This is a genomic window from Streptomyces sp. NPDC030245 (assembly GCF_055572995.1).
Window position 1 is genome coordinate 1 of sequence record NZ_JBVICF010000007.1, and the last position, 56,778, is coordinate 56,778.

Annotated in this window: 46 protein-coding genes and 1 pseudogene (1 of these 47 only partly in view); 19 read left to right on the plus strand and 28 right to left on the minus strand. The window is 71.9% G+C overall.

The features are described 5' to 3' along the window. The first annotated feature begins 550 nt into the window (after positions 1 to 550). On the plus strand, positions 551 to 1,561 hold the full coding sequence (gene trpS, locus ACZ4Z4_RS19570) for a tryptophan--tRNA ligase (RefSeq protein ID WP_468328497.1): 1,011 nt from the start codon (positions 551 to 553) through the stop codon (positions 1,559 to 1,561). Positions 1,562 to 1,657: 96 nt separating this feature from the next. Here trpS and proC read toward each other — a convergent pair whose 3' ends face one another. The 5 genes from proC to ACZ4Z4_RS19595 form a co-directional block, all read right to left on the minus strand. Beyond that, complete coding sequence (gene proC, locus ACZ4Z4_RS19575; protein WP_468328498.1) at positions 1,658 to 2,482, minus strand: pyrroline-5-carboxylate reductase; 825 nt, start codon at positions 2,480 to 2,482, stop codon at positions 1,658 to 1,660. Between the two features lie 93 nt (positions 2,483 to 2,575). Next, entirely contained in the window at positions 2,576 to 3,313 is a 738-nt protein-coding gene (locus tag ACZ4Z4_RS19580; protein ID WP_468328500.1) for an ABC transporter permease, read from the minus strand. Further along, positions 3,310 to 4,140, minus strand: coding sequence for an ABC transporter ATP-binding protein (locus ACZ4Z4_RS19585; RefSeq protein WP_468328502.1), 831 nt, complete (start codon positions 4,138 to 4,140; stop codon positions 3,310 to 3,312). The genes ACZ4Z4_RS19580 and ACZ4Z4_RS19585 overlap by 4 nt, the downstream gene beginning before the upstream one ends. A gap of 74 nt (positions 4,141 to 4,214) precedes the next feature. Further along, positions 4,215 to 5,006: a class I SAM-dependent methyltransferase gene (locus tag ACZ4Z4_RS19590; RefSeq protein ID WP_468328504.1), complete on the minus strand. Its 792-nt coding sequence runs from the start codon at positions 5,004 to 5,006 to the stop codon at positions 4,215 to 4,217. A 102-nt stretch (positions 5,007 to 5,108) separates the two neighbouring features. After that, positions 5,109 to 5,633, minus strand: coding sequence for an EamA/RhaT family transporter (locus ACZ4Z4_RS19595; protein WP_468328506.1), 525 nt, complete (start codon positions 5,631 to 5,633; stop codon positions 5,109 to 5,111). Between the two features lie 194 nt (positions 5,634 to 5,827). Here ACZ4Z4_RS19595 and ACZ4Z4_RS19600 point away from each other — a divergent pair, with 194 nt between their 5' ends. Continuing rightward, a complete protein-coding gene (locus ACZ4Z4_RS19600) occupies positions 5,828 to 8,116 on the plus strand; it encodes a serine/threonine-protein kinase (protein ID WP_468328508.1) in 2,289 nt (762 codons plus the stop codon). Positions 8,117 to 8,191: 75 nt separating this feature from the next. On the opposite strand, the gene ACZ4Z4_RS19605 is transcribed toward ACZ4Z4_RS19600, so the two are convergent. From ACZ4Z4_RS19605 to ACZ4Z4_RS19625, 5 genes are all read right to left on the minus strand, one after another. Then, complete coding sequence (locus ACZ4Z4_RS19605; RefSeq protein ID WP_468328510.1) at positions 8,192 to 8,542, minus strand: SH3 domain-containing protein; 351 nt, start codon at positions 8,540 to 8,542, stop codon at positions 8,192 to 8,194. Positions 8,543 to 8,686: 144 nt separating this feature from the next. Continuing rightward, entirely contained in the window at positions 8,687 to 10,540 is a 1,854-nt protein-coding gene (gene ilvD / locus ACZ4Z4_RS19610) for a dihydroxy-acid dehydratase (RefSeq protein WP_468328512.1), read from the minus strand. 194 nt (positions 10,541 to 10,734) lie between these two features. Beyond that, positions 10,735 to 11,367, minus strand: coding sequence for a TetR/AcrR family transcriptional regulator (locus tag ACZ4Z4_RS19615; RefSeq protein ID WP_468328514.1), 633 nt, complete (start codon positions 11,365 to 11,367; stop codon positions 10,735 to 10,737). Beyond that, positions 11,364 to 12,188 (minus strand): sugar phosphate isomerase/epimerase family protein, encoded by an 825-nt coding sequence (locus ACZ4Z4_RS19620; RefSeq protein WP_468328516.1) that lies wholly within the window; start codon positions 12,186 to 12,188, stop codon positions 11,364 to 11,366. Before ACZ4Z4_RS19620 ends, ACZ4Z4_RS19615 begins: the two co-directional genes overlap by 4 nt. Positions 12,189 to 12,311: 123 nt before the next feature. Then, positions 12,312 to 13,244: a Ppx/GppA family phosphatase gene (locus tag ACZ4Z4_RS19625; protein WP_468328518.1), complete on the minus strand. Its 933-nt coding sequence runs from the start codon at positions 13,242 to 13,244 to the stop codon at positions 12,312 to 12,314. 71 nt (positions 13,245 to 13,315) lie between these two features. Here ACZ4Z4_RS19625 and ACZ4Z4_RS19630 point away from each other — a divergent pair, with 71 nt between their 5' ends. Next, on the plus strand, positions 13,316 to 14,203 hold the full coding sequence (locus ACZ4Z4_RS19630) for a DUF3109 family protein (protein ID WP_468328520.1): 888 nt from the start codon (positions 13,316 to 13,318) through the stop codon (positions 14,201 to 14,203). Between the two features lie 8 nt (positions 14,204 to 14,211). On the opposite strand, the gene ACZ4Z4_RS19635 is transcribed toward ACZ4Z4_RS19630, so the two are convergent. Then, positions 14,212 to 15,969 (minus strand): BACON domain-containing protein, encoded by a 1,758-nt coding sequence (locus tag ACZ4Z4_RS19635; protein ID WP_468328522.1) that lies wholly within the window; start codon positions 15,967 to 15,969, stop codon positions 14,212 to 14,214. A 198-nt stretch (positions 15,970 to 16,167) separates the two neighbouring features. Here ACZ4Z4_RS19635 and radA point away from each other — a divergent pair, with 198 nt between their 5' ends. Both radA and disA read left to right on the plus strand, forming a co-directional pair. Continuing rightward, positions 16,168 to 17,577 carry a DNA repair protein RadA gene (gene radA, locus ACZ4Z4_RS19640; protein ID WP_468328524.1) on the plus strand — a complete coding sequence of 470 codons (1,410 nt, stop codon included), beginning with the start codon at positions 16,168 to 16,170 and terminating at the stop codon, positions 17,575 to 17,577. A gap of 123 nt (positions 17,578 to 17,700) precedes the next feature. After that, positions 17,701 to 18,825 (plus strand): DNA integrity scanning diadenylate cyclase DisA, encoded by a 1,125-nt coding sequence (gene disA / locus ACZ4Z4_RS19645; RefSeq protein WP_468328526.1) that lies wholly within the window; start codon positions 17,701 to 17,703, stop codon positions 18,823 to 18,825. A 52-nt stretch (positions 18,826 to 18,877) separates the two neighbouring features. Here disA and ACZ4Z4_RS19650 read toward each other — a convergent pair whose 3' ends face one another. Beyond that, positions 18,878 to 19,696, minus strand: coding sequence for a hypothetical protein (locus tag ACZ4Z4_RS19650; protein WP_468328528.1), 819 nt, complete (start codon positions 19,694 to 19,696; stop codon positions 18,878 to 18,880). A 172-nt stretch (positions 19,697 to 19,868) separates the two neighbouring features. On the opposite strand from ACZ4Z4_RS19650, the pseudogene ACZ4Z4_RS19655 reads away from it, so the two are divergent. After that, positions 19,869 to 20,477, plus strand: a pseudogene (locus ACZ4Z4_RS19655) (phosphatase PAP2 family protein); the annotation flags it as partial. A gap of 318 nt (positions 20,478 to 20,795) precedes the next feature. Here ACZ4Z4_RS19655 and ACZ4Z4_RS19660 read toward each other — a convergent pair. Together ACZ4Z4_RS19660 and ACZ4Z4_RS19665 are read right to left on the minus strand one after the other, a co-directional pair. Further along, a complete protein-coding gene (locus ACZ4Z4_RS19660) occupies positions 20,796 to 21,503 on the minus strand; it encodes a response regulator transcription factor (protein WP_468328530.1) in 708 nt (235 codons plus the stop codon). Further along, positions 21,500 to 23,353: a sensor histidine kinase gene (locus tag ACZ4Z4_RS19665; protein ID WP_468328532.1), complete on the minus strand. Its 1,854-nt coding sequence runs from the start codon at positions 23,351 to 23,353 to the stop codon at positions 21,500 to 21,502. Before ACZ4Z4_RS19665 ends, ACZ4Z4_RS19660 begins: the two co-directional genes overlap by 4 nt. A gap of 962 nt (positions 23,354 to 24,315) precedes the next feature. Between ACZ4Z4_RS19665 and ACZ4Z4_RS19670 the strand changes: the two genes are divergently transcribed. The 5 genes from ACZ4Z4_RS19670 to cseC all read left to right on the plus strand — a co-directional run bounded on the left by ACZ4Z4_RS19670 (position 24,316) and on the right by cseC (position 28,931). Further along, positions 24,316 to 25,272, plus strand: a complete 957-nt coding sequence (locus ACZ4Z4_RS19670) for an HhH-GPD family protein (RefSeq protein WP_468328534.1) — start codon at positions 24,316 to 24,318, stop codon at positions 25,270 to 25,272. A 232-nt stretch (positions 25,273 to 25,504) separates the two neighbouring features. Beyond that, positions 25,505 to 26,053 carry a SigE family RNA polymerase sigma factor gene (locus ACZ4Z4_RS19675; protein WP_362997146.1) on the plus strand — a complete coding sequence of 183 codons (549 nt, stop codon included), beginning with the start codon at positions 25,505 to 25,507 and terminating at the stop codon, positions 26,051 to 26,053. After that, positions 26,041 to 26,682 (plus strand): hypothetical protein, encoded by a 642-nt coding sequence (locus ACZ4Z4_RS19680; RefSeq protein ID WP_468328536.1) that lies wholly within the window; start codon positions 26,041 to 26,043, stop codon positions 26,680 to 26,682. Before ACZ4Z4_RS19675 ends, ACZ4Z4_RS19680 begins: the two co-directional genes overlap by 13 nt. A 67-nt stretch (positions 26,683 to 26,749) precedes the next feature. Continuing rightward, positions 26,750 to 27,463 carry a two-component system response regulator CseB gene (gene cseB, locus ACZ4Z4_RS19685; protein WP_468328538.1) on the plus strand — a complete coding sequence of 238 codons (714 nt, stop codon included), beginning with the start codon at positions 26,750 to 26,752 and terminating at the stop codon, positions 27,461 to 27,463. Between the two features lie 94 nt (positions 27,464 to 27,557). Continuing rightward, positions 27,558 to 28,931 (plus strand): two-component system sensor histidine kinase CseC, encoded by a 1,374-nt coding sequence (cseC, locus tag ACZ4Z4_RS19690; RefSeq protein WP_468328540.1) that lies wholly within the window; start codon positions 27,558 to 27,560, stop codon positions 28,929 to 28,931. Between the two features lie 41 nt (positions 28,932 to 28,972). Here the strand turns inward: cseC and ACZ4Z4_RS19695 are convergent, their stop codons facing one another. Beyond that, positions 28,973 to 30,604, minus strand: coding sequence for an MDR family MFS transporter (locus ACZ4Z4_RS19695; RefSeq protein WP_468328542.1), 1,632 nt, complete (start codon positions 30,602 to 30,604; stop codon positions 28,973 to 28,975). Positions 30,605 to 30,731: 127 nt separating this feature from the next. On the opposite strand from ACZ4Z4_RS19695, the gene ACZ4Z4_RS19700 reads away from it, so the two are divergent. Then, positions 30,732 to 31,325 (plus strand): TetR/AcrR family transcriptional regulator, encoded by a 594-nt coding sequence (locus tag ACZ4Z4_RS19700; RefSeq protein ID WP_468328544.1) that lies wholly within the window; start codon positions 30,732 to 30,734, stop codon positions 31,323 to 31,325. A 26-nt stretch (positions 31,326 to 31,351) separates the two neighbouring features. Here the strand turns inward: ACZ4Z4_RS19700 and ACZ4Z4_RS19705 are convergent, their stop codons facing one another. Continuing rightward, complete coding sequence (locus ACZ4Z4_RS19705) at positions 31,352 to 32,050, minus strand: M23 family metallopeptidase (RefSeq protein ID WP_468328546.1); 699 nt, start codon at positions 32,048 to 32,050, stop codon at positions 31,352 to 31,354. 499 nt (positions 32,051 to 32,549) lie between these two features. On the opposite strand from ACZ4Z4_RS19705, the gene ACZ4Z4_RS19710 reads away from it, so the two are divergent. After that, positions 32,550 to 35,657, plus strand: a complete 3,108-nt coding sequence (locus ACZ4Z4_RS19710) for an NACHT domain-containing protein (protein ID WP_468328548.1) — start codon at positions 32,550 to 32,552, stop codon at positions 35,655 to 35,657. Here the strand turns inward: ACZ4Z4_RS19710 and ACZ4Z4_RS19715 are convergent. Beyond that, positions 35,647 to 36,048 carry an ATP-binding protein gene (locus ACZ4Z4_RS19715; RefSeq protein WP_468328550.1) on the minus strand — a complete coding sequence of 134 codons (402 nt, stop codon included), beginning with the start codon at positions 36,046 to 36,048 and terminating at the stop codon, positions 35,647 to 35,649. The genes ACZ4Z4_RS19710 and ACZ4Z4_RS19715 overlap by 11 nt on opposite strands. A gap of 313 nt (positions 36,049 to 36,361) precedes the next feature. Between ACZ4Z4_RS19715 and ACZ4Z4_RS19720 the strand changes: the two genes are divergently transcribed. The 4 genes from ACZ4Z4_RS19720 to ACZ4Z4_RS19735 all read left to right on the plus strand — a co-directional run bounded on the left by ACZ4Z4_RS19720 (position 36,362) and on the right by ACZ4Z4_RS19735 (position 42,933). Further along, the gene (locus tag ACZ4Z4_RS19720; RefSeq protein WP_468328552.1) at positions 36,362 to 37,264 is read left to right on the plus strand and encodes a helix-turn-helix domain-containing protein; all 903 of its coding nucleotides are present in this window, start codon (positions 36,362 to 36,364) and stop codon (positions 37,262 to 37,264) included. Continuing rightward, the gene (locus ACZ4Z4_RS19725; RefSeq protein ID WP_468328554.1) at positions 37,261 to 37,455 is read left to right on the plus strand and encodes a DUF397 domain-containing protein; all 195 of its coding nucleotides are present in this window, start codon (positions 37,261 to 37,263) and stop codon (positions 37,453 to 37,455) included. Before ACZ4Z4_RS19720 ends, ACZ4Z4_RS19725 begins: the two co-directional genes overlap by 4 nt. Before the next feature lie 238 nt (positions 37,456 to 37,693). Continuing rightward, positions 37,694 to 40,261, plus strand: a complete 2,568-nt coding sequence (locus ACZ4Z4_RS19730) for an NACHT domain-containing protein (RefSeq protein WP_468328556.1) — start codon at positions 37,694 to 37,696, stop codon at positions 40,259 to 40,261. A gap of 110 nt (positions 40,262 to 40,371) precedes the next feature. Next, complete coding sequence (locus tag ACZ4Z4_RS19735; RefSeq protein ID WP_468328558.1) at positions 40,372 to 42,933, plus strand: NACHT domain-containing protein; 2,562 nt, start codon at positions 40,372 to 40,374, stop codon at positions 42,931 to 42,933. A gap of 96 nt (positions 42,934 to 43,029) precedes the next feature. Here the strand turns inward: ACZ4Z4_RS19735 and ACZ4Z4_RS19740 are convergent, their stop codons facing one another. Further along, a complete protein-coding gene (locus ACZ4Z4_RS19740) occupies positions 43,030 to 45,558 on the minus strand; it encodes an ATP-dependent Clp protease ATP-binding subunit (protein WP_362997179.1) in 2,529 nt (842 codons plus the stop codon). Positions 45,559 to 45,999: 441 nt separating this feature from the next. Here ACZ4Z4_RS19740 and ACZ4Z4_RS19745 point away from each other — a divergent pair, with 441 nt between their 5' ends. Further along, entirely contained in the window at positions 46,000 to 46,590 is a 591-nt protein-coding gene (locus ACZ4Z4_RS19745; protein ID WP_468328560.1) for an SCO3374 family protein, read from the plus strand. Here the strand turns inward: ACZ4Z4_RS19745 and ACZ4Z4_RS19750 are convergent. From ACZ4Z4_RS19750 to ACZ4Z4_RS19795, 10 genes are all read right to left on the minus strand, one after another. Beyond that, positions 46,569 to 46,904 carry an Lsr2 family protein gene (locus ACZ4Z4_RS19750; RefSeq protein ID WP_398302523.1) on the minus strand — a complete coding sequence of 112 codons (336 nt, stop codon included), beginning with the start codon at positions 46,902 to 46,904 and terminating at the stop codon, positions 46,569 to 46,571. The two genes, ACZ4Z4_RS19745 and ACZ4Z4_RS19750, sit on opposite strands and share 22 nt — an antisense overlap. 262 nt (positions 46,905 to 47,166) lie before the next feature. Beyond that, positions 47,167 to 47,781 carry an amino-acid N-acetyltransferase gene (locus tag ACZ4Z4_RS19755; protein ID WP_468328562.1) on the minus strand — a complete coding sequence of 205 codons (615 nt, stop codon included), beginning with the start codon at positions 47,779 to 47,781 and terminating at the stop codon, positions 47,167 to 47,169. A 9-nt stretch (positions 47,782 to 47,790) separates the two neighbouring features. Beyond that, entirely contained in the window at positions 47,791 to 48,270 is a 480-nt protein-coding gene (locus tag ACZ4Z4_RS19760; RefSeq protein ID WP_468328564.1) for a BlaI/MecI/CopY family transcriptional regulator, read from the minus strand. Between the two features lie 180 nt (positions 48,271 to 48,450). Next, a complete protein-coding gene (locus ACZ4Z4_RS19765) occupies positions 48,451 to 48,651 on the minus strand; it encodes a hypothetical protein (RefSeq protein WP_468328566.1) in 201 nt (66 codons plus the stop codon). Positions 48,652 to 48,665: 14 nt separating this feature from the next. Then, positions 48,666 to 49,385 (minus strand): hypothetical protein, encoded by a 720-nt coding sequence (locus ACZ4Z4_RS19770; protein ID WP_468328568.1) that lies wholly within the window; start codon positions 49,383 to 49,385, stop codon positions 48,666 to 48,668. 886 nt (positions 49,386 to 50,271) lie between these two features. Further along, positions 50,272 to 51,078 (minus strand): type III pantothenate kinase, encoded by an 807-nt coding sequence (locus ACZ4Z4_RS19775; RefSeq protein WP_362997195.1) that lies wholly within the window; start codon positions 51,076 to 51,078, stop codon positions 50,272 to 50,274. Continuing rightward, complete coding sequence (gene nadC / locus ACZ4Z4_RS19780) at positions 51,078 to 52,073, minus strand: carboxylating nicotinate-nucleotide diphosphorylase (protein WP_468328570.1); 996 nt, start codon at positions 52,071 to 52,073, stop codon at positions 51,078 to 51,080. The genes ACZ4Z4_RS19775 and nadC overlap by 1 nt, the downstream gene beginning before the upstream one ends. A 2-nt stretch (positions 52,074 to 52,075) precedes the next feature. After that, positions 52,076 to 53,791 (minus strand): L-aspartate oxidase, encoded by a 1,716-nt coding sequence (locus ACZ4Z4_RS19785; RefSeq protein ID WP_468328572.1) that lies wholly within the window; start codon positions 53,789 to 53,791, stop codon positions 52,076 to 52,078. Continuing rightward, positions 53,788 to 54,813 carry a pantoate--beta-alanine ligase gene (gene panC, locus ACZ4Z4_RS19790; RefSeq protein ID WP_468328574.1) on the minus strand — a complete coding sequence of 342 codons (1,026 nt, stop codon included), beginning with the start codon at positions 54,811 to 54,813 and terminating at the stop codon, positions 53,788 to 53,790. The genes ACZ4Z4_RS19785 and panC overlap by 4 nt, the downstream gene beginning before the upstream one ends. Continuing rightward, positions 54,810 to 55,748 carry a Rossmann-like and DUF2520 domain-containing protein gene (locus ACZ4Z4_RS19795; protein WP_468328576.1) on the minus strand — a complete coding sequence of 313 codons (939 nt, stop codon included), beginning with the start codon at positions 55,746 to 55,748 and terminating at the stop codon, positions 54,810 to 54,812. The genes panC and ACZ4Z4_RS19795 overlap by 4 nt, the downstream gene beginning before the upstream one ends. Before the next feature lie 146 nt (positions 55,749 to 55,894). Between ACZ4Z4_RS19795 and ACZ4Z4_RS19800 the strand changes: the two genes are divergently transcribed. Next, positions 55,895 to 56,778, plus strand: the 5' portion of a protein-coding gene (locus tag ACZ4Z4_RS19800; protein WP_468328578.1) for a threonine aldolase family protein. It continues 292 nt past the right edge of the window; only the first 884 of its 1,176 coding nucleotides appear in the window; its start codon is at positions 55,895 to 55,897; its stop codon lies off the right edge, out of view.

Sequence of the window (56,778 nt, forward strand, 5' to 3'; positions counted from 1 at the left end):
CCGGCCTTTCGGCTTTCGCGTTTCCCTTTCCGGCGGTTCCGACTCTATCAGATCCTTTCGGGCCTGACTCCCAGTCAGCGGGAGGTGTCTTCGCGACTGTTGGGCCGTTCCGACGAGTGAGACTTTAGCGGAATCTCGGCTCCCGACCTAATCGGGGGCACCCTTTCGAACGCCGATTCCTCATTTCGCAAATACGCATGAAAACGAGCCGAAGGCGAGTCCCCGAAGGGCGCACGACGTCGATCGCTTGAATGGTTCTTGCGGAATGGCTGCCCGGGGACCGACCATGTGGTCGACGCTCACGTCGGGCAACTCGGAGAACACTACGTAGCGGCTCCGGGGGTGTCAACTCCTGACGGCGGGCCTCTGGAGGGCTACCCTGGCGGACGTGACTACACGTGCGTACGCCCAACTGTGGTGGGCCGCCTGACGGCGGCCGTACATACGCATGTACTCGACGGCCGCCGCTTCGGCGGCCGTTCTCGTTTCTCCCCCTGGAGGACCCGGAGCCCGGCCGCCGGGCCGGCGGTCCTGACCAGGAGGCGGAGAGATGACGAGGATCTTCAGCGGGGTCAAGCCGACGGGACACCTGACCCTGGGCAACTATCTGGGAGCCATCCGACAGTGGGCCGAGGTCGATCAGTACCGGGCGGAGGCGCTCTTCAGCATCGTCGACCTGCACGCGCTGACCGTGGAGCACGATCCCGGGCGGGTGCGCAGACTGAGCCGGCAGGCGGCGACTCTGCTGCTCGCGTCCGGGATCGACCCCGGGCGGGCCACCGTCTTCGTCCAGAGCCACGTGGACGAGCACGCCCGTCTCTCCTACCTGCTGGAGTGCGTCGCGTCCGACGGCGAGATGCGGCGGATGATCCAGTACAAGGAGAAGTCGGTCCTTGAGCAGGCCCGGGGCGGGAGCGTGCGGTTGTCGCTGCTCACCTATCCGGTGCTGATGGCGGCGGACATCCTGGCGTACGACGCCGACGAGGTGCCGGTCGGTGATGACCAGACCCAGCATGTGGAGCTGACGCGGGACTTGGCGGTGCGGTTCAACCAGCGCTACGGCCAGACGTTCGTGGTGCCGCGGGCCACGCCGCCGAAGGTCGCGGCGCGGGTCATGGACTTGCAGGACCCCACGTCGAAGATGGGCAAGTCCCACGACACGGGGGCCGGGATCGTCTACCTGCTCGACGAGCCGGACGTGGTGCGCAAGAAGGTCATGCGGGCCGTCACGGACAGCGGCAGCGAGGTCGCGTTCGACCGGGAGTCCAAGCCGGGGGTCTCGAATCTGCTGGAGATCCTCGCGGCTTGCCGGGGTGGGGACCCGGAGGCCTTGAGCGGTGCGTACGACTCGTACGGCGCACTGAAGAAGGACACCGCCGAGGCCGTGGTGGAGCTGCTCAGGCCCGTGCAGGAGCGGCACAAGGAGCTGGTCGCGGATCCCCCGTATGTGGAGGAGGTGCTGCGGCGGGGAGCCGAGCGGGCACGGGGCATGGCCAGGCCGACGGTGGACGGCGCCTATCGGGCGATCGGGCTGCTGCCTCCCGCGCGTGAGGACCGGTAGCCGGGCGCGGGGGTGACGTGAGCCGGTGGTGGAGGCGGGGTCCCCGGTGGGCCCCGCCTGCGCCGGGCGCTTCGTGGGTGTCGGCCCGTGGGGGCGTCAGCTGTTGTTGCCGGTGGCGAGTTCGCGGCTGCGGTCGCGGGCCGCTTCGAGGGCTGCGATGAGGGCCGCGCGTACGCCGTGGTTCTCCAGCTCGCGGATGGCGTTGATCGTCGTGCCGGCGGGGGAGGTGACGTTCTCGCGGAGCTTGACCGGGTGTTCGCCGCTGTCGCGGAGCATGACGGATGCGCCGACCGCGGCCTGGACGATCAGGTCGTGGGCCTTGTCGCGGGGGAGGCCGAGGAGGATGCCCGCGTCGGTCATGGCCTCGACGAGGAAGTAGAAGTACGCGGGTCCGGAGCCGGACAGGGCCGTGCAGGCGTCCTGCTGCGTCTCGGGCACCCGGAGCGTCTTGCCGACGGCTCCGAAGATCGCCTCCGCGTGGGCGAGTGCGGCGGCGGAGGCGTGGCTGCCGGCGGAGATGACGGACATGCCCTCGTCGACGAGGACAGGCGTGTTGGGCATGACGCGGACGACCGGGGTGGCCTCGGCGAGGCGCTCCTCGATGAAGGCGGTGGTGATACCGGCGGCGGCGCTGATGACCAGGCGGTCGGGGGTGACGTGCGGGGCGAGTTCGTCGAGCAGCTTGGCCATGTCCTGGGGCTTGCAGGCGAGGATCAGGGTGTCGGCCTGCTTGGCGGCGTCGGCGTTGCTGACGGGGGTGACGCCGTAGCGGGTGCGGAGCTCGTCGGCGCGTTCCTGACGGCGGGTGGTGACCAGCAGGTCCGCCGGTGCCCAGCCGCCGCGGATCATGCCGCTGAGCAGGGCTTCACCGATCTTTCCGGTGCCGAGGACTGCGACTTTCTGGCTCGTGCTGCTGCTCATGAACGGTGGCCTCCGGGGTTGCGTCGTCCGGGGGCCATCCTCGCACTGGGGTGCCGGGAGGAGCGGGGGTGTCCGGTGGGCGGAACGCCGGGGTCAGGCGGTGCGGCGGCGCAGGGTGGCCGCGCCGAGGGCCAGGACGAGGAGTGCGCAGCCGGCGACGATGACGACGTCGCGGACGAAGTCGCCGGTGATGTCGGGGTTGCGGAGGACTTCGTTCATGCCGTCGACGGCGTACGACATGGGGAGGACGTTGGAGATCCATTCGAGGACCGGCTGCATGTCGGCGCGTGGTGCGAACAGGCCGCAGAGGAGGAGCTGGGGGAAGATCACCGCCGGCATGAACTGGACGGCCTGGAACTCGGAGGCGGCGAAGGCCGAGACGAAGAGCCCCAGGGCCGTGCCGAGGAGGGCGTCGAGCAGGGCGATCAGGAGCAGCAGCCAGGCGGAGCCGGTGACGTCCAGGCCGAGGACCCACAGGGCGAGTGCGGTGGCGAGGGTCGACTGGACGACCGCCAGGGCGCCGAAGGCGAGGGCGTAGCCTGCGATGAGGTCGCCTTTGCCGAGGGGCATGGCGAGGAGACGTTCGAGGGTGCCCGATGTGCGTTCGCGGAGGGTGGCGATCGAGGTGACCAGGAACATCGTGATGAGGGGGAAGATCCCGAGGAGGGAGGCGCCGATGGAGTCGAAGGTCTGCGGGCTGCCGTCGAAGACGTAGCGCAGGAGGAGCAGCATCACGCAGGGGACCAGGATCATCAGCGCGATGGAGCGCGGGTCGTGGCGGAGCTGGCGCAGGACTCGGGCGGCGGAGGCGAGGGTGCGGTAGGTGCTCATCGGGGGCTCCTGGGCGGGACGGGGCGGCCGGTGTCGGCGGCGTCGACCAGGTGGAGGAAGGCTGCTTCGACCGTGTCGGAGTGGGTGCGGTCGCGCAGGGCGTCGGGGGTGTCCTCGGCGAGGATCCGGCCTTCGCGCATGAGAAGGAGGCGGTCGCAGCGCTCCGCCTCGTCCATGACGTGGGAGGAGACGAGGAGTGTGGCGCCGCGGTCGGCGGCGATGGTGTGGAAGAGGTTCCAGAGGTCGCGGCGGAGCACGGGGTCGAGGCCGACGGTCGGCTCGTCGAGGACGAGGAGTTCGGGGGTGCCGAGGAGGGCGACCGCGAGGGAGACGCGGCTGCGCTGGCCGCCGGAGAGGTTGCCGGCGAGGGAGTCGGCGTGTGAGGCGAGGGCGACGTCGTCGAGGACACGGGTGACGTGGTCGCGGCGGCGTTCGGCGGCGGTGCCGCGGCCGGGGTCGAGGACGGCCGCGAAGTAGTCGAGGTTCTGGCGGACGGTGAGGTCGTCGTAGACGGAGGGGTGCTGGGTGACGTAGCCGACGCGGGAGCGGAGGGCGGGGGCGCCCGCGGGGTGGCCGAGGACGTTCAGGGCGCCGGTGACCTTGGCCTGGGTGCCGACGATGGCGCGCATGAGGGTGGACTTGCCGCAGCCGGAGGGGCCGAGGAGTCCGGTGATCCGGCCTCGGGGGACGGTGAAGTCGAGGGCGCGCAGGACGGTGCGGGGGCCTCGGACGACGGTCAGCTCCCGGGCAAGGACGGCTGGACTCTCGGGGGCGGGGATGCCCGCTGAAGTGCCGGGGCCGGGGGTCGGGCTTCTTTTATTCATCATGCGATGAATAGTGCGCCCGGCGCCCGGGTCCGTCAAGGCGACGCCGGTGTTTCAGGACCCGGGGAGGCGGATGTTCAGGGCGTGGGGCGGGTGGCGACCAGGAGGTCCACGACGTAGCTCTCCTCGACGACCGCGTCCGGGAAGACCTTGAGCAGTTCGGCGCGCTCCGCCGCGAGGAAGGCGGCGGTGCGTTCCTCGGCGAGGACCAGGAACGCGGAGTGCGTGCCGAGGTTGGCGAGGTGGGTGTCGAGCGGCACGCGGCGGCTCCAGCGGAGCCGGTCGCGGCGGAAGGCGAGCGCGGTCGTCAGGTCGCCGCGATCGCCGGCGCGGGCGGCCGTGCGGTCGGCCGTGCGGCGGGCCCCGTCGTCCGTGCCCAGGAAGCGGGCGATGCGGGTGGTCTGTGCGTCGAGCCACGGGGTCCGGTGGTCGTGGATGTTCCACCACAGGGCGAGGGCACCGCCGGGGCGCAGTACGCGCAGGGCCTCGGGTACGGAGCGTTCCTGGTCCGTCCAGTGCCAGGCCTGGGCGTAGGTGATGAAGTCGGCCGAGGCGTCGGCCAGGGGCAGGGCGTTTCCGTCACCGCGTACGAGGGGGACGTGCGGGAGTGTGCGGCGGAACTGCCGTGCCATGCCGGTGCCCGGTTCGACGGCGACGACGTCGGCGCCCCGGCCGGCCAGCAGAGCGGTGGCGATGCCGGTGCCCGCGCCGACGTCCACCACGCGTGCGCCCGCGAGGGGTCGGTCCGCGAGGTGCTCGACGGCGTCGAAGAGGGCGGGCGGGTAGGAGGGGCGGTAGGCCGCGTACTGGGCGGCGGCCGCGTTGAAGGAGTGGGCGCGGGCGCGTGAGGAGGGGGCTGTGGAGGCCATGGGTCATCGTGGCGCGCGGAGTGACGACCGCTCCAGACCCCCGCTCGCTCCAGACCCACGCTCAGGGTGCGTTGCCCGAGCCGCCCGGCGTCAGGCGTGTCGTCAGCGCTTGCGGTTCTTGCGGGAGGGGTTGCCCGTGCGGCGGGAGACGCGCTTCTCGTAGTGGGTGCGGGCCGCCTCGTACTCCTCGCGGTGGAGTTTCTCGCCGGGGGCCTCCGAGAGGGAGCGGAGGAAGTAGGCGAGGAGGGTGCCGACGAAGCCGATGGCCATCAGGCCGCGGGCCGAGGCCTGGGAGGCCGGGTCGTGGCGCCGGGTGAACCCTTCCCAGGTCCGGCGGAAGGCGACGGCGCTACAGATCGCGAACATCAGGACGACGAGGAGGTTCACGAACCGGCCGACCGAGGAGATGGTCAGGCCCTCGTAGGCGAAGCGCAGCACGAAGCAGCCGGCGACGGCCGCGGCCAGCGAGCCGACGGCGACGCCGGCCCTGCGGGCGCCGTAGCCGCCGTCGTGGGCCACCCACGTCGTCCCGAAGAAGCGGATCGGCTCGGGCTGCGGGCCGGGTGCGGTGGTGCCGGTCGGGCCTTGGGCGCCGGTGCGGCCTTGGGTGCCGGTTTCTTCGCTCACCGTACGATTATGGCCTGCGGTTCCGCGGTGGCCACGGTCCCGGTAACTTCGGTTTCCGCGGTCCCGGGACGCTCCATGCGTACGGGCACGCCCTATTCGTCCCCCGCCTTGCCAGGCCGCACCGCGCGGCGGTTACTTTGGGCTGCGTAAAGGGCGTGGGTTCGCAGTGGGGAACGCGGGGAAGGTCGGTGGGCATGTCGCTCCGTGGCGGAGATCCGGAGGAGATCGGCGGGTACCCGCTCGAGGCGCGCCTCGGTTCGGGCGGTATGGGCACGGTCTTCCTGGCGCGTACGGCTTCGGGGCGGCCCGTCGCGATCAAGCTGATCCACCAGCAGTTCGCGGGCGACGAGGAGTTCCGCATCCGCTTCCGGCAGGAGGTCGCGGCGGCCCGCCGGGTCAGCGGCGCCTTCACCGCGGCGGTGATCGACGCGGATCCCGAGGCCGAGCACCCGTGGATGGCCACCACCTTCATCGAGGGCCACACGCTCGCGCAGCACATCGCCAAGAAGGGCCCCATCGCCGGTGCCGAGCTGCGCCGCCTCGCCATCGGGCTCACGGAGGCGCTGCGCGACATCCACCGTGCGGGCGTCGTGCACCGGGACCTCAAGCCGTCCAACGTGGTCCTCTCCCCCGAGGGCCCCCGCGTCATCGACTTCGGCATCTCGCGCGCCGCGGACCAGCAGACGCTGACCATGACGGGGCGGGTGATCGGCACGCCGCCGTTCATGTCGCCGGAGCAGTTGCAGACGCCGCGCGGGGTCGGGCCGCGGTCGGACGTCTTCTCGTTGGCCACTCTGCTGGTCTACGCGGCCACCGGGCAGGGACCCTTCGACGCCGACAGCCCGTACATGACGGCCTACCAGGTGGTCCATGAGGCGCCGGCGCTCGGCGCGGTGCCCGACGCGCTGCGGCGGGTGGTCGAGCCGTGCCTGGCGAAGAGCCCCGACGACCGGCCATCGGCGGACGAACTCCTCGTACGGCTGCGGGATCTGCCGTCCGACCTGGGTCCGGCCGCCGGTGCCGCGGACGGCCCGCGCAGCATGCGGGAGACGGACACGCAGCACCATCTGTCGACGGAGGACGACACTCCGGTGCCGGGTCCTGCTTCCCCACCGCTCGCGGCGGGAGAGGAACCCAACGGGGCTGAGGGGGCCGACGGCGAAAAGGGGACCGCCGGCGGGCGTCGCGTGCGGCGGCGTTGGCGGCCGGTGCTCGCCGCCGTCGTGGCCGTGGCGGCGATCGGCGGCGGGGCCGCGGTGATGCGGGCGGGCGGCTCGGACGGTCCCGGCGGCACGGGCGGCGCGGGCGGCAAGGAGAGCGACATCGCGGCGGCCGGGGCGCGGCTGCCGGGTGGTTTCGCGCCGTGGCGCAAGGCCGTGCCGGGCGGCCGCGCGGACATTCCGGACGAGCTGCGCTGCGAGGCGCGCGGTGACGCGCTGTTCTGCGGGGGCGGTGGCGTCGTCGCGGCCCGGCTCAGGCTCTCCGACGGCTCCCGTGTCTGGACCGAGAAAAGCCCCGGGGTCCCGATGCAGGGCATGCATCTGGTGGGCGTCACCGACGACACGGTGCTCGGTTACCGCTTCGCGGCCGAGGGCGACGCGGCCAGTCCGCAGACCGAGGTGGTCGCCGTCGACGCGGACAAGGGCAGGGAGCTCTGGTCGGTGCCGTCCGGCGCCCAGTCGACGGCCGTGACGGGACATACGCAGGACGCCGTGGTGATCGGCTCGACCGTCGTCACCGTCGACGCGTCGAACACCCGCTTCGAGGCCCGGCGGGCGCACAGCGGCAAGGTCGCCTGGCAGGAACCATTCCCCTCGGGCACGCAGTGCGCCCCGGTGCCCGCGGGCACGCGGCTGTACGCGATGTGCGCGCCGAGCGCGGAGCTGGCGGCCGGCGAGGTGCGCCACCCCGTCCTGCGCGTCGTCGACCTCGCCTCGGGGAGCCTCGGCAAGGCCGTCGCCGTCAAGGGTCCCGCCATGCCGGTGGGCACCGCGGACGGCAGCCTCGTCCTCCTCCACCCGCGTCAGGAAGGACCTCAGACGGTGGGCTACGACGGGGTGTCCCGGGTCGACCGGGTCTCGCACAAGGTGACGTACTCCCGGTTCCCGAAGGCGTACGACGGGACGCCCGGCATGGCGGACGGCACCGTCTTCATCAGTGGGCGGACCGGGCTCGTCACGGCGCTCGACCCCGCGACCGGCAGGAAGAAGTGGTCCCGGCAGACGAGCGTGGAGGGCCTGTCCGGGCCGGTGGCCGGGGACGGCGACGGGGCGCTGTACTTCAGCTCGGCCAGCGGCCGGGTCGCCGCGCTGTCGTCACGCGGGGGCGAGCCGCTGTGGACGACGGACCCGCGGGCCGACGGCCTGGCGGGCGAGGTGAACGCCGGCCCGCGCGTGACCGTCGACGGGAGCGTGGTGGTCGTGGCGGCCGCGAAGAACACGGTGTTCGCGTTCGACGCGACGAAGCCGCCGAAGTCCGGCTGAGGTCCCGGTACTCCGGGAACCTCGCGGACTCCGGGAACCTCGCGGACTCCGGCGGCCGCACGGTCCGTGCGGGACTCAGCAGCGCGGCGCCACGTACCCGTCGCTGCCCGTGCGGACGTACGTGTCCGAGATGTACCGGCCGCTGCCGATCCTGTCCCACAGGTTCGACGTGCCGGTCGGGCCCTTGACCGTCTCGCCGGGCTTCTGGCAGGCGATGCTGACGCGGGCGCCCGCGCGGAGTCGGCCGACCTTGCCGTACGAAGTGCCGGGGCCCGAGCGGACGTTGACGTCCGCGACGATCGCGTAGGTCCTCGCGGCGGTGGCCTCGACGGCCTCGCCGAGCTCGACGGTCTCAATGGCCTCAGCAGCCCCACCGGCCTCAACCGGCTCGACGGTCACTTCCGGCACCATCACGTTCTCGCTCACTGTGCTCTCCCCCCGTAATCCCGTAAACCCGTAAACCCGTGCACCCGTAAACGGCGGCGCGGGCCGCCCCTGGCGTGTTCTCCACACCAAGGACGCGCCCGCGCCCCAAAAGGTTTCCGTGAACCGGCGAACCGGCCGTACGCGTCAGCCGAGCTTCGACACGTCCCGGACCGCGCCCTTGTCGGCGCTGGTCGCCATCGCCGCGTACGCGCGCAGGGCGGCGGACACCTTGCGCTCGCGGCCCTTCGGCTCGTACACGCCACCGAGGGCCTCGCGGCGGGCGGCCAGCTCCTCGTCGGAGACGAGGAGTTCGATCGAGCGGCCGGGGATGTCGATACGGATGCGGTCGCCGTCCTCGACGAGCGCGATCGTGCCGCCTGCCGCCGCCTCCGGCGACGCGTGGCCGATCGACAGACCCGACGTACCACCGGAGAAGCGGCCGTCGGTGACCAGGGCGCAGACCTTGCCGAGGCCGCGGCCCTTCAGGAAGGAGGTGGGGTAGAGCATCTCCTGCATGCCGGGGCCGCCCTTGGGGCCCTCGTAGCGGATGACGACCACGTCTCCCGGCTGCACGGCCTTGTTGAGGATCTTCTCGACGGCCTCTTCCTGCGAGTCGCAGACGACCGCGGGGCCCTCGAAGGTCCAGATCGACTCGTCGACACCGGCGGTCTTCACGACACAGCCGTCCACCGCGATGTTGCCCTTGAGGACGCCGAGGCCGCCGTCCTTCGAGTACGCGTGGGCGACGTCGCGGATACAGCCGCCCGCGGCGTCCGTGTCGAGGGTGTCCCAGCGCTCGGACTGCGAGAACGCCTCGGCGGAGCGGCGGCAGCCGGGCGCCGCGTGCCACAGCTCGACGGCCTCGGCGGACGCGGAGCCGGAGCGGATGTCCCAGGCGTCCAGCCACTCCTTGATGGAGGGCGAGTGGACGGTGTGCACGTCCTCGTTGAGGAGACCGCCGCGGTACAGCTCGCCGAGGAGCGCGGGGATGCCGCCGGCGCGGTGCACGTCCTCCATGTAGTACGTCGTGTTGCCCGCGACGTTCGGAGCGACCTTGGCCAGGCACGGGACGCGGCGCGAGACGGCGTCGATGTCGGACAGGTCGTAGTCGACGCCGGCCTCCTGGGCGGCGGCCAGCAGGTGCAGGATCGTGTTGGTCGAGCCGCCCATGGCGATGTCGAGGGCCATGGCGTTCTCGAACGCGGCGTGCGTGGCGATGGAGCGCGGCAGGACGGAGGCGTCGTCGCCGTCGTAGTACCGCTTGGTGATGTCGACGACCGTCTGGCCGGCCCGCTCGTACAGCTCCTTGCGGGCGGTGTGCGTGGCGAGGACCGAGCCGTTGCCCGGCAGGGAGAGGCCGATGGCCTCGGTCAAACAGTTCATCGAGTTGGCGGTGAACATGCCGGAACAGGAGCCGCAGGTCGGGCAGGCGTTCTCCTCGATGCGGAGGATGTCCTCGTCCGAGATGCTCTCGTCCACGGCGTCGCTGATCGCGTTGACCAGGTCGAGCTTGCGGACCGTGCCGTCGACGAGGGTGGCCTTGCCGGCCTCCATCGGGCCGCCGGAGACGAAGACCGTCGGGATGTTGAGGCGCAGGGCGGCCATCAGCATGCCGGGGGTGATCTTGTCGCAGTTGGAGATGCAGATCAGGGCGTCGGCGCAGTGGGCCTCCACCATGTACTCCACGGAGTCCGCGATGAGGTCGCGGGACGGCAGGGAGTACAGCATTCCGCCGTGGCCCATCGCGATGCCGTCGTCGACCGCGATCGTGTTGAACTCGCGGGGGATGCCGCCGGCCTCGCGGATCGCGTCGGAGACGATGCGGCCGACCGGCTGGAGGTGGGTGTGGCCGGGCACGAACTCCGTGAAGGAGTTGGCCACCGCGATGATCGGCTTCCGCCCGATGTCGGCCCCGGGTACACCGGAGGCGCGCATAAGGGCGCGGGCGCCCGCCATGTTGCGGCCGTGGGTGACTGTGCGGGACCTGAGCTCGGGCATGGTCGCTCGCTCCTTCAGGGAATGGCAGTGATGCGGCGATGTGGGTGTGGGTCTAGGTGTAGATGTACGACGGACAAGACTGCTGTCGAGCGTACGCCGAGGCTCCAGGATCCGGACAGAGTGTCCGGATGGCGGGACGACCGTCTCACGCCGCGCGACCCTGCGGCCCCGCCCCCCGGCTCACGCCCGCGCCCTCACACCCCCGTCAGATGCCCCTGCACCACCGGGGCGAGCCGTGCCACCAGCTGCTCGACATCCGCCGAGGCCAGCGGCTCGACCTGGATCACGTACCGCAGCATGGCGACGCCCACCAGCTGCGCGGCGGCGAGCTCGGCGCGCAGCTCCGCGTCGGGCAGCTCCAGACGGCGCGCGACGCGTTCGAGGAGCTGGGTGGCGATGAGGCGGCGGAAGATCGAGGCGGCGGTTTCGTTGTTCACCGCGGACCGCACGATGGCGAGCAGCGGGGCGCGCGTCGCGGGGTTCTCCCAGATGCCGAGGACGAAGCGGGTGAGGCGCTCGCCGACCCCGTCGAGCGGGCCCTCCTCGATCGCGGCGGGTGCTTCGAGCGCGGGCGCGAAGGCGACGGTGACGGCGGCCTCGAAGACCTGTTCCTTCGTGCCGAAGTAGTGGTGCACGAGCGCCGGGTCGACCCCGGCGGCCTTGGCGATGCCGCGCACGGACGCCTTCTCGTACCCCCGTGCGGAGAATTCCTCGCGCGCCGCCCGCAGGATCTGGTCGCGCGTCGCGGGGCCGGTCTCCGACTGCGTACGGGACGGGCGTCCCCTGCGGCGCGGAGCGGTCGCCTCCGACGGCGCGCCGCGGGTCATGAGCGGGGCACCCGCACCGCGGAGGCCAGGTGCAGCCGGGTGAAGGCGAGGGCCTCGGCGAGGTCCGCCTCGCGTTCGGCGCTGGACATGGCGCGCCGGGTGTTGACCTCGATGACGACGTGCCCGTCGAAGCCGCTGACCGCCAGGCGCTCCAGGAGCTCCGCGCAGGGCTGCGTGCCGCGGCCCGGGACGAGGTGCTCGTCCTTGGCCGAGCCCCTGCCGTCGGCGAGGTGGACGTGGCCGAGCCGGTCGCCCATGCGGTCGACCATGTCCATGGCGTCGGTGCGGGCGGTCGCGGTGTGCGAGAGGTCGACGGTGAAGTGGCGGTAGTCGTCCTTGGTGACGTCCCAGTCGGGTGCGTACGCGAGCATCTCGCGGTCGCGGTAGCGCCAGGGGTACATGTTCTCGACGGCGAACCGCACGTCCGTCTCGTCGGCCATCCGCCAGATTCCGTCGACGAAGTCGCGGGCGTACTGCCGCTGCCAGCGGAAGGGCGGGTGCACGACGACGGTCGAGGCGTCGAGCTTCTCGGCGGCGGCCTTCGCGCGCTGAAGCTTGGTCCACGGGTCCGTGGACCAGACGCGCTGCGTGATGAGGAGACAGGGCGCGTGGACGGCGAGGATCGGGATCCGGTGGTAGTCGCTCAGTCTGCGCAGCGCCTCTATGTCCTGGCTGACCGGGTCGGTCCAGACCATGACCTCGACGCCGTCGTAGCCCAGGCGCGCGGCGATCTCGAAGGCCGTCGCCGTCGACTCCGGATAGACCGAGGCCGTCGACAGGGCGACCTTCGCATCCGGGATGCGCACCACTGGTTCTGCCACGAGGAACAGCGTACGGGCCCCGTCCGGGCGCCGGGGAGGTGGCCTCGTACCGCCCTGGTCACAGTGCATACCGTCCGCCCGCACCCTGTCCGCTCACACCCCTTCCGCTCACGCCCCGTCCGCTCACGCCGACGGCAGGTGGTCAAGCCTGCGCAGGATCACGCCCTCGCGCAGGGCCCACGGGCAGATCTCCAGCGTCTCGACCCCGAAGAGGTCCATCGCGCCCTCCGCGACGAGCGCCCCCGCGAGCAGCTGTCCGGCCCGGCCCTCGGAGACTCCGGGCAGGTCCGCGCGCTCGTGGGTGGTCATCGCGGCGAGCTGCGGCACCCACTCCTCCAGGGACTTCCGCTTCAGCTCACGCTGTACGTAGAGCCCCTCCGCCGAGCGTGCGGCCCCCGTCAGCCGGGCGAGCTGCTTGAACGTCTTCGACGTCGCCACGATGTGGTCGGGGGCGCCGAAGCGGGCGAACTCCCCCACGGTGCGGGCGATCTGCGCGCGCACGTGCCGCCGCAGCGCCTTCACGTCGGAGGGGTCCGGCGGGTCCGTCGGCAGCCAGGCGGCGGTGAGGCGGCCGGCGCCGAGCGGCAGGCTCGTCGCGGCGTCCGGCTCCTCGTCCATGCCGTACGCGATCTCCAGGGAGCCGCCGCCGATGTCGAGGACGAGCAGCTTCCCCGCGGACCAGCCGAACCAGCGGCGGGCGGCCAGGAAGGTCAGTCTGGCCTCCTCCTCGCCGGAGAGGACCTGAAGATCGACTCCGGTCTCGTCCTTGACGCGGGCGAGCACCGCGTCGGCGTTGCTCGCCTCGCGCACCGCGGAGGTGGCGAACGGCAGCACTTCCTCGACGCCCTTGTCCTCCGCGGCCTCCATCGCCTCGCGGACGACGGAGACCAGACGGTCGACGCCGTCCGCCCCGATGGCCCCGGCGGGGTCGAGGAGTTGGGCGAGGCGCAGCTCCGCCTTGTGCGAGTGTGCGGGCAGCGGGCGCGCACCGGGATGGGCGTCGACCACGAGCAGATGCACCGTGTTCGACCCCACGTCGAGGACACCGAGTCTCATATAAGGAACGCTACGCCGCGCGGGGTGATCGTCCGGCCTCGGGCGGTCCACCGCCCGCATACCCTGGAGACGTGCCAAAGACGAAAAAGACGAAGGCCGACAAATCGCAGTCGGTGAAGGCCGAGAAGGTGGGCAGGCCGGAGAAGAACGAGAAGGTGGGGAAGTCCGGGAAGCCGGCGAAGACCAAGAAGACCGGAAAGGCCGTGCCGGACGAAAAGGGTCTCGACTTCGCCCGTGCCTGGGTGGAGTTCCCTGATCCCGCGGACGACGAGCAGCTTTTCCGCTGCGATCTGACATGGCTGACCTCTCGCTGGAACTGCATCTTCGGCAGCGGCTGCCAGGGCATTCAGGCGGGCCGCGCCGACGACGGCTGCTGCACACTGGGTGCCCACTTCTCCGACGAGGACGACGAGAAGCGGGTCGCCGAGTACGTCGACCGGCTCACGCCCGACATCTGGCAGCACCACGACGTGGGCCGGGAGACCGGCTGGGTCGCGACGGACGAGGACGGCGACCGCCAGACCCGGCCGTACAACGGCTCGTGCATCTTCCAGAACCGCCCCGGCTTCGCGGGCGGCGCCGGCTGCTCGCTGCACATCCTGGCGCTGCGGGAGGGCCGCGAGCCGCTGGAGACGAAGCCGGACGTCTGCTGGCAGCTGCCGGTGCGCAGGACGTACGAGTGGATCGACCGGCCCGACGACACGCGCGTGCTCCAGGTGTCGATCGGTGAGTACGACCGGCGGGGCTGGGGCCCCGGCGGCCACGATCTGCACTGGTGGTGCACGTCGGCGACGTCGGCGCACGGCGCGGGCGACCCGGTGTACGTCACCTACCGCCCCGAGCTGATCGAGCTGATGGGCAAGGAGGGCTACAACCGGCTCGTGGAGCTGTGCGAGGAGCGGCTGGCCTCGCAACTGCCACTGCTCGCACCGCATCCGGCGGACCCCGCGCCCCGCTAGGGCCTGTGTCAGCTCGGGTTCGGCTCGCCGCTCCCGTCGCCGGGCGGCGGGGACGAGTCGCCCGGGGCGGGGTCGGACGGTGTGGGTGTCGGGTCCGTGGGGGTCGGCGTGGGAGCGGGGTCGGAGGGGCCCGGGTCGGAGGGGGCCGGATCCGACGGGCCCGGGTAGGACGGGCCCGGGTGGGACGGGCCGGGGTACGTCGGCCGCGGGCCCGGACGGGTCGGCGGGCGCCCGTCCCCGTATCCGTCGATGGCGATGGCCGCCCCGGAGGGCGCGATGGAGACCCGCGCGCTCCAGTGCCCGGACGGCTCGCGGGAGTGGTCGACGTACACCTGGACCGTGACCGACTCCCCCGGCGCGAGCGTCCCCGACGAGCGGCTCAGATAGAGCCAGGACGCGCTCTCGCTCGCCGACCAGTGGACCGGTGAACCGCCGGACGCCGTCAGCGTGATGAGGGTGGTGTCGCCGCTCGGCCGGGCCTCGACGGTGAGGCGACCGGGGCCGGTCGACGAGCGGGACCCGGCTCCGCCGCCGATGACCTCCACGGAGACGTCGGAGGAGCGGCTGTCCGCGGAGAAGCGGGGCTGGGGGCCCTTGCGCGCGTTGCCCGCGTTCTCGTAGTCGTCGCGCGCGTGGCCGGTGCCGGGGCCGCCGTCGCTCGCGCTGACCGAACGGCCGTCGTGGCCCTCCCCGGTGAGCGGCGCTCCCCGATAGGCGGCCCAGAGCGCGAGCACCGGGGCGGCCACCACGGTGGCGACGACGGTCGTCGTGACGGCACGCGCGCGGAGGCGGTCGCGGCGGGCGGCGTGGTCCTTGGGGTCCATCGGGAAACCGCGCCTGTCGTAGCGGGGGCCGCCGCCACGCGCGCGTGGGACGTGCGCCATCGCCCTGTGGAGGGCGGCGCGGGGCGCCTCGACGACGGGGAGCGCGGCCGGGGTGACGGCCGTGCCCGGCCAGGCGCTCGCGCCGGCGCGCTCGGCGGTGCGGCGGCAGCGCGGGCAGTCGTCGACGTGCCGGACGAGCTCGCGGCGCAGGGCGGTGCCGAGCAGCACCTGGTTGTCGCCGGTGAGGCGGGCCACGATGGGGCAGCTGCCGGTCTCCACGACGGTGAGGGCGGCGCGGGTGCGCTCCACCTCGCAGGCGGCGGAGGCGAGCAGGGCCCGGGTCTTGGTGAGGTCGAGGCCGAGGACGGCGGCGACCTCGCCGGGGGCGAGCCGGTGGCGCACGGCCAGCTCCAGGGCCTCGCGCTGCTCGGGGGTGGTGCCGGCTGCCTCCGGCCAGGCCAGCCGGGCCAGTTCCCCGCGCCGCCGCTCGGTCTCCTGCGACGGCTCGGTCTCCTGCGCGGGCTCGGTCTCCTGCGGTCGCGTCGGCTGCTGCGCCGCTTGTGCCGGCTTCTTGGGCTTCTTCGGGGGCTGCTCCGCGCCGTGCGCGTGCCGTCCCTCACGGCTCCGCCTGGCCTCGGCGAGGCGGCGCAGGCAGACCCAGCGCGCGAGGGCGTAGAGCCAGGCCTTGAGGTCGCTGTCCGTCTCGGGGACGCGGGCGCCGCGGCGCTCGGCGTGGTGGAGCACGTCCCCCAGCGCGGCGGTCGCCGCGTCGTGGTCGCAGAGCACGGACAGGCAGTACGTGAACAGGCCGTCCAGACACGGTTCGTAGCGCGCGGACGGGGTGGTCCGGGGCGCCGGGCGCGGCACCACGCGCTTGCGCGCGTCACGGTGCGCCCGGTGCGCGCCGGTTGCGTTCGTCAGGGTTTCCGGCCTGCTGCTCATCACCCGTGCGAAGTTAGGCGGATGATGCAGGCCCCATCTGCCCTCTCCGGCACATTTAACCCTTACGGGTGAACAGATCGCTCAAAAGGGGACACGAACCCCGCATTCCGAGGGTGAGGCGCCTCGATCCACGGCCCGGGGCCGCCCGAGCCCACGGCCGGGGCGGCGATGTCAGTGGGCTCGGTTACGGTTCCGACCATGGCTGCCCGTACGAAATCCACCAAGGACCGACCGTCCTACCGCTGCACCGAGTGCGGCTGGCAGACGGCCAAGTGGCTCGGCCGCTGCCCCGAATGCCAGGCATGGGGCACCGTCGAGGAGTACGGCGCGCCCGCGGTCCGTACGACCGCCCCCGGCCGCGTCACCTCCTCCGCCGTCCCGATCGGCGAGGTCGACGGCCGCCAGGCCACCGCCCGCTCCACCGGCGTGCCCGAGCTGGACCGCGTGCTCGGCGGCGGCCTGGTCCCCGGCGCCGTGGTGCTGCTCGCGGGCGAGCCGGGCGTCGGCAAGTCCACGCTGCTCCTCGACGTGTCGGCGAAGGCGGCCGGCGCGGAGCACCGCACGCTCTATGTGACCGGCGAGGAGTCCGCGAGCCAGGTCCGGCTGCGCGCCGACCGCATCGGCGCGATCGACGACCACCTGTATCTGGCGGCGGAGACCGATCTCTCCGCCGTCCTCGGGCACTTGGACGCGGTCAAGCCCTCGCTCCTGGTCCTCGACTCGGTGCAGACGGTCGCCTCGCCCGAGATCGACGGGGCGCCCGGCGGCATGGCGCAGGTCCGCGAGGTCGCCGGCGCGCTGATCCGCGCCTCCAAGGAGCGCGGCATGTCCACGCTCCTGGTCGGCCACGTCACCAAGGACGGCGCGATCGCGGGCCCCCGTCTCCTGGAGCATCTCGTCGACGTGGTCCTCCAGTTCGAGGGCGACCGGCACGCGCGCCTGCGCCTCGTCCGAGGCGTCAAGAACCGGTACGGGACGACGGACGAGGTCGGCTGCTTCGAGCTGCACGACGAGGGCATCACCGGCCTCGCCGACCCCAGCGGCCTCTTCCTCACCCGCCGCGCCGAGCCCGTCCCCGGGACCTGTCTGACCGTCACCCTCGAAGGCCGCCGCCCCCTGGTCGCCGAGGTCCAGGCGCTCACGGTCGACTCGCAGATCCCCAGCCCCCGGCGCACCACCTCCGGCCTGGAGACCTCCCGGGTCTCGATGATGCTGGCCGTCCTGGAGCAGCGCGGCCGGATCACCGCGCTCGGCAAGCGGGACATCTACAGCGCGACGGTCGGCGGCGTGAAGCTCACCGAGCCCGCCGCGGACCTCGCCGTCGCCCTCGCCCTGGCCAGCGCGGCCAGCGACACCCCGCTGCCGAAGAACCTCGTCGCGATCGGCGAGGTCGGCCTGGCGGGCGAGGTCAGGCGGGTCACCGGCGTCCAGCGCAGGCTGGCCGAGGCCCACCGCCTGGGCTTCACCCACGCCCTCGTGCCGTCCGACCCCGGCAAGGTCCCCGCCGGTATGAAGGTCATCGAAGTCGCCGACATGGGGGACGCCCTCCGTGTCCTTCCGAGATCCCGTCGCCGAGAGGCCCCACGGGAGGAGGAAGAGCGCCGGTAGACTTTGCCCTGGTCTCGCCCATCCGTACGAAGCAAGTGGCCGCTCCGTACGGGGCAAGGCGTGCGCTCCGCACGGAGCAAGCTCGCGGCAGAGGCTTGGACAACCTGCGACCGAGGGAGTGCAGTGGCAGCCAACGACCGGGCAGCGAACCCCGGCAAGTCCGGCGGCGGCTCCGCTGCCGATGGGCTGATGCGCGCCTCCCTGAGCGCCGTCGCACCCGGCCAGGCGCTCCGCGACGGCCTGGAGCGCATCCTCCGGGGCAACACCGGCGGTCTGATCGTCCTCGGCTGGGACAAGACCGTCGAGTCGATGTGCACGGGCGGCTTCATCCTCGACGTCGAGTTCACCGCGACGCGGCTGCGGGAGCTGTGCAAGCTCGACGGCGGCATCGTCCTCGACAAGGACATCACGAAAATCCTGCGCGCGGGCGTGCAGCTGGTGCCGGACCCGACGATCCCCACGGAGGAGACGGGCACGCGGCACCGCACCGCGGACCGGGTGAGCAAGCAGGTCGGCTTCCCCGTCGTGTCGGTCTCGCAGTCGATGCGGCTGATCGCGCTCTATGTGGACGGGCAGCGCCGCGTCCTGGAGGACTCGGCGGCGATCCTCTCCCGCGCGAACCAGGCGCTCGCCACCCTGGAGCGGTACAAGCTCCGTCTCGACGAGGTCGCGGGCACGCTCTCCGCCCTGGAGATCGAGGACCTGGTGACGGTCCGGGACGTCACCGCCGTCGCCCAGCGCCTGGAAATGGTGCGCCGCATCGCCACGGAGATCGCGGAGTACGTGGTGGAGCTCGGCACGGACGGGCGGCTTCTCGCCCTCCAGCTGGACGAGTTGATCGCGGGCGTCGAGCCCGAGCGCGAGCTGGTCGTCCGGGACTACGTCCCCGAGCCCACCGCCAAGCGCTCCCGCACGGTGGACGAGGCCCTCGCGGAGCTGGACTCCCTCACGCACGCGGAGCTCCTCGAACTGCCCACCGTGGCCCGCGCCCTGGGCTACACCGGCTCCCCCGAGGCGCTGGACTCCGCGGTCTCCCCGCGCGGCTTCCGCCTCCTCGCCAAGGTCCCCCGGCTCCCCGGGGCGATCATCGACCGGCTCGTGGAGCACTTCGGCGGCCTCCAGAAGCTGCTCGCCGCGAGTGTGGACGACCTCCAGACGGTGGACGGCGTGGGCGAGGCGCGGGCGCGCAGTGTTCGGGAGGGGCTTTCGCGGCTGGCGGAGTCGTCGATCTTGGAGCGTTACGTGTAGGACCCGTCCGGTGGACGGGTCCTGGCACCGACCGGCCCCACGAAACCGACGGTCAGTCCTTCTCCAGGACGAACGAAGCGCGGGCCGTGCCCAGGCCCGGGGTCTTCGCCTCGACCAAGTACGTGCCCGCTTTCGCCGAGCCCGCCGAAGGTGTCGCGCAGCGCGGGGCGCTGGGCCGCCGGTCCCACTGGACCGTGTGCGTGATCCGTCCGTCCGCCGGCACGCGCAGCAGCAGGCTTCCGCTGCCGCCGGGGCAGTCCGCCGAGGACCAGAACTCGTCGTCGCCGTCGGCCTGAGTGATCGTCAACACCGTTCCCCTGCCGCCGAGATCGACCTTGCAGGCCTTGCCGCCGGTGTTCTCGGCGATCAGCTCGAACTTCGGCTTCTCGTCGATCGCGTACGCGTTCTGGACGCTGCGCACCTTCAAGTTCACGGCGCTGTCGGTGCAGTTGGGCAGTCGCGTACCGGCCGGGAGGCGGTCGCCGGAGCCGCCGCCGCCCTTGGCGCCGTCGTCGGAACCGCCGCCGCCGGAGCCCTCCGTCCCGCCGGAGCCGCCCGATCCACCCGAGCCGGAGCCGGAGCCCGAGCCGCCGGAACCGCCCGAGCCGGAGTCGGAGCCGTCGCCCGACTCGTCCCGCCCGCCCGGGTGTTCACTGATCGCGGGCCCGGACCCGGTGGGTCCCGGCGTGATGGACGTGGCGGGTCCGTTGCCGCCAGGCCCGTCGGCGTTGTTCTTGCCGTCGCCACCACCGGAGGTGATGATCCAGACGACGAGGAGCAGCAGAAGGCCGAGTACGGACAGCAGAACGGCCCTCCGACGCCAGTAGATGGTGGAGGGAAGCGGCCCGACCGGATTGCGCAGAGATCCCACGCCCAAACCTTACGAGAGATCCGCTGCTTCTCCCGCCCCACCCGCCGCCTTGGACGACAAAGTTTCCGGATCATCATCCCGGAGCCGTCCGCGCACCCCTGACCATCGTCAGGGGTGTGACGGGACGATCGCCCCATGTGACGATTCGGCGTCCCTCGTACCGTCCGTAATCATGGACACCATGACGGACGATCTCTACCGCGACATCACCGACTTCGCCCACGACACGCCGTCGTGGTTCCAGCACCTCGCGGAGGTGTGGACGGAGCTCGGACTGCTGCTCTTCGGAGTGCTCTTCATCGTCGCCTGGTGGCGCGCCCGGCGCGGTGATCCCCGCGCGCTGGCGGTCGCGGTGCTCGCTCCGCTTGCCACGGCGGTGGCGTACGTGTGCAGTGAGTTGCTCAAGTCCGGGATACAGGAGGAGCGTCCCTGCCGGGCGGTGTCGGGGGCGTTGACGCCGCTCGTCGAGTGCCCGCCGCACGGCGACTGGTCCTTCCCCAGCAACCACTCGGCGATCGCGGGCGCCGCCGCCATCGGCCTCGCGCTCGCCTGGCCGCGCATCGCCGCGCTGACCGTGCCGATGGCCGTGCTCATGGCGTTCTCACGGGTGTTCGTGGGGGTGCACTATCCGCACGACGTGGCGGTGGGGCTCGTCTTCGGCGCGGTGATCGTCTTCGTCCTCGTCCGGATCACCACGCGGCCGGTGGCGCGGGTCACGCTCGCGATGCGCGGGTCGTCGACGGGGATCGTGCAGTGGTTCGCGGGGCCGGGCCCCGCACGCTCCGCCCACGCCCGTGCCGCCTCGGTCCCCGCCCCGGCCCCGGCCGGTGCCCCCGCGCCGGTTCCGCACCAGAGGGCGTATGACCCGGCGGCGTACCAGGCGCACCAGCCGTACCAGGAGTACGACCACCAGAACGCCGCCCCTTACGAGGCGGCCGCTCAGGAGCCGGTCCCGCACGAGCCCGCCCCGTACGACCCGGCCGCGTACGACTCGCCGACCATGACGTTCCGGCGGGACGACATCCAGCCGCGCTGACGCTCAATCCGCCAGCGCTCAGCCCGTTTCCGCTCGGCCCGTTTCCGCTCAGTCCGTCTCCGCTCAGTCCGTCTCCGGGACGAGGCCCGCCTCGTACGCAACGATCGCCGCCTGGACGCGGTTCTTGACCCCGAGCCGGTCGAGGACCGCGCTCACATACGCCTTGACCGTGCCCTCGACGAGGTGCAGCCGGGCCGCGATCTCCGGGTTGGACAGGCCCGCGCCGACCAGTCCGAGCACCTCGCGTTCGCGCGGTGTGAGGTTCCCGGTCCGGGCGCGGGCCTCGGCGCCGCGGCCCATGCGCCGGGCGCCGAAGCCGTCGATGACGTGCCGGGCGACCTTCGGCGAGAGGAAGGCGGCGCCGCCCGCCACCGCCCGCACGCCCGCGATGAGTTCGTGCGGATCGCCGGACTTCAGCAGGAAGCCGGTGGCGCCGCCGCTCAGGGCGCGCGCGATGTACGCGTCCTCGGAGAACGTCGTCAGCATCGCGACCGCCGTGCCGGGCACCGTCCGCACGATCTCCTCCCCCGCGGCGAGCCCGTCGAGGCGGGGCATGCGGATGTCGAGCAGTGCCACGTCGGGGCGGTGGGCCTGCGCCAGGGAGACGGCCTCGCGCCCGTCGCCGGCCTCCGCGACGACCTCGATGCCCCGGCCCGCGGCGAGGATGGCGCCCACGCCCGCGCGGATCATGGCCTCGTCGTCGGCCAGCAGGACGCGGATGGGGCCCGCCGCAGTCCCGGTAGCCCCGTCCGACGGTCGCTCCTCATTCACCGCACCCGCTCCGTTTCCTCTATGTCTGTCTCTGCGTCTGTCTCTGCGTCTGTCTCTGTCTCTGCGTCTGCGTCGCTCGCCGTGGGGATGACGGCCTTGTCCACGAGGCGGCCGTTCTCGGCGAAGCAGAGTCTGAAGTGCGTCACGGCGGTGAAGAGTTCACCGCTCGCCCGGTAGTACGCGCAGTCGGCGCCGGTGGGCGGCGGGGTGGGCGCGCGCTCCAGCGGTGGGTCGGTGACGGTCCGCTCCGGCAGGACGCGGTCGGCCTCGGCGCGGGTCTCGCCGACGCGCAGGCGTGCGAAGTCGGTGGGGGTGAGGACGGAGTGCGTGCGGGAGTACGCGTACCAGGCGAAGGTGCCGCCGATGAGCAGCACGCCCGTGGTGACGGCGATGCCGAAGGCGAGGGCGGTGCGGTGCCGGGCGTGCGCGAGGCGGCCGCCCGGTGCGGGTGGCGGGGGCGGCGGGGGTGCGGGGGCGCTCGCCGTGGCCGGGAGGCGGGCGGTGACCCGGAAGCCGTGGCCGTGGGGGCCCGCGTCGAGCGTGCCGCCCAGGTCCGTGACGCGGGTGCGCAGGGTACGCAGGCCGGAGCCGCCGCCGGAGAGCCCGCCCGGGGCGCGTGAACTCTTGCCGTGCGCGGGCCCGTTGGTGACCGTGACGGTCGTCGCGGCGCTGCCGCGCGCCACCTCGACGGTGACGGGGGCGCCCGGCGCGTGCTTGGCGGCGTTGGTGAGCGCCTCTTGGACGACGCGGTGGACGGTGTGGTCGTGCGGGTGGGCGTCCTTGCGGGCGTCCGGACGGGTATTTGTGCGGGTATCCGTGCGGTCGACCGCACTGCCGACCGGGTCGCCGCCGCTCGGCTCGTACTGCCGAGCCGCATCACTCGGTGCCCCATCGCCCCCCACGCGGTGATCGGTGCGGGCGTCCGTGAGGTCGTGCGTGCGGGCTTCCTTGCGGTCGACCGCACAGCCCACCGTGCCGCCGCGACTCGCCTCGTACTGCCGAGCCGCAGCACTCGGTGCTCCGTCGCCCCCACCGTCCACGTACGTGATGTCCAGCCCCGACTCGGTGGCGCGTGCGACGAGGGCCGCGACGCTTTCGCCCGCCGGGGCCAGCGGCGCCTGTTCGTCGTCCTCGTCGCGGAGCAGGCCGATGATGGCGTGCAGCCGGTCCGTGGCCTGCGAGGCGGCCGCGCGGAGGTCGGCGGCGGCCGCGCGGTGCGGTTCAGGGAGGTCGGCGGCGACCTGGAGGGCGCCCGCCCGTACCGCGATCAGGCTCAGCTCATGGCCCAGCGAGTCGTGCATGTCCTGGGCGATGCGGGCCCGTTCGCGCAGCCGGGCGCGGTCGGCGACGATGCGCTGCTCGCGCTCCAGTTGGCCGGCGCGGGCCCAGCCGGCGGCGGCCAGCTCGCGGCCCTGGCGCCAGTAGCGGCCCGCGAGCCAGGGGAAGACGGCGCCGAACAACAGCGTCGCCATGAGCACCAGCCACTCGACGACCGGGTCGACGTCGCGGGCGGCGATTTTCGCGGTGCCGACGACGGCGATGCCCGCGAAGGCGAGCAGGGCCGGGCGGGCGCGGTCCGCGCGGCGGCCGAGGAGCAGGACGAGGACGGCGAGGGCCGGACCGAAGGAGAGGGTGAAGAGGGAGGGGGCGGTGGCGAGGCCGAGGGCGGCGGCGAGGAGGAAGGCGAGGAGGGGCCGGGTGCGGGAGACGGCGACGGCACCGGCGAGGACGGCGAGGCCGACGAGCTGCTCCGCGACGGACCGCGGTTCATTGAGCCCCAGCCAGTCGACCGTCACGACGGGGGTGGCCAACGCCCCCCACAACAGCACGCTCCGTGTACGTCTCTCCACGCCTCCGACGCTACTGTCCCCCCACGTCCCGGCACCCCTGCCGATCGTCGGGTACGCACTCCTCCCACCGGCTGAACGCCGGGGCCGGGGCGCCGGGGTTGTGCCACCGAAGCCGCACCGCCGAGGCCGTGGCGCCGGGCCGTGCCTCCTCAGTTGTGGCATCGAAGCCCTGCCGCCGGGCCGCACCGCCGGACACGCACCGCCCGGCCGTGCCGCCGGAGCCGCACCGCCGGGCCGCGCCGAAGCCGTACCGCTGAAGCTGCGCCGCCCAGACCGTGACATCGGAGTCATGCCGCCCAGCCGTGCCGCCGGGCCCATGGCGTCGAGGCCGTACCGCCGCGGCCATGGCGTCGAGGCCGTGCCGTCGCGGCCGTGGCGCCAGGGCCGTGCCACCGCGGCCGTGCCGCCGCAGTCGTGGCCCGCCGCCGGGCCGTACCGCCGAGCACGCACCGCCCGGCCGCACCGCCGAAGGCACACCGCCGGGCCGCGCCGAAACCGCACCACCCAGACCATGACACCGAGGGCATGCCATCGAAGCCGTGGCGAAGCCGTGCCGCCGAAGCGGTGCCACTGGGCCCATAGCGTCGAGGCCGTGCCGCCGGAGCCGCGCCGTCGCGGCCGTGGCACCAGGGCCGTACCGCCGGAGCCGTGCCGCCGGGCCCGTGCCACCGCGGCCGTGCCGTGCCCTGCCGCCGCAGTCGTGGCATTGAAGCCGTGCCGCCACAACCGCACCGCCGGAGCCACGCGGCCGGACCGTGGAAGCTACGCCGCCGGAGCCGCCCGGCCGGAGCGCGGAAGCCGCGCCGCCGGGCCCACGGCACCGGCCCATGGCACCGGCCCCCGGCCTCGCGCCCCGCGAGCCCATCCGGCCCACCCCCGCACCCCCACCCCCGGGAAACCGTCGAGGCGAACCGCGCGGTTGGCCCGCGCCCCGGTGTGCCCGTGGCAGGATCGGGTGTGCCATGACTGCGCCCACGAAGCCCTTGCCAAACAGTTCCGACAGCCCCCTCAGCGGGCACGCCGCCGCGGGCCCCGCCGAGCCCGCGGGTGAGGCCCTGCACAGCCCCGTCATCGCGTGGTTCGACACGCACGCCCGCGATCTGCCGTGGCGCCGTGCGGACGCCGGCCCGTGGGGCGTGATGGTCAGTGAGTTCATGCTCCAGCAGACGCCGGTCAGCCGGGTCCTGCCCGTGTACGAGCAGTGGCTGGCCCGCTGGCCCCGCCCCGCCGACCTCGCCAAGGAGCCGCCCGGCGAGGCCGTGCGCGCCTGGGGACGGCTCGGCTATCCGCGCCGCGCCCTGCGGCTGCACGGCGCGGCCCTCGCCATAACGGAGCGGCACAACGGAGACGTACCCACGCAGCACGCACAGCTGCTCGCGCTGCCCGGTATCGGGGAGTACACCGCGGCGGCCGTCGCCTCGTTCGCGTACGGGCAGCGGCACGCCGTGCTCGACACGAACGTGCGCCGTGTCTTCGCGCGGGCCGTGACCGGCGTGCAGTACCCGCCGAACGCGACGACCGCCGCCGAGCGCAAGCTCGCCCGCGCCCTGCTCCCCGAGGACGAGCGCACCGCGTCCCGGTGGGCGGCGGCCTCCATGGAGCTGGGCGCCCTGGTCTGCACGGCGAAGAACGAGAACTGCGGGGCGTGCCCGATCGCCGCGCAGTGCGCCTGGCGGCTGGCGGGCAAGCCCGCGCACGAGGGGCCGGCCCGCCGCGGTCAGACGTACGCGGGGACGGACCGGCAGGTGCGGGGCAAGCTGCTCGCCGTGCTCCGCGAGGCCGTGACGCCGGTGCCGCAGGCGGCGCTCGACCGGGTGTGGGACGAGCCCGTGCAGCGGGCCCGCGCGCTGGACGGGCTGGTCGCGGACGGTCTCGTCGAGCCGCTGCCCGGCGGCCGGTACCGACTGCCTCTGACCTGACAACACAGCGGCCACTGGCGACTGCCTCCGACCTGACGGCGCAGGCGCCGGGGCCCCTGGAAATCGTAGGCAACACCCCAGGACTGTCGTCTGTTACACAACCGACGTACAGCCGTGCGCCCGCCGCTGGCTGCTCCGCACAACCTCGTGACAACGCCTCCGTACCTTCATACCCGTACCGCACAGCAGGGACCGCGGTCGGCAATCGGGGATGGAACGGAGGCGGTTTGATATGGCGCACGGCGAGGTGCTCGAGTTCGAAGAGTACGTCCGCACTCGGCAGGATGCCCTGCTGCGCAGTGCCCGGCGCCTGGTCCCGGACCCCGTGGACGCCCAGGACCTGCTTCAGACCGCGCTCGTACGGACGTACGGCCGCTGGGACGGCATAGCCGACAAGCGGCTCGCGGACGCCTATCTGCGCCGCGTCATGATCAACACCCGTACGGAGTGGTGGCGGGCCCGCAAGCTGGAGGAGGTCCCCACCGAGCAGCTGCCCGACGCGAGCGTGGAAGACTCCACCGAGCAGCACGCGGACCGCGCGCTGCTGATGGACATCATGAAGGTGCTCGCACCCAAGCAGCGCAGCGTGGTCGTGCTGCGACACTGGGAGCAGATGTCCACAGAGGAGACGGCCGCCGCCCTCGGTATGTCGGCCGGAACGGTCAAGAGCACGTTGCACCGGGCGCTCGCCCGGCTCCGGCAGGAGCTGGAGAGCCGGGACCGCGAAGAGCTGGTAGCCAGCGCGCTCGAACGTGAGGAGCGGGAGAGTTGCGCGGCCTAGGCCCTCGGGTCACGAGAAGCGTGAAGGCGGTGGGTGCGGCGACGGCCGCGGTCGCCGCCGTCGGCCTTTTGCTCTCCGCCTGTTCGACGGGCGGATCCGGCGCGCGCGACGAGGGCCCGGCCCGCAGCGAGCCCGTGGTGTCCACGGCACCGTCCCCTTCGGCCTCGGCGTCCGTGCCGACGAAGAAGATCGACGCGGTCCGGCTCGTCAAGGAGGACCCGAAGGTCAGCCCGGCCATCAAGCGGGATCTGAAGCCGTGCGTCGGGAAGGCCTACCCGGTCGACGTCTCGTACGGGAACCTGACCGGAGGAACCGCCTCCGATGTGGTCGTGAACGTGCTGACCTGCGGTGACGCGGTGGGCATCGGCAGTTACGTGTATCGCGCCGAGGGCGGTCGGTACGAGAATGTCTTCAAGGCCGAGGAGCCGGCCTCCGTCTACGCCGAGATCGACCGGGGCGACCTGGTCGTGACGAAGCAGCTGTACGAGTCGGGCGATTCGGTGGCCTACCCCTCCGGTGAGGAAGTGATCACGTACCGCTGGTCCGCGAACCGCTTCACGGAGTCGGGGCGCACCCGCAACGACTTCGGCAACGCGGTGGACGGGGAACCCACTCCGTCCGCGGACTGAACCGACAGCGCACCGATACGCCGATACGTATACGCACCGACGCAGCGAGAAGGACTGAGAGCACCCGATGGCAGAGCAGACCCACGTCCTGTTCGTCGAGGACGACGACGTCATCCGCGAGGCCACCCAGCTCGCCCTGGAGCGCGACGGCTTCGCGGTCACCGCCATGCCGGACGGTCTCGCGGGCCTGGAGGCGTTCCGCGCCGACCAGCCGGACATCGCGCTGCTCGACGTGATGGTGCCGGGCCTGGACGGCGTATCGCTGTGCCGCCGCATCCGTGACGAGTCGACGGTCCCGGTGATCATGCTGTCGGCGCGCGCCGACTCCATCGACGTCGTGCTGGGCCTGGAGGCGGGCGCCGACGACTACGTGACCAAGCCGTTCGACGGCGCCGTCCTGGTCGCCCGCATCCGCGCCGTCCTGCGCCGCTTCGGGCACGCGGGCGGGCACGGCTCGGCGTCGTCCGGCCAGGAGGAGCGCTCCGCGGCGGACGGCGGGGTGCTGAACTTCGGCGACCTGGAGATCGACACGGTCGGCATGGAGGTGCGCAGGGGCGGTGCGCCCGTGGCGCTGACGCCGACCGAGATGCGGCTGCTCCTGGAGTTCTCGTCCGCGCCCGGCACGGTCCTCTCCCGCGACAAGCTCCTGGAGCGGGTGTGGGACTACGGCTGGGGCGGCGACACCCGCGTCGTCGACGTCCACGTGCAGCGGCTGCGCACGAAGGTGGGACAGGACCGCATCGAGACGGTCCGCGGCTTCGGTTACAAGCTCAAGGCGTGAGGGCGATCAGAACGAATAGGGCGCTTACGACGTCTACGGCTCTCACGGCACCTACTGCACTCACCGCACTCACTGCACTCAGAGGACGACGTATATGAACGGGGGGCGCAGGGCCGTCGCGCGCGTGCGCGAGAGGTTCCGCTCCGGGGTGCACCTGCGCACCGGCGTGCGCTGGAAGATCGCCGCTGCGATCGCGCTGGTCGGCGCGCTGGTCGCGATCGCCCTGAGCCTCGTCGTGCACAACGCCGCGCGCGTCTCGATGCTCGACAACGCGCGCGACGTGCAGGACGAGCGCATCCAGTTCGCCCTGCGGCTCTATTCCTCCGCGTCCCAGCGGCAGACCCTGCAATTCGGCACGAAGGTCGACGACCCTGAGCTGCCCGAGGAGCTGCGGGAGAAGGTCCTCCAGGGCCGCCGCGCCACCTTCGTCGAGGAGAAGCCCGACGGCGTGCCCGACATCTGGGCCGCCGTGCCGCTCGCCGACGGGCACGTACTCTCGCTGCACTCCCGCTTCACCGACCGCAGCGCCACCGTCATGAAGGACCTCGATCAGGCCCTGGTCATCGGTTCCATCGCGGTCGTCTTCGGCGGCTGCGCGCTCGGCGTACTGATCGGCGGGCAGCTGTCACGGCGGCTGCGCAAGGCGGCGACGGCGGCGAGCGAGGTCGCCCAGGGGCACTCGGACGTGAGTGTCCGGGAGGCGATCGGCGGTGTCGTCAAGGACGAGACCGACGACGTGGCGAGCGCCGTGGACGCCATGGCCGACGCGCTGAAGCAGCGTCTCGAGGCCGAGCGCCGGGTGACCGCCGACATCGCGCACGAGCTGCGCACGCCGGTGACCGGGCTGCTGACGGCCGCCGAGCTGCTGCCGCCCGGCCGGCCGAGCGAGCTGGTCAAGGACCGCGCGCAGGCGATGCGTACGCTCGTCGAGGACGTCCTCGAAGTGGCGCGTCTGGACTCAGCCGCCGAGCGGGCCGAGCTCCAGGACATCACCCTCGGCGAGTTCGTGACCCGGCGCATGGCGGTCCTGACCACGGACGTGACGGTGACGGTGGTGCACGAGTCGGAGGTCACCACCGACCCGCGCCGTCTGGAGCGCATCCTCGGCAACCTCGTCGCCAACGCCACCAAGCACGGCAAGCCGCCCATCGAGGTCAGCGTGGAGGGCCGCGTGGTCCGGGTCCGCGACCACGGGCCCGGCTTCCCCGAGGCGCTTCTGGACGAGGGGCCGAGCCGCTTCCGCACGGGCAGCGCCGACCGGGCGGGCCACGGACACGGTCTCGGCCTGACGATCGCGGCGGGCCAGGCGCGGGTGCTCGGCGCGCGGCTCACCTTCCGCAACGTACGGCCCGCGGGCGCGGCGCCCGACGTGCCCGCCGAGGGCGCGGTCGCGGTGCTGTGGCTGCCGGAGCACGCGCCGACGAACACGGGGAGCTATCCGGTCCTCAAGCTGCCGGACAACCTCTGAGGTCACAGAGGCTGTCCGGCTGAGAGTGGTCCTACGGATGCCTAGTCCGCGATCGCGACCGGCTTGTCCTCGGGGCCCGAGCCCCGCAGCGGGATCTCCTTCACGAAGAACGACGCGAGCAGCGCCACGACGCTGATGGCGGCGCCCAGCAGGAACGCCGAGTGCGTACCGGACGACACCGCGTGCTGGTAGGCGTCCTGGACGGCCTCCGGCAGCTTGGCGAGGCTCGCCGCGTCCAGCTGCGCCGAGGTCTCGGTGACCTTGCCGCCGAGGGCTCCGGCGCGGTCGTCCATGACGTCCTGGACGCGGTTGTTGAAGAGCGCGCCCATGATCGCGACGCCGAAGGACGAGCCGAGCGTACGGAAGAGCGTGGCGGAGGACGAGGCGACGCCCATGTCCTTCATCTCGACGCTGTTCTGCGCGACCAGCATGGTGATCTGCATCAGGAAGCCCATGCCGGCGCCGAGCACGGCCATGTAGAGGCCGGAGGTGAGGCGCGAGGTGCCGGTGTCCATCTGTGCGAGCAGGAAGAAGCCGGCGACCATCAGGACGGTGCCGACGATCGGGAAGGCGCGGTACTTGCCGGTGGCGGTGGTGACCCGGCCCGCGACCATCGAGACGGCCATCATCGAGAGCAGCATCGGAAGGAGCAGCAGACCGGAGTTGGTCGCCGACGCGCCCTGCACCGACTGCTGGAAGAGCGGCAGGAACAGCATCGCGCCGAACATCACGAATCCGGTGATGAAGCCGATGACGGCCATCAGCGAGAAGTTGCGGTTGGCGAAGATGTGCAGCGGCAGTATCGGTTCGGCGGCCTTCTTCTGTACGAAGAGGAAGCCGATCAGCGAGGCGACGCCGATGCCGATGAGCTCCATGATCACGGCCGAGTCCCAGGCGTACTCCGTACCGCCCCAGGTGGTGACGAGCACGAGCGCGCTGATGCCGACGGTGAGCAGGGCCGCGCCGAGGTAGTCGATGCGCCCCTCCGCCTTCTTCTTGGGCAGGTGCAGGACGCTGGTGACCATGGCGAGGGCGACGGCGCCGAGCGGCAGGTTGATGTAGAAGGCCCAGCGCCAGCCGAGGTGGTCGGTGAGGGAGCCGCCGACCAGCGGGCCGCCGATCATCGCGACGGCCATGACGCCGGTCATCATGCCCATGTACTTGCCGCGGTCCCGCGGCGGCACCAGGTCACCGATGATCGCCATGACGCCGACCATCAGACCGCCCGCGCCGAGCCCCTGGATGGCGCGGAAGCCGATGAGCTGGCCCATGTCCTGCGCCATGCCGCTGAGCACGGAGCCGGCGAGGAAGATGACTATGGCGGTGAGGAAGGAGCCCTTGCGCCCGTACATGTCGCCGAGCTTGCCCCAGATGGGGGTGGAGGCGGCGGTGGCCAGGGTGTAGGCGGTGACGACCCACGACAGGTGCTCCATGCCGCCGAGATCGCCGACGATGGTCGGCATCGCGGGGCCCACGATCATGTTGTCGAGCATGGCGAGGAGCATCGTGATCATCAGGGCGAAGAGCACGACACGCACGCTGCGCGGCTGCGGTTCGGCCTTGCCGGTCCCGGCGCCGGCCGTCCCGGTCCCGGTCCCGTTGGGTGGCGGAGCCGCCTGTGCTGTCTCCGGGCCGGCCGCCGGCCCGGTTTTCTCGATGGTCTTCTCCGCCATGTTCCCCACTCCCCGCACGGCCGGGTCCTTACTTGCCGCCCGGCTAGTTGACTACACTGTGGGAACGTAGACCCCGCACTAGCCGGGCGTCAAGTAAGTTATCTGGCAGGAAGCCGAGGGGTACCCGATGGGCACGGGCACAGGCACGGGCAAGCAACAGCGCCGCGGGAACACCCGTCAGCGCATCCAGGACGTGGCCCTCGAACTCTTCGCCGAGCAGGGGTACGAGAAGACGTCACTCCGCGAGATCGCGGAGCGCCTGGAGGTCACGAAGGCGGCGCTGTACTACCACTTCAAGACCAAGGAAGCCATCCTGACCAGCATCTTCGATGACGTCACGAGACCCATCGACGAGCTGATCGCCTGGGGTCACGAGCAGCCGCGGCCCATCTCCCTGGAGACCAAGAAGACGACCCTGCGCCGCTACAACGACATCCTCGTCGACGCGGCGCCACTCTTCCGCTTCATGCAGGAGAACCAGGCGACGATGCGCGACCTGAAGACGGGCGAGAGCTTCAAGGACCGCATGCTGGGGCTCTACGAGATCCTCAAGGACCCGGACGCGCCGATGGCCGACCAGGTGCGCTGCTTCAGCGCACTGTTCACCATGCACGGCGGGATGTTCGTGCTCAAGGACGTCGAAGGCGACCCCGAGGAGAAGCGCAGGGCCATCCTGGAGGTCGCCGTCGATCTGGTGACGCGGGCGCACACGGGCGCGTAAGCACGCCCAGTGACTGAAGCGGTTGGTCAGACCTTGACGCCCACGGAGCCGAGGAAGCGGACGGGGTCCACGGCCGAGCCGTAGTTCGGGGTCGTACGGATCTCGAAGTGCAGGTGCGGACCGCTGGAGTTGCCGGTGTTGCCGGAGAGGGCGATGCGCTGGCCGGTGCCGACGGTCTGGCCCACCCGGACGTCGACCTGCGAGAGGTGCGCGTACTGGGAGTACGTGCCGTTGCTGTGCTTGATCACGACGGCGTTGCCGTACGCGGGGCCGTCACCGGCGCCGTTCGGTCCCGCCTTGACGACGGTGCCGCCGTGCACGGACTCGACCGGGGTGCCGACCGGCACGGCGAAGTCCTGGCCCGAGTGCTTGTGGGACCACATGCTGCCGCCGAGGCCGAAGCTGGCGGAGAGCGTGTAGTTGTTGACCGGGTCGACCCAGGCGGCGGCCTTCGCGGCCGCGGCCTTCTTCGCGTCGGCGGCCTTCTTCGCCTTGGCCTGCTGCGCCTGCTGCGCCTTCTCGGCGGCCTTGGCCTGGGCGGCGGCCTGCGCCTGGACGGAGTTCACGGCGACGCCGGGCAGCGCGCCACCGCTCTTGGCGTCCCCAGCGGCGACCGAGACCCCGGCCCCGAGGGCCGCCGAGGCTCCGAGGCCGACGGCGATGACGGCCGCACGCGTACGGAACATCGACGGGCCGGGACGGTGGGACTTGGTGCGCTTGAGCATGAGGATGTCCTCCGGAGTGTGACGGCGAGACCGACGGGCGGTGCCGACTGAGGGGGGCATGAGTTGACCCGGCAGGCGAGAAGCGGGTGAGTCACTCGCGGATCGCGCTTCGCCGGGTCGGCCATCCCTTGGTAACCCCCACCCCGGCCGGGGCACAAAGGGCCCATCTACTACGTAAAGCCGTAGCTGAGCACCGGCATTTAGACCTCTTGACACCCTCAAATCCAGACATTTCCCCCGCGCTCACGGGGCGGCTTCTCCTCCCCCCGCATGGGTTTAACCCGACGTCGGGCGGGCAGGCGCCGCATACCCACCGCGCTCCGCGACCCATCGGCCCCCGACGCGGCAAAGGTCCCGGAGGTTGCGGGCCGAAGGTCCCGGCCCCGGATCGGGCCCGGCCCACTATTCCGCCTAGTACCGCCCAAAACGCCTGTGCGCCATGTCACCGGCCCGCCGACTCCGCCCCACCGCGAATGTGACCCCGGCTACGCTCACGCCCATGGATCCCGCGGTCATAGGCACCCGCCTGGCATCGAGCGCCGTAACGCCCCTGATCAAGAAGCTCTTCGTGCGGGAGGGACCGGGCGCGGGCCTGGTCGACAAGCCCGTACGGCTGTCGTCACTCGTGTCGTTCAAGGGCGAGAAGCGCACGCTGTCCCGGCGGGACGTGGGGCGGCTCGCGGAGCGGCTGGTGGCGGCGTCCGTGGCCTCGCCGGGCGAGCGTCCTTTCCCGGGGGACGAAACGGAGGCGGTCGTCGCTGCCCTGACCCGGAGGCTCCTCTCCCTTGGGGAGCTCGACATGGACGACGTGCAGGCGGTCCGCCTGGGCCACGAGAAGCTGGCCCGCAAGCTCGTGCGCGAGGCACCGCTCTCCGGCCTCTCCGCGGACGCTTCCCGCTACCTCGACTCGGTCACCGAGTGGGCGTGCCTGCACATCCTGCACTTCTTCACGCAGCGCTCCACGTTCGTGGCGGCGACGCTGGTGGCACAGAGCCGGGGGCAGGACGAGTTGATCGCAAAGGTCGACGCGCTGATCGCCCGCACGCCGGTCGCCGGCGGTTCGGAGGACGTCGCCTTCGAGTGGCGCTACCTCGCGTACGTCGCGAAGAAGCACGGCAAGCTGACGATCTTCGGCATCGACCTGGCGGGCTCCCCGGGGAAGTGGCCGCTGGACGCGGCCTACATGTCGCTGGAGGCGGCGGCTCCCGAGCGGGTGGCCACGGCCCACTACCAGTCGGGGGCGGAGTACCACGCGGAAGAGGTGGAGGTCGTCGACCGTACGCCCCCGCTCCCCGCGGACCAGGCGCTCGCGACCCACGACCGGGTCCTCCTGCGGGGTGAGGCGGGGTCGGGCAAGACGACGCTGGTGCAGTGGCTGGCGGTGAGTGCGGCGCGGCAGGACGTGACAGGCCCCGGGTACACCATGACGTACCTCGAAGACCGCGTTCCGTACGTCCTGCCCCTGCGCACCCTCACCCGCCACGGCGAGCGCCTGCCCGCGCCCGCGGACTTCCTCGCCGCGGTGGGGTGCCCGCTGGCCGGCACCCAGCCGAAGGGCTGGGAGGCACGTGTCCTGTCGGCCGGCCGCGCCCTCGTCCTGATCGACGGGATCGACGAGGTCCCGGAGGCGGAGCGGGCCCGGACGCGGGCCTGGCTGAGCGACCTCATCGACGCGTTCCCGGGCAACCGCTGGCTGGTGACGTCGCGCCCCTCGGCCGTACGGGAGGACTGGCTCACCGAGGAGGGCTTCACGGAGCTGACGCTGTCCGCGATGCGGAAGGCGGAGGTGGCGGCGTTCATCGAACGGTGGCACGCGGCCGCGGCCACGGGTGCGCCCGAGGAGGACGCCGCGCTCGCCGCGTACGAAAGCCAGCTCCTGGAGGCGGTGCGCGCGAAGCCGGACCTGGGCCGCCTCGCCACGAACCCCCTCATGTGCGGTTTGATCTGCGCGCTGCACAGGGACCGGCGGGGTTTCCTGCCGCTGGGCAGGAAGGACCTGTACACGGCGGCTCTGTCGATGCTCCTGGTACGCAGGGACCGTGAGCGCCACATGGCGGTCCCGGAGCTGCGGGAGGAGCCCCAGCTGCAACTGCTCCAGCGGCTGGCGTACTGGCTGATCCGCAACGGCCGTACGGTGATGGACCGTTCGCGGGCGGAGTCCATCATCGCGGACGCGCTGCCGGCGGTGCCGGAGCTGGCCCCTCTGGGTGACGCGCAGGCCGTCTACACCCACTTCCTGCACCGCAGCGGGCTGTTGCGCGAGCCCGGGCCCGGCACGGTCGACTTCGTCCACCGCACGTTCCAGGACTTCCTGGGGGCGCGGGCGGCGGTCGACGAGGGCGACTTCGGCGTACTCGCGCGGCACGCCGCGGACGACCAGTGGGAGGACGTCATCCGCATGGCCGTGGCGCAGGCGCGCCCGCGTGAACGAGCGGAGATCCTGGGCGACCTGCTCGCACACGGGGACCGCCACCCGGAGGAGGGGGCCCGCAAGCGGATCCATCTCCTCGCGGCGGCCTGCCTGGAGCACGCGGCGGAGCTGGCGCCCGCGGTGCGGGAGGAGGTGGAGGGGCGGACGGCGGCGCTGATTCCGCCGCACGACGTGGCGGACGCGAAGGCGCTGGCGAACGTCGGGGCGATGGTGCTCGACCTGCTGCCGGGCCCGGACGGTCTGACCGACGACGAGGCCACGCACGTGACGATCACCGCGACGCGGGTCGACTCGGACGCGGCGATCCCTTTCCTCGCCCGGTTCGCCCGGCACGGAAGCATCAGGGTCCGCAGCCAGCTGATGTGGGGGTGGCACCGGTACGACTGCCGCGCGTACGCCGAGCAGATCATCGCCCGGCTCGACGCCGCCGACGACATCCACTTCACCCTCCGCACCGACGCGCAGGTCGCCGAGCTCGAACGGCTGGGCCTGCGCCCGCGGAAGCTGGACATCAGGCCGGGGGTCACCCCCGAGATCGCCTCCCGCTTCATAGCGGCCTGCGAGCCCACGTTCCTGCTCCTGAACAGGTTCCCGCCGACCCTGCTGACGGCGGAGGCACTAGGGTCCCTCGGCCACCTCGACGGACTCAGCGTCGTCGGCGCACTGGAACCGTGGAGTTTGGCGCCGTTCCCCGCTGACGCTCCCTTGAAGTTCCTCGGCCTCGTGGGCTCCCGGAACTCCCTGGCCGACCTGCGTATCGCGACCCGGTGGCCGACGCTGGAGCGGGTGACCTTCGACGACGACGATGCGCTGTCCCCCGCGGACTGGGAGGTGTTCGCCGCCCTGCCGGGCTCTCTCGCCCTGCACCTGCCGGCGAACGCCCTCACGCTCGCCTCGCCGGACCTGACCGTGCCCGGCCTGGTCGAACTGCAGCTCCGCCCTGATCCGTCCTGGACGGCGGCCGTCGCACGCCTGGGTACGCTCGCGCCGGGACTGAAGCGGCTGTTCCTGCAGAACCGCCCCGAGGGCAGCCCGGACCGGAACGCCCTCATCGACGTCTCGGCCCTGGCCCACCACCCGACCTTGGCAGAGCTGACAGTCCCCGCGGTGGCGGTAGGCCTGGACAACCTCCCCGCCCACATCGACGTACACGTCTACGGCACGCTCACCGATTGAGCCGAAACCACACGCCTTTGCCCGTACTCGCGGGCGTCACACCGCACACGTCCGACAGCGCCGTCACGAGGAACAGCCCCCGCCCGCTCTCCTCCTCGGCAACGGGCCTGCGGGGCGAGGGCGAGGGCAGTCGGTCGCCGTCGTCGTACACGGCGATGCGTACGTGGGTGGCGGCGACCGCTGCTCTCAGGTGGACGTCGCTCTTCGTGTGCTGGTGCACGTTGGTCACCAGCTCGGAGGTGCAGAGGGCGGCGGTGTCCCCGAGGTGGCCGAGGCCGAGGGTTTCCAGGGTGCGTTGGACGAAGTCGCGGCAGATCTTGGCGGATTGGGCGTTGCCAGGAGTGAACAGGGTGTAGGTGTCCGACGTGAGGTCATGCGGGGGTACGCCCATGAGACGCCTCCATGGCGTTGGGATCGCTGATTCGACTGTGGGATGACCGACCCCACGTGGCCCGTCCGCAGTGGCCTACCGCTCCTCGCGAGCAACCTCCCGTCCGGCACGGGGGTTGGATCGGGCGGTGCGCTTCTGCGGGCGGACAGGGTGGGGGAATGCGTCGACAGCGAGGCTTCCGACATGGTTGCGTGAGCGTCGCCTCACTCAACGTAGGCAGTAGGTGCCACTAGTGCAACCTTCTTGCCTCGATCGGTGGAACCTTCACCCTTGGAGGCGGCAAACTGAGCGCGAACTCCCGGGAGGTCCACCCTTGGCACTACGGACGCACATCACCGAGCGCCAGCGACGCCTCGGCGTCGAGCTCCGCAAGCTGCGTGAGAACGCGGGGCTCAACCTCATCGAGGCGGCGGCGCTGATCGGTGTGGGGCGACCCCACATGACGCACATCGAGGCGGCCAGGACCGGCATCTCCGCGGAACGACTCCGCACCCTTGCAGCCAAGTACGGGTGCACTAGTGGGACCCATATCGACGAGCTGGTGCGTTTGGCAGAGAGCACTGGCAAGGGCTGGTGGTCCGAGTACCGCAAGGCATTGCCACAACAGTTGCTGGACCTTGCCGAGTTGGAGGATCGGGCGACCAGCATCGCGAGTTACGAGACGCTGCTGGTCCCCGGTCTACTCCAGACCGAGTCGTACATGCGTACGCTGTTCCAGAACGCTCGGCCCAGCGCCAGACCTGCCGAGATCGACACGCTGGTGCGCTTCCGCCTCGCGCGACAGCACATCCTCACCGGTGAACGCCCTCCACAGCTTCACGTCGTCATCCATGAGGCCGCCCTACGCATGGTCGTCGGCACCCCTCAGATCATGCGCGACCAACTGGCACACCTGATCCGCAGCTCAGCCAACCCACATGTCACAATCCAGATCCTGTCGTTCGACCAGGGGACACAGGCCTGGCGCAGCGCCCCTTTCCTGCTCCTCTCCCCGGGGGTGCCGGGGCTGGAAACGGTCTTCGTCGAGCACCCCGCCGGTGGGATGACTCTGCACGACAGTGAAGCGATCTCCCAGTACCAAGCGACTGCCGTCGCCCTGGGCGCCAGTGCGCTGGCGCCCATCGTGAACGAGAACACGCCTGATCGCCTCGAAGACCGGGACTCCCTGGGTCTCGTCCAGCACATCCACTACGTCCATAGCGGAGCCCGACGATGAAAGAACTCACCTGGCAGAAGTCCTCCTTCAGTGAGGGAGCCGGAGCAAATTGCGTCTACGTAGCCGCAAGCCCAACCGGCCATATCCACCTCCAGGAGAGCGACACTCCCGAGACAACCCTCACCACTCACCCCGCAGCGTTCGCGGCACTCATACACACACTCACAGGGGAGGCGCCACGGACGAACTGACTCGACGCAAATCGTTGCAGCGACCCGCAACGTGATTTGTCCAACAGCCTGTTGGACAAATCATCGAGTCACCCGAGGCCATCCGGCGCGGCTACCCCCACCCACACCGGCGCCACTTGTGCAACGGCGTGTTGCACAAGTGGCGAGGAGCCACAGCACCCGGCAGGAGACAAGCCGGACCTGGTCTGGTACGGCCTAACTACGCTTTATTCAACCGCCGTTGACCTACCCTCAACCCATGGTCGACCCCGCAGCCCTAGGCGCCCGCCTGGCCTCCAGCGCAGTCGCTCCCCTCGTGAAGAAGCTCTTCGTCAAGGATCAGCCGGGCGCCGCCCTCGTCACCAAGCCGGTGCGGATATCCGGCCTCGTGTCGTTCGGGGGCGAGAAGCGGAACGTCACCCCGAAGGACGTCGAGAAGATCGCGGACGAGCTCGTCCGGAGGGCGCTGAAGGCCGCCGGCCCCGGCGAGCGCCCCGTGGAGGCCGCCGAGGCCGTCGCCGTGAAGCACGCCCTCACGCACTCCCTCGCCGCCCTCGGCACCCTCACCATCGAGGACTACGAAGCCGTCGCCCTCGGGCCGGAGGAATTCGCGCGCGTGCTGCGCTCGCAGTCGGCCGTGACCGTCGCGACGTTCGCGCTCAGCCGCGACGCCGAGCTGTTCTACGAACGGCTGCTCCACACCGCCTCCCTCCACATCCTGAACTTCTTCACGCAGCGCTCCACGTACATCGCCCGTCGGCAGACGCAACAGAGCCACCAGCTCGCACAGCTGGTCAAAGCCGTCGACGTACTCCTCGAACGGCTGCCGTCGCAGTCGGCCGAGGACGCCGCGTTCGAGGAGCGGTACGCCTCGTACATCACCGCGCGGCACGGCACGCTCACCATCTACGGCCTCGATGTCTACGCCGGGGCCAGCGAGTGGCCCCTCGACACGGCGTATCTGAGTTTGGAGGCGACTCGGGAGCGGCCCGGGGAAGCAGGGACCCAGGTGGCGGCCGAGCGGGTGCTCGCGCAACACGACCACGTGCTGCTGCGCGGCGTCGCCGGGTCCGGCAAGACCACCCTCGTGCAGTGGCTCGCGGTGACGGCGGCCGACCGGACGTACGAGCACGGGCTCACGCACCTCATCGGGCGGGTGCCGTTCGTGCTGCCGATGCGGCGGATCGTCCGGCCGGGGAGCGAACTGCCGGCGCCGCACGAGTTCTTGACGGCCGTCGGGTGCCTCGTCGCGGGGGAGCAGCCACCGGGCTGGGTGGAGCGCGTCCTGGAGGGGCGGCGCGGCGTGCTGCTCGTCGACGGGATGGACGAGATCTCCGAGGACCGGCGCGAGGCGGCGAAGCGGTGGCTGCGCGATCTGATCCGCTTCTTCCCGGGCAATCTGTGGCTCGTCACGACCCGCCCCTCCGCCGTCCCCGACAAGTGGCTGGACCCCACCGGCTTCGCCGAGCTCACGCTGTCGCCGATGGCCCGCGACGACGTCGACACGTTCGTACGCAGGTGGCACCGCGCGGCGGGCGCCGACGACTCCGTCGGGACCGCCCTGCTGCACTCCGTGCGGGCCGCGTCCGAGCTGAACCGGCTCGCCGCCAACCCGCTGATGTGCGGCATGCTCTGCGCGCTCCACCGCGAGCGGCGCGGCTTCCTGCCGCAGGACAGGAAGTCCCTGTACGAGGCGGCGCTGACCATGCTGCTTGAACGGCGGGACGTGGAGCGCGAGGTCGCGCCCGGGGCGTCCGCCGGGGTGCGGCTCCCCTTCGCCATTCAAGTGCAGCTCCTTCAGAAGCTCGCCTGGTGGCTGATCCGCAACAGCCGCTCGGAGATGGACCGTTCGGACGCCGTGCACATCCTCGGGGAGGCCGCCCCCGCGATGAACCTCGACGGCGACGGCGAGGACGTCTACCGCTGGCTGCTGCTGCGGTCGGGGCTGCTGCGGGAGCCGGCCGAGGGGCGCGTGCACTTCCTGCACCGCACCTTCCAGGACTACCTCGGCGCCCGGCTCGCCGTGCAGGAGCTGGACTTCGACCTGCTCGTGAACAACGCGGGCCGCTCCGAGTGGGAGGACGTCATCCTGCTGGCCGTCGCGCACGCGCGGCCGAGGGAGGCGGAACAGATGCTGCGGCGGCTCACGGCGGACGGCACCGCGCGCGGCAAGCTGCTCGCCGCCGCCGCGCTGCCGTACGCGGCGGAGGTGGCGCCGGCCGTGCGGCAGCTGGTCGAGGAAGGCATACGGTCGCTGGTGCCGCCGCGGACGGAGCGCGAGGCCTACGCCTTGGCAGAGGTGGGTGGCGATCTCGTGCTCGGCCTGCTGCCCGGGCCCGACGAGGTCGACGGCGAGCTCGCGTACCTGATGCCCCTGGTGGCCGCCAAGGTCGGCAGCGCGGCGGCGCTGCACTACCTGACCCGCTTCCGCCGGCACACCGACCGCAGGGTCCAGCTGGTCCTGGCCGCGTCCTGGCCGGTCTTCGACCGCGAGCTCTACGTACGGGAGATCCTCACGCACCTGTCCCTGCGGCCCATGGTCCCCGTGCACGGCGCCGACGACCTCAGGGCCCTTAGCGCCATCGGCGGCTGGCCGGTCATCAAGGTCGTCGGCGCCTACCGCGTCGAGGACCTGACGGAGCTCATCGTGCCCGAGCAGCTCGTCCGGCTCTCCCTGGACGCCCCCCACCCCGTCGAGGGCCTCGCCTGGCTCTCGGCCTTCCCGCACCTCACCGACGTGGACCTGGACGTGGCGGTGAGCGCGACCACGGCCCGGCAGGTTCCGACCGGCGTACGCCTCAACACCCCTGATACACAGGCAACTTGACCTATCCTTGGGCTTACGGAAAGGCCGCCCGTGGTCGCATGACGGAAGCCGAGGGCGCCCGGCCGGCCCGAGGCCATACGGCAAGACCCGACCCCAGGGACCCGATGCCCATGGAGCCCGTAGTACGCACCCCCTCGGCCCTCGCCATGCCCCTCGTGCAACGGTTCTTCCGTGTCCCGCCCCGGCCGCCCACCACCCCCCACCTGATCGCGGCCCTCACCACCTGGCGCGGCCCCGACGCCACCGCCGACCCCGACGACGTGCACCGCACCGCCGCCGACTTCATCCAGCTCGCCGCCGAGACGCACACCACGCCCACCGCCGAGCTCCCCGCCGTCGCCGACGTCCTGACCCGCACCCTGCTGGCCATCGGCGAGCTCGACCTCACCGACGCCGACGCCGTGCGCCTGGGCCCGCAGGACTACGCCCGGCGGCTGCGCGGCGCCGTCCAGGGCGCCGACCGCCGCCTCACCCCCGATGCCGCCTGGTTCCACGACGAACTGCTCGTCGCCGTCTGCCTGCACATCCTGCACCACCTCGTGCGCCGCTCCCCGTACATCCAGCGGCACATGCCCGAGCGCGCCAGCCGCATCCGCCAGCTCGTCGACCTCAACGACGCGGAGGTGGCCGTCGCCCGCCGGCCCGAACCCTCCCGCGAGGACGCCGACTTCGAGGCCGCGTACGCCCAGGAGGTGCTGCGCCAGCACGGCTGGCTGACCATCGTCGGCGTCGACTTCGCGCACGCGCCCGACCGCTGGCCCCTGGAGGACACCTATCTGAGCCTCCAGGCGGAGGAGAACAGCGGCGGCCCGGTGGCGGGGGCGGGCGGGCAGCAGCGCACCGTCCTGCTCGCCGACCGGGCCCTGGAGGGCCACGAGCGGGTCCTGCTGCGCGGCGTCGCGGGCTCCGGCAAGACGACCCTCGTGCAGTGGCTCGCCGTCGCCGCCGCCCGCGAGGGCGCCCGCGTGCCGTTCGTCCTGCCCGTACGCCGCTTCGCCCGCGAGGGCTTCCCCGCCCCGGACGACTTCCTGCGCGCCGTCCGCCACCCGCTCGCAGGCCGGGCGCCCGAGGGCTGGGTCGTCCGCACCCTCCTCGCGGGCCGCGCCCTGCTCCTCGTCGATGGGATTGATGAAGCCCCGGAGGAGACCCGCGGCGCCCTGCGCGACCAGCTCCGCCGCCTCCTGCGCATCTTCTCCGGCACCGCCTGCCTGGTCACCTCGCGGCCCTCCGCCGTGGAGGACGGCTGGCTCGCCCAGGAACGCCTCGCCGAAGAGGGCTTCACCGAGCTGTCGCTGGCCCCGATGTCCCGCGACCAGGTCACCCGCTTCATCCGCGACTGGCACACCGCGGCGATGAGCGACGCGGGCCAGGACACCGATTCCCTCAAGGAGTACGAGCAGCGCCTGCTGCACTCCGTACGGATCTACCGCGAACTGCGCCAGCTCGCCACCAACCCCCTGATGTGCGGCTTGATATGCGCACTCAACCGGGACCGCTCGGGCTCCCTGCCCAAGGGCCGCAAAGAGCTCTACGACGCCGCCCTGGAGATGCTCCTGCAACGCCGCGACCCCGAACGCGACGTGCTCTACGCCGACGACGTACGGCTCCAGCAGGGCGCCCGCGAACTGCTCCTGCGCAAGCTCGCCCACGCCATGCTCGACGAGGGCCTCTCGGAGCTGCCGCGCCGCCGCGTCGTCGACGTCCTGAACCACGCGCTGCCCGCGATCCCCTCGGCCCGCGCCGCGGGCGATGGTGAGAAGATCTTCCGCCATCTGCTGCACCGCACCGGGCTGCTGCGCGAACAGGCGGGGGTCTCCGTCGACTTCATCCACCGCACCTTCCAGGACTACCTGGCAGCCAAGGAGATCGTCGCCCGCGGCGACCTCGACACCCTCGTCGACCACGCCCACCAGCCGGAGTGGGAGGAGGTCATCCGCATGGCCGCCGCCCACGCCCGCCCCGACGAATGCGCCCGGTTCCTGGAGCGCCTCCTTGCCGCCGCCCCCGGCCTGCGCAGGCCGCACGTCAACCACCGGCGCCTGATGGCCGCCGCCTGCCTCGAACACGTCAGCGAGCTGGACCCGGCCATCCAGGAGCTCGTCCACCGCCGCACGAAAAACCTCGTGCGCCCCACCACCGAACAGGGCGCCCGCAGCCTCGGCTGGGTCGGCCCCATCGTCCTGGAGCAGCTGCCGGACCCCGAGCAGATCCCCGGCGACCAGCAGGCGCTGCTCCTCGCCATCACCGCGACCCGCGTCCAGGACGACGCGGCCATCGACTACCTCGCCCGGCTGCGCACCCGCACCTCGCTCGCCATCCGCACCGAGCTGGCCCGCCCCTGGCGGCACTTCGACACCGAGCGGTACGCGCGCGAGATCATCGCCCACCTCTCCCCCGAGGACCTGTACTTCCCCGTCTCCGACGCCGCCGAGCTCGCCGCCCTGCGCGGCCTCGGCGGGCGGCCCCGCATCCAGGTGGCCGGCGTCATGCGCACCGACGAACTCCTCGCCGGCCTGGTCCCCGACCGGCTCACCCATCTGTGGCTCAACGCGGAGCTGCCCGACCCGGACATGTCGTGGCTGGCCCGTTTCCCCGCCCTGCGCGTCCTGCGCGTCAACCCGCGCCTGCCGCGCGTGCGCAACGTACCGGAGGGCGTCACGATCACCGCCTGACGGCGACCCGCTCCCGTACGGGCGTACGAAAAAGGGGCTGCCCCGGAACCGTACGAAACAGTTCCGGGGCAGCCCCTGTGGCGCGCCCTGTGCGGGCTACGCCTCCTTGCTCAGGTTCGGGCCCGCGCCGCCACCGGCGGCCGACTCGATCGGCGGCACGTCGGGCAGCGCCGCCTTCTCCTCGCCGCGGAAGGTGAACGTGGCGGTGTCGCCCTCACCCTCCGTGTCGACGACCACGATGTGGCCGGGACGCAGCTCGCCGAAGAGGATCTTCTCGGAGAGGGTGTCCTCGACCTCGCGCTGGATCGTGCGCCGCAGCGGACGCGCGCCGAGCACCGGGTCGTAACCCTTCTTCGCGAGCAGCTCCTTCGCGGACTGGGAGAGCTCGATGCCCATGTCCCGGTCCTTGAGGCGCTCGTCCACCTTGGTGATCATCAGGTCGACGATCTGGAGGATGTCGTCCTGGCTGAGCTGCGGGAAGACGACGACGTCGTCCACGCGGTTCAGGAACTCCGGGCGGAAGTGCTGCTTCAGCTCGTCGCTGACCTTGTTCTTCATCCGCTCGTAGTTGGACTTCGTGTCGCCCTGGGCCGCGAAGCCGAGGTTGAAGCCCTTCGAGATGTCACGGGTGCCGAGGTTGGTCGTCATGATGATGACCGTGTTCTTGAAGTCGACGACCCGGCCCTGGGAGTCGGTCAGGCGACCGTCCTCCAGGATCTGAAGGAGCGAGTTGAAGATGTCCGGGTGGGCCTTCTCGACCTCGTCGAAAAGGACGACCGAGAACGGCTTGCGGCGGACCTTCTCGGTCAGCTGGCCGCCCTCTTCGTAACCCACGTAACCGGGGGGCGAACCGAAGAGACGCGAGACCGTGTGCTTCTCGCTGAACTCCGACATGTCGAGGGAGATCAGCGCGTCCTCGTCACCGAAGAGGAATTCGGCGAGCGCCTTGGAAAGCTCGGTCTTACCGACACCGGACGGGCCCGCGAAGATGAACGAGCCACCGGGACGCTTCGGGTCCTTCAGACCCGCACGCGTACGCCGGATCGCCTTCGAGAGCGCCTTGACGGCGTCCTTCTGGCCGATGACGCGCTTGTGGAGCTCGTCCTCCATGCGCAGCAGACGGGAGGACTCCTCCTCCGTCAGCTTGAAGACCGGGATACCGGTCGCCGTGGCGAGGACCTCGGCGATCAGCTCGCCGTCGACCTCGGCGACGACGTCCATGTCGCCGGCCTTCCACTCCTTCTCGCGCTTGGCCTTCGCGGCGAGCAGCTGCTTCTCCTTGTCGCGGAGAGAGGCCGCCTTCTCGAAGTCCTGCGAGTCGATCGCCGACTCCTTGTCGCGACGGACGCCCGCGATCTTCTCGTCGAACTCGCGGAGGTCCGGCGGCGCGGTCATCCGGCGGATGCGCATCCGGGAGCCGGCCTCGTCGATCAGGTCGATCGCCTTGTCGGGCAGGAAGCGGTCCGAGATGTACCGGTCGGCCAGGGTGGCGGCCTGCACCAGCGCCTCGTCGGTGATGGAGACGCGGTGGTGCGCCTCGTACCGGTCGCGGAGGCCCTTGAGGATCTCGATGGTGTGCGGCAGCGACGGCTCCGCGACCTGGATGGGCTGGAAGCGGCGCTCAAGCGCGGCGTCCTTCTCCAGGTGCTTGCGGTACTCGTCGAGCGTGGTGGCACCGATGGTCTGGAGCTCACCGCGGGCCAGCATCGGCTTGAGGATGCTCGCCGCGTCGATCGCGCCCTCGGCGGCACCCGCACCCACGAGCGTGTGCAGCTCGTCGATGAACAGGATGATGTCGCCGCGGGTGCGGATCTCCTTGAGGACCTTCTTCAGGCGCTCCTCGAAGTCACCGCGGTAGCGCGAGCCGGCGACCAGGGCGCCGAGGTCCAGGGTGTAGAGGTGCTTGTCCTTGAGGGTCTCGGGCACCTCGCCCTTGACGATGGCCTGGGCGAGACCCTCGACGACGGCGGTCTTGCCGACGCCGGGCTCACCGATCAGGACCGGGTTGTTCTTCGTACGGCGGGACAGCACCTGCATGACCCGCTCGATCTCCTTCTCGCGCCCGATGACCGGGTCGAGCTTGGACTCACGAGCGGCCTGGGTGAGGTTCCGGCCGAACTGGTCGAGGACCAGGGACGTGGAGGGCGTGCCCTCGGCAGGACCGCCGGCGGTGGCGGTCTCCTTGCCCTGGTAGCCGGAGAGCAGCTGGATGACCTGCTGCCGCACCCGGTTGAGATCGGCGCCCAGCTTGACCAGGACCTGGGCGGCGACGCCCTCGCCCTCACGGATCAGGCCGAGCAGGATGTGCTCCGTGCCGATGTAGTTGTGGCCCAGCTGAAGGGCCTCGCGGAGCGAGAGCTCCAGGACCTTCTTGGCACGGGGGGTGAAGGGAATGTGCCCGGACGGAGCCTGCTGGCCCTGCCCGATGATCTCCTCCACCTGCTGGCGGACCGCCTCGAGCGAAATCCCGAGGCTCTCCAGGGCCTTAGCGGCGACACCCTCGCCCTCGTGGATCAAGCCCAGGAGGATGTGCTCGGTGCCGATGTAGTTGTGGTTGAGCATCCGGGCTTCTTCCTGAGCCAGGACGACAACCCGCCGCGCGCGGTCGGTGAACCTCTCGAACATCGTTAATCGCTCCTCAGAGCGGTCAGGCAGTAAAGGGGTCGGTCCCCTCCCTGTCCTTCCGCAGCTTAGTCCCGCAAGCGGGGACCGCTCATTCCATCTGCCGACACCCGGACCCCAACTCGGAGGATCTCCTGACCCCGAACGCCGACAACTGCTCCAACCCGATGGTGCGAGACGATGTTCCCGCAGGCCAGGCAGTTACCCCCACCATCACTACGCCGATGGCGAACGTGACATGCCCAGGACCGCGTGTCGCCCCCTCCCACTAGGGATGTCTTACCCGTAAGGACTGACAGTCCATGCGGCGCGCCCCGGTTCCCTCCGCTACGGGCGAACACTCTTGCACCGCCGAACACGCCTTCACGCCCCCCTACCGCATACGCACCGCATCTACGCCACCACACTGCGTAACCCGGACGCCCCTCCGGCTGTTGCCCGGACATGGCCCCCACAGTTCCTCAGCCCCGAGCGCCTTTCGAGCAGAGCGACCCGGTGCGGCAGTGGTACGAGAACGAGCTCGGCTGGGCGACCGCCCCCGGGCCCGGCCCGGTGCGGCTCCTGACCGGCCTGCGCTTCGACGTCCTGGAACTGCCGGCGGAGGCGGGCCGCGCGGCGCTGCGCCACCTCGGGCCGAAGGCCCCGGTGGCGCTGCGCGGGGAAACGATGCGCCTCCTGGTGGGCGCGGGCAGCGCCGAGGAGCTGCCGGGGCTGCTCGACTGGCTGGAGTGGGGACACATCCCCCTCGGCCTCACCGCGGTCGGGGCGGGTGGGTGGATCGAGGCGCCCACTCCCCCGGGGTGGTGCGGCTCACGGGGGGCCGCCGTCTGGCTGCGACCCCCGGAGCCCGGCTGTGAGGTGGAGCCGACGCTGCCTGCGCTGCCGTCCCTGCCCGGGGTGGGGGGAGGCGGGACTGCGCTCCACAGCGACCCCGCTGTGGGCTCCGGTCTCGTACGACTGGTGGACACGGCGGCGACACACTGCCACCGGGTCCGGCTGCGGCGTCGCAACCGTCAGCCGTTGGCCTTCTCATAGGCCTCACGAATGGACGCGGGAACGCGGCCGCGGTCATTGACCTCGAAACCGTTCTCCTTCGCCCAGGCGCGGATCGCGGCCGTGTCCTGGCCGCCGCTCGCCGCCGCCGTACGCGTCTTGCCGCGGCCGCTCGAACGGCCCCCGGTGCGCCGACCTGCCTTGACGAAGTCCTCAAGGGCGCCACGGAGCTTGTCCGCGTTGGCCGTGGTGAGGTCGATCTCGTAGGACTTGCCGTCCAGCGCAAACGTCACGGTCTCGTCCGCCTCGCCACCGTCGAGGTCATCGACAAGAAGGACCTGAACCTTCTGTGCCACCGGATTTCCTTTCATCGATAACTGTGAGGCCGGACCACGCGACGCACGCCGCGATTCACCGGCCCCTGTTATATGCAGTACTGCAGTACGTCGGAAAGCAAACCGCTTTTGCCGGAAAAACACAAACCCCTGGGAGAGACAGGGGACCCCTGGAAGCCTGGAAACATGCGCGTTTCGGACATAGCCCACCACGGCGCGGGGCGGTCCGGAATACGGTCGGGACTGCCGGGACGATCACCCGATCGCAGATGCTCGCGGACGCTCACAGATGCAGAAGCATCCGACTGTTGCCCAAGGTGTTCGGTTTCACTCGTTCGAGGCCAAGGAACTCCGCGACACCCTCGTCATAGGAACGCAGGAGCTCGCTGTAGACATCTCCGTCGACCGGAGTCTCGCCGATCTCCACGAAGCCGTGCTTCGCGAAGAAGTCGACTTCGAAGGTGAGACAGAAAACCTTGCGCACGCCGAGCCAGCGGGCGGTCTGCAACAACTTGCCCAACAGCTGATGCCCCACTCCGGCACCCTTGACCTCGGGGTTCACCGCGAGGGTGCGCACTTCCGCGAGGTCTTCCCACATCACGTGCAGAGCGCCGCAGCCGACCAACTCGGCGTTGTCGTCGCGTTCCGCGACCCAGAACTCCTGGATGTCCTCGTAAAGCGTCACCGTCGCTTTGTCCAGGAGGATGCGCTCGCGGACGTAGGAGTCGAGGAGGCGGCGCACGGCCGGCACATCGGAGGTTCGCGCCCTGCGGACGGAGACCGCTTTTGCACTGAGTTCGCGGAGTTCGTTGCGTTCGGATCGTTCGGATCGTTCGCTGTGTTCGGGCCGATCGCTGTCTTCGTGTCGTTCGGGCCGTTCGGGGACCTCTGCTGGCATGAGCGGACGCTATCGCTCTGCTTCGCGCTCGGCGGAGTCGGGGTTCAGCGCGATCCCCGGGTTCCCCGGGTTCCCCGTGATCCCGGGGTTGCCGGCGTTCGCGGCGTTCCCGGCGTTCCCGGCGTTCTCCGGGCCTTGGACGATACGCATCGCGTCGCTGAGCGCTTCCCGCTGTTCCTCCGACATCATGCCGAAGAAGGCGACCAGTGCGGCGGCGGGGTTGTCACTCTGCGACCAGGCTTCGTTCATCAGTGCGGCTGCGTAGGCAGCACGAGTGGAGACCGCCTCATATCGATAGGCGCGGCCTTCCGCTTCGCGGCGCACCCAGCCCTTCTGATGGAGATTGTCCAAAACGGTCATCACGGTGGTGTACGCGATGGACCGTTCCTGCTGAAGGTCTTCCAGGACTTCTCGAACGGTCACGGGGCGGTTCCACTTCCACACCCGCGTCATGACTGAGTCTTCGAGTTCTCCCAATGGACGAGGCACAGCAGAACAATAGTGGGAGACGTCACTATTGGCGTGATGCGTGAGGGACGTGGCGTACCACTAATTTCTGCAACAAAAAGGGCGTACGACTCGAATGGTGCGTCGAGTCGTACGCCGGGGGGCGCGGGGTGTGCGGGCCGGCCGTGTGCAGGCCGTGCGGGCCTGCGGTGGCGCTCAGGCTCAGGCGCTGCCCGTGGCCCCGGTGGCCTTCGTGTTCTGCGGAGTCTGGCTGACGGCTTCGGCGCGGGAGATCGCGGCGTCCACGGCCGCGTCCTCCTTGGCCTTGTTGGCGCCGCCCTGGGTCTTCACGATCGTCACGATGAGCCCCGTGAAGAACACGGCCATCACTACGGGGGGCACGAGCGCGGAAACGTAGTCCATGCCTCCCAGGGTAGCTAGCCCGCGACGAGCCGGTGCGCCGGGTCGGCGGGTGTCGGCGCGGGCGTTCGCGCGGGCGTCTGCGTTGGCGTCGGTGCGGGAGCCTCCGGGCGGCGCTTCGGCGGGAAGACCTCGGCGGGGGTGGGCACGGGGCGGGGCGGCTCGGGGCTGACCGGGCGCTCGGGCCCGTTCCCATTCCCATTCCCGTTCCCATTCAAGCCTCCGGGGAGGGCGTGGAGGCGGGCGCGGGAGGCGGGGGCGGGGATGGAGATGGGCACGGGACTGGCAGTGGGGGTGGACGCGGGGGTGGGGGCCGGGATGGCGGTGGGGACGGTGCGGCGTGCGAGGCGGGCGCGGACGGCTCGTTCGGCGAGGGCGCGGCAGCGGTCGAGCAGGGCGGCCGCGATGGGGTTGCCGCGCAGGGCGCGCAGCGCGGCGAGGTCGTCGGCGCCCGGCTGGTAGCCGGCGGCGAGGGCGTCGTCGAGCAGGGCGAGGTAGCCGGAGGCGGTGCCGGGCAGGGCGGCCCGGTAGCGGGCCAGATCGGCCATCAGGAAGGCGCGCAGCCGGGCGCCCTCGCGCATCGCTTCGTCGACCGATTCGGCGAGCCGGAGACAGTCCTGGACATCCGCGTCGCGGACGGGGCTGGGGTGCAGGGCGAGCGCCAGGGCGCGACGGAGCACACGCAGCTCCTCCGCACCGAAGGCCATGCCGCCCCGGGATCCGTATGGCGTGGGCATGGACTGACGATACGCGCCAATCGGACAAAATCGGCTTAACGCCACTCGCTGGGGGCGGGGGTGCGGTGGCCTGGGGCCTGCGCCTGCTGTTCGTCTGTGGAGCGGGGCCGCGGGGGTATGTGCGTACTCGCCATCCCTGCGCCACGCCTCAAGCCCAAAGACGCCACAGTGCGCTCGGTGCTCCGTTCGCACATACCCCCACGTCCCCTCCGGCGCGCTTGCGGCTGCCCGGCCGGTGGGGGGCGCCGCGCCCCTTCCCCCCGCAGAACGTCACGGGCCACACCTACCTACCCGCCCCTACCCTCGCTGGACGTCGCGGGGCAAACGGGTGGGTGGGTGGGTGGGAAACATCCGCCGCGAAGCGGCGGGCTTGGCGCCCCTACTCCGACAGAACGTCACGGGGCAGACCCACCCACCCCGCCCCTACCCCCGCTGGACGTCGCGGGGCAAACGGGTGGGTGGGTGGGAAACATCCGCCGCGGAGCGGCGGGCTTGGGGCTCCTACCCCTGCGGGGCGGCGCGGGGCAACCACACTCACCCGCCCCTGCGGAAGGGAGGAGGCAGGCCCCGTTGGCGGGGTCAGTCCGGGCGGCGGCGGGCCAAGGCGTAGGCGACCGCCCCTATGCCCAGCGCAGCGACTGCTGCCACCGCGAGCCAGGGCAACACCCCCGCCCCCGCCCCGGCCACCGCCGGCGAAGGCGGAACCGCCCGGGCCGTCGTCGCCGGGCCACCGGCCACCACCACCAGCGCCGCCGCAACCACCGCAGCCCTCAGTCGTATCTTGCGCCTCATCCGTCCCAGTCCGCCCCACACAGCCCAAGTCCCCGTCCCAGCGCAGACTCTCGCAGAAGGGGGCGGGTTGTGCACACGAAGCGTCGGCTATCGGTCAGGCGCGGGAGATGTTCCGCTCGTAGACGAGCCGGAGCCCGATCAGCGTCAGCCACGGTTCGTGCTCGTCGATGACCGAGGCCTCGCCGAGGACCATGGGGGCCAGACCACCCGTGGCGATCACCGTGACGTCGTCGGGGTCGCCCCCCGCGCCCGCGAGCTCGCGTGCCATGCGGTTCACCACGCCGTCGACCTGGCCCGCGAAGCCGTACAGGATGCCCGCCTGCATGGCCTCCACGGTGTTCTTGCCGATGACGCTGCGCGGGCGGGCGAGTTCGATCTTGCGGAGCTGTGCGCCGCGTACGCCGAGGGCCTCCACGGAGATCTCGATGCCGGGGGCGATCACCCCGCCCGCGTACTCCCCGCGCGCGGAGACCGCGTCGAAGGTCGTGGCGGTGCCGAAGTCGACGACGATCGCCGGGCCCCCGTACAGCTCGACCGCCGCCACCGCGTTGATGATGCGGTCGGCGCCGACCTCCTTGGGGTTGTCCATGAGGATCGGGACGCCGGTCTTGATGCCGGGCTCGACGAGGACGGCGGGGACGTCTCCGTAGTAGCGGCGGGTGACCTCGCGCAGTTCGTGCAGGACCGAGGGGACCGTCGAGCAGATCGCGATGCCGTCGATGCCGTCGCCGAGGTCGTCGCCGAGCAGCGGGTGCATGCCCATCAGGCCGTGGAGCAGGACGGCCAGTTCGTCGGCGGTGCGCCGCGCGTCGGTGGAGATCCGCCAGTGCTCGACGATGTCCTCGCCGTCGAAGAGGCCGAGGACGGTGTGGGTGTTGCCCACGTCGATCGTGAGGAGCATCAGTCGCGCACCGCTTCCCGCAGGTCGAGTCCGATGTCGAGGATCGGCGAGGAGTGCGTGAGGGCGCCCACCGCGAGGTAGTCGACGCCCGTCTCCGCGTACGCCCGGGCGTTCTCCAGGGTGAGACGGCCCGAGGATTCGAGGAAGGCGCGGCCGGCGACGATCGCGACGGCCTCCGCCGTCTCGCCCGGCGTGAAGTTGTCCAGGAGGATCAGGTCCGCGCCCGCGTCGACGACCTCGCGCAGCTGGTGGAGCGTGTCGACCTCGACCTCGATCGGCACGTCGGGGAACTGCTCGCGCACGGCCTTGAAGGCCTGTGCCACGCCGCCCGCGGCGACCACGTGGTTGTCCTTGACCAGGGCGGCGTCGGAGAGCGACATGCGGTGGTTGACGCCGCCGCCCATGCGTACCGCGTACTTCTCCAGGGCGCGGTAGCCGGGCGTCGTCTTGCGGGTGTCGCGGACCTTCGCCTTCGTGCCGTCGAGCGCGTCCGCCCACGCGCGCGTGGCGGTCGCGATGCCGGAGAGGCGGCACAGGATGTTCAGCGCGCTGCGCTCGGCGGTGAGCAGGTCGCGGGTGCGGGTGGTGACGCTGAGGAGGACGTCGCCCGCCGCCACGCGGTCGCCGTCCTCGACGTGCCGCTCGACCTCGAACTCCTCCTCGCACACCACGGACATGACCGCTTCGGCGACGCGCAGGCCCGCGACGGTGCCCGCCTCGCGCGCGGCGAAGTCGGCGGTGGCCACGGCGTCCTCGGGGATGGTGGCGGCCGTGGTGACGTCCACCCCGCCGGCCAGGTCCTCCTCGATGGCCATGTGCGCGATGTCCTCGATCTGGAGGGGGTCGAGGCCCGCCTCGGCGAGGAGCCGTGCGAGAGCGGGGTCGAGGCCGCACTCCAGGGGGTCGAACGCGTCGTCCCCGCCGCAGCCGCAGGCGTCGCCGCAGCCACCGGCGGCTGCGGGGGCGGCGAGGGGGAGGTCGTCGGGGGTGCTCACGGTCACTGCTCCTGGGGACTGGGACGGGTCGGAGGGAAGTCGGGGGTCTGTGTGGTGTGCGCCGCCAGTGTCCTGTCGGGATTCAGGCGTACGACGATGTGGCGGCGCCAGGCCGCGTCGTCGCGGTCGGCGTGGTCCTCGCGCCAGTGGCAGCCGCGGGTCTCCTCGCGGCGCTGGGCGGCGGCCACCAGGACGCGGGCGACGCACAGGAGGTTGGTGGTCTCCCAGGTGTCGACGCCGGGCTCGGCCGTCTTGCCGTGCTCGGCGAGCGCCCCGGCGGCCTCGGCGTGGATGCGGGCAAGGCGTGCCGCGGCCTCGGCGAGGGAGGCGGCGGAGCGGAGGACTCCGGCGCCCTCGGTCATGACGCGCTGGATGGCGAAGCGGGCCTCGGCGGGCAGCAGCGGGTGCGTCGGCGTCTCGGACGGGGTGACGGGGACCGGCACGCGCGCGTGGAGGGCGTTCTCCGCGTGGCGTGCCGTGATGTCGGCGGCGATGCGCTCGGCGTAGACGAGGCCTTCGAGGAGGGAGTTGGAGGCCAGGCGGTTGGCGCCGTGGACGCCGGTGCAGGCGACCTCCCCGCACGCGTACAGACCGGGGACGGTGGTGCGGCCGTGCCGGTCGGTGCGGACGCCTCCGGAGGCGTAGTGCGCGGCGGGGGCGACGGGGATGGGCTCGGTGACCGGGTCGATGCCGTGGGCGCGGCACGCGGCGAGGATCGTCGGGAAGCGGTTCTCCCACATGTCGGCGCCGAAGTGCCGCGCGTCCAGGTACATGTGCTCGGTGCCCCGCTCCTGCATGCGGCGCGTGATGCCCTTGGCGACGATGTCGCGGGGCGCGAGCTCGGCGAGCTCGTGCTGTCCGGCCATGAAGCGCACGCCGTCGGCGTCCACGAGGTGCGCGCCCTCGCCACGGACGGCCTCGGAGACCAGCGGCTGCTGGCCCTCCGCGTCCGCCCCGAGGAAGAGCACCGTGGGGTGGAACTGCACGAATTCGAGGTCGGAGACCTCGGCGCCCGCGCGCAGGGCGAGCGCGACGCCGTCGCCCGTGGAGACCGACGGGTTCGTGGTGGCCGAGAAGACCTGGCCCATGCCGCCGGTGGCGAGGACCACCGCGGGGGCGTGGACGGCTCCCACGCCGTCGTGCTGGCCCTCTCCCATGACGTGCAGGGAGACACCGGCGGTGCGGCCTTCGGCGTCCGTCAGGAGGTCGAGCACCAGCGCGTTCTCCACCGTCGGTATGCCGCGGGCGCGGACGGCTTCGACGAGGGCGCGGGAGATCTCGGCGCCGGTGGCGTCGCCGCCCGCGTGCGCGATGCGGCGGCGGTGGTGGCCGCCCTCGCGGGTCAGCTCGATGGTGCCTTCGGGGCCGGTGTCGAAGTGGGCGCCGGTCTCGATGAGGCGGCGCACGGCGTCGGGGCCCTCGGTGACGAGGATGCGGACGGCCTCCTCGTCGCACAGGCCGACGCCGGCCACGAGGGTGTCGTCCAGGTGCTGTTCGGGGGTGTCGCCCTCGCCGAGCGCCGCGGCGACGCCGCCCTGGGCCCAGCGGGTGGAGCCGTCGTCCAGGCGGGCCTTGGTCACCACGACGGTCTTGAGTCCGGCGGCCGCGCAGCGCAGGGCGGCGGTCAGGCCGGCCACTCCGGAGCCGACGACCACGACGTCGGCGTCGAGGGACCAGCCGGGGGCGGGGGCATGCAGCCGTATTCCGGTGGCACTCATACGGCGGCTCCGAACGTCAGCGGGATGTTGTCGATCAGTCGCGTCGAGCCGACCTTGGCGGCGACGGCGAGGACCGCCTCGCCGGTGTGGCCGGGGCGGACCGGGGTGAAGTCGGCCGGGTCCACCAGCGCGACATAGTCCAGCTCCAGCGGGGGGTTCAGGCGCGCCGCCTCGTCGAGGACGATGCGGGCCGCCGCGACGACGGCGGCGGGGCCCCCGCCTGCCGCTGTGGGGTCCGTGGACTCCGCCACGGCGTGGGCGTCGGCGGCCGCGCGGGACTCGCCCATGGCGTTCAGCGCGTCGGCACGCGCGCGTGAGGCGGGTGCGCTGGCGGCCCGCGCGCGGAGGGCCTCCTGCGCGGCGTGCCGGTCGCGGCCCGCGAAGAGGGCCTGGGAGAGGGCGAGGGCGGTGCGCCGCTCCTGCGGGGCGAGGTAGCGGTTGCGGCTGGACAGGGCCAGGCCGTCCTCCTCGCGCACGGTGGGGACGCCGACGATCTCCACGGGGAAGTTCAGGTCGCGCACCATGCGGCGGATCAGGGCGAGCTGCTGGGCGTCCTTCTGCCCGAACAGCGCCACGTCGGGCCCGGTGAGGTGCAGCAGCTTCGCGACGACGGTGAGCATGCCGTCGAAGTGGCCGGGGCGCGTGGCTCCTTCGAGGACGGTGCCCATGGGGCCGGCGGTGACGCGGACCTGCGGCTCGCCTCCCGGATAGACCTCGTCCACGTCGGGGGCGAACACGGTGTCCGCGCCCGCCTGTGCGGCGATCTTGATGTCGGCGTCGAGGGTGCGGGGGTAGCGGTCCAGGTCCTCACCCGCTCCGAACTGGAGCGGGTTCACGAAGACCGTGACGACGACCTCGCCCTCGGGGCCCGCGGCGCGGCGGGCGGCGCGGATCAGCGAGGCGTGCCCGTCGTGGAGGGCGCCCATGGTCATGACGACGGCGCGACGGCCCGCACGCGTGCGCGCGCGCAGGGAGTCCGCGGTGTGCAGAAGGGTGGGGTTCGTGCTGGTCGGGCCGGTCATCGGGGCCCTCCTTCGGGCGAGGTGCCGCCGTCCGCGCTGTTGGCCAGCACGCCGAGGAGGTCCTCGGCGAGCTCCGGCTTGAGCAGGCCGTGGGCGAGGGCGCGGTCTGCGGTGGCGCGGGCCATCGCGAGATAGCCGGCGACGGTCTGCGGGGCGTGCTTGCGGAGCTCGGCGACGTGGGCGGCGACGGTGCCCGCGTCACCGCGCGCGACGGGGCCGGTGAGCGCCGCGTCGCCCGAACGCAGCGCGTTGTCCAGGGCGGCGCCGAGCAGCGGGCCGAGCATCCGGTCCGGCTGCGCGACGCCCGCGTCCCGCAGCAGGTCCATGGCCTCGGCGACCAGGGTGACCAGGTGGTTCGCGCCCAGGGCGAGGGCCGCGTGGTAGAGCGGGCGGTTCTCCTCGGCGATCCACTCGGGCTCGCCGCCCATCTCGATGACCAGGGCCTCCGCGGCGAGCCGCAGCTCCTCGGGGGCGGTCACACCGAAGGAGCAGCCGGCCAGGCGCTGTACGTCGACGGGGGTGCCGGTGAACGTCATGGCGGGGTGGAGGGCCAGCGGCAGGGCGCCGGCGCGCAGGGCGGGCTCCAGGACCCTGGTGCCGTACCTCCCCGAGGTGTGCACGAGCAGCTGGCCGGGGCGGACGGCACCGGTCTCCGCGAGGCCCTCGACGAGGCCGGGCAGGGCGTCGTCGGGGACGGTCAGGAGCACCAGGTCGGCCCGGTCGAGGACCTCGGCGGGCGGGACGAGGGGGACGTCGGGCAGCAGCGCGGCGGCCCGCCGCACCGACGAGTCGGAGACGCCGGACGCCGCCACCGGGCGGTGCCCGGCGAGTTGCAGCGACGCGGCGAGCGCGGGGCCGACACGGCCCGCTCCCACGACTCCCACGGTGAGCCTCGCGGGGCGGTCCCGCGGGTCTGGCTGATGCGATGCGTTCACGCGGCGGCGCCTTCCGTTCCAGTCCGCTCGGGGTACCGGACGATTTCTCGTCATGCTAACGCGATTGGTTGGCGCCGCGTCTTCCGCTGTCCACAGGCTGTGGTTATTCATATGACCGGTGGCGGCGGAGGGGCCATGCTCGGACAATGACCTCCCCCAACACAGCCGAAGAGCAGCAGTCGGCCGACGCGACCGAGGAGCAGCAGGCGGCCCGCCGACGTGCCGCGGCTCGGGGCGCGACCCGCACCCTGCACCGTTCCGTCCTGCTCACCCCGCTCACCGAGCGGCTCTCGGCCCTGGCGGCCGCGGCCCCCGAGGTGGTCGGCCCCGACGACGCCACCGACCTCTACGGCGACGGTGTCGTCGCCACCCTGGAGAGCGAGGTCGCGCGCCTGCTCGGCAAGGAGGACGCCGCGTTCTTCCCGACCGGGACCATGGCGCAGCAGGTCGCGCTGCGCTGCTGGGCGGGCCGTACGGGCAACGCGACGGTGGCGCTCCATCCGAGGGCGCACCCCGAGCTCCACGAAGAGGGTGCCTTCTCGGTGGTCAGCGGGCTGCGCACCGTACATCCGACGGGTGAGCCGCGGCTGCCTGCCGCGGACGAGGTGCGGGGCTTCGAGGAGCCCTTCGGGACGCTGATGCTCGAACTGCCGCTCCGGGACGCGGGTTTCGTCCTGCCGGAGTGGGAGGAGCTGGTGGAGGTCGTGGCGGCGGCGCGCGAGAGGGACGCTGTCGTGCACTTCGACGGTGCCCGCCTGTGGGAGTGCACGCCGCACTTCGGCCGCGGACTCGCGGAGATCGCCGGGCTCGCCGACTCCGTGTACGTGTCGTTCTACAAGTCGCTCGAAGGGCTGAGCGGCGCCGCGCTGGCCGGTCCGCGCACGCTCGTGGAGGAGGCGAGGGTGTGGCGCCACCGCTACGGAGGCCAGCTTTTCCAGCAGTTCCCGACCGCGGTGTCGGCTCTTCTCGGGTTGAAGAACACGCTGCCCCGGCTGCCCGAGTACGTCGCCCACGCGCGCGTGGTCGCCGA

Excerpts from the sequence above, each read along its gene's own strand:
- trpS (WP_468328497.1), top strand. The coding sequence starts at position 551 with ATGACGAGGATCTTCAGCGGGGTCAAGCCGACGGGACACCTGACCCTG.
- ACZ4Z4_RS19725 (WP_468328554.1), top strand. The coding sequence starts at position 37,261 with ATGAAAGAACTCACCTGGCAGAAGTCCTCCTTCAGTGAGGGAGCCGGA.
- ACZ4Z4_RS19695 (WP_468328542.1), bottom strand. The coding sequence starts at position 30,604 with ATGGCGGAGAAGACCATCGAGAAAACCGGGCCGGCGGCCGGCCCGGAG.
- ACZ4Z4_RS19705 (WP_468328546.1), bottom strand. The coding sequence starts at position 32,050 with ATGCTCAAGCGCACCAAGTCCCACCGTCCCGGCCCGTCGATGTTCCGT.
- ACZ4Z4_RS19700 (WP_468328544.1), top strand. The coding sequence starts at position 30,732 with ATGGGCACGGGCACAGGCACGGGCAAGCAACAGCGCCGCGGGAACACC.
- ACZ4Z4_RS19740 (WP_362997179.1), bottom strand. The coding sequence starts at position 45,558 with ATGTTCGAGAGGTTCACCGACCGCGCGCGGCGGGTTGTCGTCCTGGCT.
- ilvD (WP_468328512.1), bottom strand. The coding sequence starts at position 10,540 with ATGCCCGAGCTCAGGTCCCGCACAGTCACCCACGGCCGCAACATGGCG.
- ACZ4Z4_RS19770 (WP_468328568.1), bottom strand. The coding sequence starts at position 49,385 with ATGCCCACGCCATACGGATCCCGGGGCGGCATGGCCTTCGGTGCGGAG.
- ACZ4Z4_RS19775 (WP_362997195.1), bottom strand. The coding sequence starts at position 51,078 with ATGCTCCTCACGATCGACGTGGGCAACACCCACACCGTCCTCGGCCTC.
- cseB (WP_468328538.1), top strand. The coding sequence starts at position 26,750 with ATGGCAGAGCAGACCCACGTCCTGTTCGTCGAGGACGACGACGTCATC.
- ACZ4Z4_RS19670 (WP_468328534.1), top strand. The coding sequence starts at position 24,316 with ATGACTGCGCCCACGAAGCCCTTGCCAAACAGTTCCGACAGCCCCCTC.
- ACZ4Z4_RS19785 (WP_468328572.1), bottom strand. The coding sequence starts at position 53,791 with ATGAGTGCCACCGGAATACGGCTGCATGCCCCCGCCCCCGGCTGGTCC.
- ACZ4Z4_RS19625 (WP_468328518.1), bottom strand. The coding sequence starts at position 13,244 with ATGAGACTCGGTGTCCTCGACGTGGGGTCGAACACGGTGCATCTGCTC.
- ACZ4Z4_RS19580 (WP_468328500.1), bottom strand. The coding sequence starts at position 3,313 with ATGAGCACCTACCGCACCCTCGCCTCCGCCGCCCGAGTCCTGCGCCAG.
- ACZ4Z4_RS19715 (WP_468328550.1), bottom strand. The coding sequence starts at position 36,048 with ATGGGCGTACCCCCGCATGACCTCACGTCGGACACCTACACCCTGTTC.
- ACZ4Z4_RS19600 (WP_468328508.1), top strand. The coding sequence starts at position 5,828 with ATGTCGCTCCGTGGCGGAGATCCGGAGGAGATCGGCGGGTACCCGCTC.
- ACZ4Z4_RS19710 (WP_468328548.1), top strand. The coding sequence starts at position 32,550 with ATGGATCCCGCGGTCATAGGCACCCGCCTGGCATCGAGCGCCGTAACG.
- ACZ4Z4_RS19590 (WP_468328504.1), bottom strand. The coding sequence starts at position 5,006 with ATGGCCTCCACAGCCCCCTCCTCACGCGCCCGCGCCCACTCCTTCAAC.
- ACZ4Z4_RS19735 (WP_468328558.1), top strand. The coding sequence starts at position 40,372 with ATGGAGCCCGTAGTACGCACCCCCTCGGCCCTCGCCATGCCCCTCGTG.
- ACZ4Z4_RS19675 (WP_362997146.1), top strand. The coding sequence starts at position 25,505 with ATGGCGCACGGCGAGGTGCTCGAGTTCGAAGAGTACGTCCGCACTCGG.
- ACZ4Z4_RS19615 (WP_468328514.1), bottom strand. The coding sequence starts at position 11,367 with ATGACCCGCGGCGCGCCGTCGGAGGCGACCGCTCCGCGCCGCAGGGGA.
- ACZ4Z4_RS19635 (WP_468328522.1), bottom strand. The coding sequence starts at position 15,969 with ATGAGCAGCAGGCCGGAAACCCTGACGAACGCAACCGGCGCGCACCGG.
- proC (WP_468328498.1), bottom strand. The coding sequence starts at position 2,482 with ATGAGCAGCAGCACGAGCCAGAAAGTCGCAGTCCTCGGCACCGGAAAG.
- cseC (WP_468328540.1), top strand. The coding sequence starts at position 27,558 with ATGAACGGGGGGCGCAGGGCCGTCGCGCGCGTGCGCGAGAGGTTCCGC.
- ACZ4Z4_RS19585 (WP_468328502.1), bottom strand. The coding sequence starts at position 4,140 with ATGATGAATAAAAGAAGCCCGACCCCCGGCCCCGGCACTTCAGCGGGC.
- ACZ4Z4_RS19755 (WP_468328562.1), bottom strand. The coding sequence starts at position 47,781 with ATGCCAGCAGAGGTCCCCGAACGGCCCGAACGACACGAAGACAGCGAT.
- ACZ4Z4_RS19730 (WP_468328556.1), top strand. The coding sequence starts at position 37,694 with ATGGTCGACCCCGCAGCCCTAGGCGCCCGCCTGGCCTCCAGCGCAGTC.
- panC (WP_468328574.1), bottom strand. The coding sequence starts at position 54,813 with ATGACCGGCCCGACCAGCACGAACCCCACCCTTCTGCACACCGCGGAC.
- ACZ4Z4_RS19765 (WP_468328566.1), bottom strand. The coding sequence starts at position 48,651 with ATGGACTACGTTTCCGCGCTCGTGCCCCCCGTAGTGATGGCCGTGTTC.
- ACZ4Z4_RS19745 (WP_468328560.1), top strand. The coding sequence starts at position 46,000 with ATGGCCCCCACAGTTCCTCAGCCCCGAGCGCCTTTCGAGCAGAGCGAC.
- radA (WP_468328524.1), top strand. The coding sequence starts at position 16,168 with ATGGCTGCCCGTACGAAATCCACCAAGGACCGACCGTCCTACCGCTGC.